General features: G+C 58.9%; 44 protein-coding genes, 1 tRNA gene and 1 pseudogene (1 of these 46 running past the window's edge). 13 read left to right on the top strand and 33 right to left on the bottom strand.

Translation table 11 applies throughout. From position 1 onward, the window contains the following. On the top strand, positions 1-170 hold the end of the coding sequence (locus tag ACM43_RS15355) for a hypothetical protein (RefSeq protein ID WP_036031060.1). It extends 325 nt beyond the left edge of the window; 170 of the gene's 495 nt are visible here — the last part of the coding sequence; its start codon lies beyond the left edge, outside the window; the stop codon is at positions 168-170. A gap of 1067 nt (positions 171-1237) precedes the next feature. Here the strand turns inward: ACM43_RS15355 and ACM43_RS15350 are convergent. The 4 genes from ACM43_RS15350 to ACM43_RS15335 all read right to left on the bottom strand — a co-directional run bounded on the left by ACM43_RS15350 (position 1238) and on the right by ACM43_RS15335 (position 4979). Beyond that, positions 1238-1513: a hypothetical protein gene (locus ACM43_RS15350; protein WP_271540939.1), complete on the bottom strand. Its 276-nt coding sequence runs from the start codon at positions 1511-1513 to the stop codon at positions 1238-1240. A gap of 360 nt (positions 1514-1873) precedes the next feature. Beyond that, complete coding sequence (locus ACM43_RS15345) at positions 1874-4108, bottom strand: DUF927 domain-containing protein (RefSeq protein WP_271540937.1); 2235 nt, start codon at positions 4106-4108, stop codon at positions 1874-1876. Beyond that, positions 4105-4656: a type I secretion C-terminal target domain-containing protein gene (locus ACM43_RS15340; RefSeq protein ID WP_271540935.1), complete on the bottom strand. Its 552-nt coding sequence runs from the start codon at positions 4654-4656 to the stop codon at positions 4105-4107. The genes ACM43_RS15345 and ACM43_RS15340 overlap by 4 nt, the downstream gene beginning before the upstream one ends. Positions 4657-4667: 11 nt before the next feature. Next, positions 4668-4979 carry a hypothetical protein gene (locus ACM43_RS15335; protein ID WP_271540933.1) on the bottom strand — a complete coding sequence of 104 codons (312 nt, stop codon included), beginning with the start codon at positions 4977-4979 and terminating at the stop codon, positions 4668-4670. On the opposite strand from ACM43_RS15335, the gene ACM43_RS15330 reads away from it, so the two are divergent. Beyond that, positions 4979-5107 (top strand): hypothetical protein, encoded by a 129-nt coding sequence (locus ACM43_RS15330; protein WP_271540931.1) that lies wholly within the window; start codon positions 4979-4981, stop codon positions 5105-5107. The genes ACM43_RS15335 and ACM43_RS15330 overlap by 1 nt on opposite strands. A gap of 147 nt (positions 5108-5254) precedes the next feature. Here the strand turns inward: ACM43_RS15330 and ACM43_RS15325 are convergent, their stop codons facing one another. From ACM43_RS15325 to ACM43_RS15310, 4 genes are all read right to left on the bottom strand, one after another. After that, complete coding sequence (locus ACM43_RS15325; RefSeq protein ID WP_271540929.1) at positions 5255-5509, bottom strand: hypothetical protein; 255 nt, start codon at positions 5507-5509, stop codon at positions 5255-5257. Between the two features lie 133 nt (positions 5510-5642). Then, complete coding sequence (locus ACM43_RS15320; RefSeq protein ID WP_271540927.1) at positions 5643-6542, bottom strand: hypothetical protein; 900 nt, start codon at positions 6540-6542, stop codon at positions 5643-5645. 88 nt (positions 6543-6630) lie between these two features. Continuing rightward, the gene (locus tag ACM43_RS15315; protein ID WP_271540925.1) at positions 6631-6888 is read right to left on the bottom strand and encodes a hypothetical protein; all 258 of its coding nucleotides are present in this window, start codon (positions 6886-6888) and stop codon (positions 6631-6633) included. Beyond that, entirely contained in the window at positions 6857-7819 is a 963-nt protein-coding gene (locus ACM43_RS15310) for a tyrosine-type recombinase/integrase (RefSeq protein ID WP_271540923.1), read from the bottom strand. The genes ACM43_RS15315 and ACM43_RS15310 overlap by 32 nt, the downstream gene beginning before the upstream one ends. A gap of 367 nt (positions 7820-8186) precedes the next feature. Here ACM43_RS15310 and ACM43_RS15305 point away from each other — a divergent pair. Continuing rightward, positions 8187-8263: transfer RNA gene (locus ACM43_RS15305), tRNA-Arg, on the top strand. A gap of 86 nt (positions 8264-8349) precedes the next feature. On the opposite strand, the gene ACM43_RS15300 is transcribed toward ACM43_RS15305, so the two are convergent. Next, positions 8350-8901 carry a hypothetical protein gene (locus tag ACM43_RS15300; RefSeq protein WP_271540921.1) on the bottom strand — a complete coding sequence of 184 codons (552 nt, stop codon included), beginning with the start codon at positions 8899-8901 and terminating at the stop codon, positions 8350-8352. A 140-nt stretch (positions 8902-9041) separates the two neighbouring features. Between ACM43_RS15300 and ACM43_RS15295 the strand changes: the two genes are divergently transcribed. Further along, positions 9042-9179 carry a hypothetical protein gene (locus ACM43_RS15295; RefSeq protein ID WP_271540919.1) on the top strand — a complete coding sequence of 46 codons (138 nt, stop codon included), beginning with the start codon at positions 9042-9044 and terminating at the stop codon, positions 9177-9179. Positions 9180-9194: 15 nt separating this feature from the next. Here the strand turns inward: ACM43_RS15295 and ACM43_RS15290 are convergent, their stop codons facing one another. After that, a complete protein-coding gene (locus ACM43_RS15290; protein WP_271540917.1) occupies positions 9195-9518 on the bottom strand; it encodes a hypothetical protein in 324 nt (107 codons plus the stop codon). 253 nt (positions 9519-9771) lie between these two features. Between ACM43_RS15290 and ACM43_RS15285 the strand changes: the two genes are divergently transcribed. Together ACM43_RS15285 and ACM43_RS15280 are read left to right on the top strand one after the other, a co-directional pair. After that, positions 9772-10224 carry a hypothetical protein gene (locus ACM43_RS15285; RefSeq protein WP_271540915.1) on the top strand — a complete coding sequence of 151 codons (453 nt, stop codon included), beginning with the start codon at positions 9772-9774 and terminating at the stop codon, positions 10222-10224. A 132-nt stretch (positions 10225-10356) separates the two neighbouring features. Beyond that, positions 10357-10947, top strand: coding sequence for a hypothetical protein (locus ACM43_RS15280; protein WP_271540913.1), 591 nt, complete (start codon positions 10357-10359; stop codon positions 10945-10947). 536 nt (positions 10948-11483) lie between these two features. Here ACM43_RS15280 and ACM43_RS15275 read toward each other — a convergent pair. Further along, on the bottom strand, positions 11484-14402 hold the full coding sequence (locus ACM43_RS15275) for a zinc dependent phospholipase C family protein (RefSeq protein WP_271540911.1): 2919 nt from the start codon (positions 14400-14402) through the stop codon (positions 11484-11486). A 734-nt stretch (positions 14403-15136) separates the two neighbouring features. On the opposite strand from ACM43_RS15275, the gene ACM43_RS15270 reads away from it, so the two are divergent. Both ACM43_RS15270 and ACM43_RS15265 read left to right on the top strand, forming a co-directional pair. Beyond that, entirely contained in the window at positions 15137-15586 is a 450-nt protein-coding gene (locus tag ACM43_RS15270; RefSeq protein ID WP_271540910.1) for a hypothetical protein, read from the top strand. Between the two features lie 159 nt (positions 15587-15745). After that, complete coding sequence (locus tag ACM43_RS15265) at positions 15746-16273, top strand: hypothetical protein (RefSeq protein WP_271540908.1); 528 nt, start codon at positions 15746-15748, stop codon at positions 16271-16273. A 211-nt stretch (positions 16274-16484) separates the two neighbouring features. Here the strand turns inward: ACM43_RS15265 and ACM43_RS15260 are convergent, their stop codons facing one another. The 15 genes and pseudogenes from ACM43_RS15260 to ACM43_RS15190 all read right to left on the bottom strand — a co-directional run bounded on the left by ACM43_RS15260 (position 16485) and on the right by ACM43_RS15190 (position 46420). Further along, positions 16485-17069 carry a hypothetical protein gene (locus ACM43_RS15260; RefSeq protein ID WP_271540906.1) on the bottom strand — a complete coding sequence of 195 codons (585 nt, stop codon included), beginning with the start codon at positions 17067-17069 and terminating at the stop codon, positions 16485-16487. A gap of 103 nt (positions 17070-17172) precedes the next feature. Continuing rightward, the gene (locus ACM43_RS15255) at positions 17173-22977 is read right to left on the bottom strand and encodes a hypothetical protein (RefSeq protein ID WP_271540904.1); all 5805 of its coding nucleotides are present in this window, start codon (positions 22975-22977) and stop codon (positions 17173-17175) included. Beyond that, positions 22974-31781, bottom strand: coding sequence for a hypothetical protein (locus tag ACM43_RS15250; RefSeq protein WP_271540902.1), 8808 nt, complete (start codon positions 31779-31781; stop codon positions 22974-22976). The genes ACM43_RS15255 and ACM43_RS15250 overlap by 4 nt, the downstream gene beginning before the upstream one ends. Positions 31782-32680: 899 nt before the next feature. Continuing rightward, positions 32681-33457 (bottom strand): annotated as a pseudogene (locus ACM43_RS15245) (methyl-accepting chemotaxis protein); the annotation flags it as partial. Positions 33458-33503: 46 nt separating this feature from the next. Then, positions 33504-34454, bottom strand: a complete 951-nt coding sequence (locus ACM43_RS15240; RefSeq protein WP_271540899.1) for an amidohydrolase family protein — start codon at positions 34452-34454, stop codon at positions 33504-33506. A gap of 174 nt (positions 34455-34628) precedes the next feature. Next, the gene (locus tag ACM43_RS15235; protein ID WP_271540897.1) at positions 34629-35504 is read right to left on the bottom strand and encodes a 3-keto-5-aminohexanoate cleavage protein; all 876 of its coding nucleotides are present in this window, start codon (positions 35502-35504) and stop codon (positions 34629-34631) included. Positions 35505-35987: 483 nt separating this feature from the next. Beyond that, a complete protein-coding gene (locus tag ACM43_RS15230; RefSeq protein WP_271540895.1) occupies positions 35988-38324 on the bottom strand; it encodes an amidase family protein in 2337 nt (778 codons plus the stop codon). 229 nt (positions 38325-38553) lie between these two features. Beyond that, positions 38554-39186: an XRE family transcriptional regulator gene (locus ACM43_RS15225; RefSeq protein WP_271540893.1), complete on the bottom strand. Its 633-nt coding sequence runs from the start codon at positions 39184-39186 to the stop codon at positions 38554-38556. Between the two features lie 135 nt (positions 39187-39321). Next, positions 39322-40170 (bottom strand): alpha/beta fold hydrolase, encoded by an 849-nt coding sequence (locus ACM43_RS15220; RefSeq protein WP_271540891.1) that lies wholly within the window; start codon positions 40168-40170, stop codon positions 39322-39324. A 47-nt stretch (positions 40171-40217) separates the two neighbouring features. Beyond that, on the bottom strand, positions 40218-40979 hold the full coding sequence (locus ACM43_RS15215) for an ABC transporter permease (protein WP_271540890.1): 762 nt from the start codon (positions 40977-40979) through the stop codon (positions 40218-40220). Further along, complete coding sequence (locus ACM43_RS15210) at positions 40976-41779, bottom strand: ABC transporter ATP-binding protein (RefSeq protein ID WP_271540888.1); 804 nt, start codon at positions 41777-41779, stop codon at positions 40976-40978. The genes ACM43_RS15215 and ACM43_RS15210 overlap by 4 nt, the downstream gene beginning before the upstream one ends. Positions 41780-41815: 36 nt before the next feature. Next, positions 41816-42847 (bottom strand): ABC transporter substrate-binding protein, encoded by a 1032-nt coding sequence (locus ACM43_RS15205; RefSeq protein ID WP_271540886.1) that lies wholly within the window; start codon positions 42845-42847, stop codon positions 41816-41818. A 558-nt stretch (positions 42848-43405) separates the two neighbouring features. Further along, positions 43406-44731, bottom strand: a complete 1326-nt coding sequence (locus ACM43_RS15200) for a TRAP transporter large permease (RefSeq protein ID WP_271540884.1) — start codon at positions 44729-44731, stop codon at positions 43406-43408. Further along, on the bottom strand, positions 44728-45303 hold the full coding sequence (locus ACM43_RS15195; RefSeq protein ID WP_271540882.1) for a TRAP transporter small permease: 576 nt from the start codon (positions 45301-45303) through the stop codon (positions 44728-44730). The genes ACM43_RS15200 and ACM43_RS15195 overlap by 4 nt, the downstream gene beginning before the upstream one ends. 97 nt (positions 45304-45400) lie before the next feature. Further along, on the bottom strand, positions 45401-46420 hold the full coding sequence (locus tag ACM43_RS15190) for a TRAP transporter substrate-binding protein (protein ID WP_271540880.1): 1020 nt from the start codon (positions 46418-46420) through the stop codon (positions 45401-45403). A gap of 941 nt (positions 46421-47361) precedes the next feature. On the opposite strand from ACM43_RS15190, the gene ACM43_RS15185 reads away from it, so the two are divergent. The 5 genes from ACM43_RS15185 (at position 47362) to ACM43_RS15165 (ending at position 52077) form a co-directional block, all read left to right on the top strand. Next, positions 47362-48324 (top strand): alpha/beta hydrolase, encoded by a 963-nt coding sequence (locus tag ACM43_RS15185; RefSeq protein WP_271540879.1) that lies wholly within the window; start codon positions 47362-47364, stop codon positions 48322-48324. A 23-nt stretch (positions 48325-48347) separates the two neighbouring features. After that, the gene (locus tag ACM43_RS15180; protein WP_271540877.1) at positions 48348-49052 is read left to right on the top strand and encodes an alpha/beta fold hydrolase; all 705 of its coding nucleotides are present in this window, start codon (positions 48348-48350) and stop codon (positions 49050-49052) included. 547 nt (positions 49053-49599) lie between these two features. Next, complete coding sequence (locus tag ACM43_RS15175; RefSeq protein ID WP_442869311.1) at positions 49600-50355, top strand: LuxR family transcriptional regulator; 756 nt, start codon at positions 49600-49602, stop codon at positions 50353-50355. 57 nt (positions 50356-50412) lie between these two features. Beyond that, positions 50413-51045 carry an acyl-homoserine-lactone synthase gene (locus ACM43_RS15170; RefSeq protein ID WP_271540873.1) on the top strand — a complete coding sequence of 211 codons (633 nt, stop codon included), beginning with the start codon at positions 50413-50415 and terminating at the stop codon, positions 51043-51045. Positions 51046-51120: 75 nt separating this feature from the next. Further along, positions 51121-52077, top strand: coding sequence for a LysR family transcriptional regulator (locus tag ACM43_RS15165; RefSeq protein WP_271540871.1), 957 nt, complete (start codon positions 51121-51123; stop codon positions 52075-52077). Here ACM43_RS15165 and ACM43_RS15160 read toward each other — a convergent pair. From ACM43_RS15160 to trbJ, 7 genes are all read right to left on the bottom strand, one after another. Continuing rightward, positions 52047-52289 carry a DUF2274 domain-containing protein gene (locus tag ACM43_RS15160; protein WP_271540869.1) on the bottom strand — a complete coding sequence of 81 codons (243 nt, stop codon included), beginning with the start codon at positions 52287-52289 and terminating at the stop codon, positions 52047-52049. The two genes, ACM43_RS15165 and ACM43_RS15160, sit on opposite strands and share 31 nt — an antisense overlap. Before the next feature lie 4 nt (positions 52290-52293). Then, the gene (locus ACM43_RS15155) at positions 52294-53505 is read right to left on the bottom strand and encodes a TrbI/VirB10 family protein (RefSeq protein WP_271540867.1); all 1212 of its coding nucleotides are present in this window, start codon (positions 53503-53505) and stop codon (positions 52294-52296) included. Further along, positions 53502-54527 (bottom strand): P-type conjugative transfer protein TrbG, encoded by a 1026-nt coding sequence (trbG, locus tag ACM43_RS15150; RefSeq protein WP_271540865.1) that lies wholly within the window; start codon positions 54525-54527, stop codon positions 53502-53504. Before trbG ends, ACM43_RS15155 begins: the two co-directional genes overlap by 4 nt. After that, the gene (trbF, locus tag ACM43_RS15145) at positions 54524-55207 is read right to left on the bottom strand and encodes a conjugal transfer protein TrbF (protein WP_271540863.1); all 684 of its coding nucleotides are present in this window, start codon (positions 55205-55207) and stop codon (positions 54524-54526) included. The genes trbG and trbF overlap by 4 nt, the downstream gene beginning before the upstream one ends. Positions 55208-55306: 99 nt before the next feature. Next, positions 55307-56536: a P-type conjugative transfer protein TrbL gene (trbL, locus tag ACM43_RS15140; RefSeq protein ID WP_271540860.1), complete on the bottom strand. Its 1230-nt coding sequence runs from the start codon at positions 56534-56536 to the stop codon at positions 55307-55309. Next, a complete protein-coding gene (gene trbK-alt, locus ACM43_RS15135; protein WP_271540858.1) occupies positions 56533-56904 on the bottom strand; it encodes a putative entry exclusion protein TrbK-alt in 372 nt (123 codons plus the stop codon). The genes trbL and trbK-alt overlap by 4 nt, the downstream gene beginning before the upstream one ends. Further along, a complete protein-coding gene (gene trbJ / locus ACM43_RS15130) occupies positions 56904-57635 on the bottom strand; it encodes a P-type conjugative transfer protein TrbJ (protein WP_271540959.1) in 732 nt (243 codons plus the stop codon). The genes trbK-alt and trbJ overlap by 1 nt, the downstream gene beginning before the upstream one ends. Positions 57636-57671: the final 36 nt, after the last annotated feature.

The raw sequence follows: 57671 nt of genomic DNA, 5'->3' as shown, positions 1-57671 counted from the left end.
ACGTGCAACTTAAGGCGGGTGGCCCCGCAATGCAGGTCATCGCGATTAAGGCCGACAAAATCATCTGCGAGACGCTGGACGAGAAGCGGAGCCGCCGGACTTTCGCTGCGAGCGATCTTGTCATCGCCAGGCGTTCAGCGATTAGAGGCGGTTCGTTGCGGCGCTCCTGAGGCGCGGGCTGTCGGGTCCATCACATCCCAACACGTTACCTCGGAGCGTCTGGCGAGCTAATCTGGGTGGTGCCTTCATCGAGGTTCAGCATGTATGCATAGCCGACGGCGCCGATAAGAGACGCTTTGCCACTGGGCCAATGGCATCTGCCGTTCGCTAACTCTACTGCTGCTATGGCTGGCGAGACGTCCTAAAGCCTGACCATCAATGGAGGAACGCATTCTCCGGACGCGATTGCAATCTCAGCTAGACCGTGGCAGGTTTCGTACTCCACTTCTATACTGGCTACCGCGCTATCCATGTCCCGGAGCAACGCGAGGGCGGCTCGGCGCCTTCCACTCAAGAGCATCCGACGCTGTCCCTACCGCGCCCGCGCTGCCCGTGAAGTTAGCGACGACGTGACTCGGCGCCCCCGCTGGAGGACGGAAGCGCTGTCCCTGCCCACGTACCGCTAACTTCGGGGCGGCCAACGTTGCCATAACAACGCTAACCACCTCGCTTTCCGGGAGCGGCAACAAGCTCCACGGGTTGTGTAATTGTAGCGTCAAAATTGCTTGTGGAGCGCCTACCAGGATTGGTGGCTGCCTTATCGGCTGGGTCATGACTTCGGGACATAGGCAAAACGACATCACGACGGTGGTCTGGCCGGAAGGGATGGCCGCACTCGCAGGCTTGGTCAGCTTGGCTCACCTCCGCCACCTAGAACGAACCCGGCCGGGTCTTCCCCAAGCGGTCCTCGCCATTGTGGTAGGGCCCGTCTGGTACGGCCCGACATGCGGACGGCCTTGGGCCCGGCAGACCGAAGCGCTCAAAGTAGTGCCGCACACGCGAGCTCGACAGGTCACCTGCATGATAAGACGCGAGCGCCGCAGTATCTCCGTCCAGGAACATGGCGAGAGCGACTTGGCTAACAACGCAAACGCCGCCGCCAACACGACGACCAAGGCCATGCTGGGGGCACCAATTCCGGATCGTCGTTTCTGACTTGCCGGCCCTCTTGGCCGCCATTGCCAAGCTAATGCCCTCCCGCGGATCGTAGGGTGTGAGCACCCTCCATGTGGTCTCCTCAGCGGATTGCATGCTGACCTCCGCACAGAAGTACGGCACCTGATGTGGGCTTGCGCCGATACGTCAGCGTCGATCCGGACGGCCGCCGGAGGGCCGCGGTCTGCTCAGTCAAGGCGAACACAGACCCGCCTCCAAGCAACATCACGAGTCCCATGACGTCGTATCGGCACACAGGCGCAGCGGCGTGAACGCCGAACAAATCCAGGCCGGTCCAACCGAGATCGCAAGCCGCGCGATCCCAGTTCGATAGGAAGACATCGGTGTCTTCGATCATCTGGGACCATCGATCTGCGCCGGCCCACTCGGGTGCTTGCATTCGTTTCAGCTCCTGCAGAATTGCATGCCATCCGGCGGTGTCGTCCTCGAAGATTTGTGCCTTTCGCCCTTCTTCAAAATTAGTGGTGGCAGTGGGGACACTGGGGACACCCCGTTTAACTACTTCAATTCTCGAAGTTTTTCTGTCCCCACTCACCCCGGGGGGCTGTCCCCACTCGTTTTTGGGGACACGACCGCCTCTTGAGTGGGGACAGAAAAGTCGTTATGTCGCAGGGACTTGTCGGAAGTGTCCCCACTGCCACCAATGTCCCCACTCATTTTCATGAGGGCCACGATGTCTCGGGAGAAGGCTTGCAAGTCATGCTTCATTTGCATCCTCCAGGAACGTCGAGCGGATGTGGTAGAGCCGCATCTTCCCGTGGTCGGGTACCCGGACTGACTTCGCCGTGTGGGAGCCTTCGCCTTCGATGTAGCCCTTCTGCCTCAGCGTCGCTGCGACACGGCGCGGATCGAGACCGGCGCAGATTTCCTTCCAAGCCGTGGTGGTGACGTAGAAGTCCCAGCCATCGCCCATCTGCTCCCTGAAGCCGGCGACATCGCGCGCCTGCATCCCCTTGGGCGGGTTATCCTCCCATGCGGGGATGAAGCGCGACATCCCGTCCTTCAGGAGGAAGGTTCTCACCTGCTCCATACCAGCGGCCGTTTCGGCGGCTTCATGGCCTCCGCGGGCTGCGAGCCACTGCTCGAAGCACAGGGCAGCTGCCTTCACGGCGTCTCCACGCGACCAGGGCAAGATCTCGTACAACGTCGCGATCTCGCCGCCAGCAGCGATGAGCCCGAAGCGCTGGGCCACTCGGCCAACCTGTCCGTCCGCTCCTGCCGGCACATAGGTGTCGCAGAAGCTCTTCACGACATCCTTCACGGTCTTCCGGATGCCCTCGATGTGCGGAACGATGTTCGCGAAATACTGCCTCGCGGCGACGCCGTAGTGTTGCTGGGTCGCGGTCTTCAGGTGAACCGCGAGCGCGTCCGGTGAGGTGAACCCGTGGAGCCGCTCGAACATCCCCATGCCAGCGCCGGCATCGGCCGACACGTCCACGATCCTGATCTGCTGACCGGCTGCCAGCCGCTTGCCGCGGCCATCCTCAGCCACCTTATCGGAAAGGCCGATTTCACCCGACGACAGGAAGAGGACACGCCACTTCGCCGCCCGACGGGCCGAGCCGTCGCGCGTGCTACGGGACTTACCCGAGCCGTTCGCGAGCATGTAGGCAGCTTCGCCGGCATCCTTCGCCGCCAGCTGGGACAGTTCGTCCAGGCACAGCAGCGTGTCGCAGTGCGCCAGTGAGACGCCCTCCAAGCCGTTGGCCGTCGATCGCCAAGAGCGAATGTAGCCGTTGGTATCGCCGCCGCCCCAGACACTGCCAGCGACATGCAGGGCCGTGCTCTTGCCCGTGGATGACGCGCCCTTGAAGTGGACGCCACCACCCTCGGCCGCGCACGGCCCCACCAGCGGTCCTGCAAAGGCCGCCGACAGCGCCAGCACGAGCCGGCTGTTGCCGACGGCGTACCTAGCTACGTTCTGTTGCCAGCTCTCCAGGCTGCCCGCCTGACGAAACGGGTGTTCGTGGGCAGACGCGCTCTGCAGCAGCAGGAGATCTCGATCGTCAACGGCGAAGCACTCGTCTGGCATGACGAACGAGTTGCTGTGCCAGCCCACCCGCTGGGTAGCCCTGGCCCGCTTCGGCGATCTCACCTGAAGCAGGAATGAGTTGAAGAGGTTGCGAGCGGTATTGCTGGGCGAGATGAAGAACCCGCCATCCATCAGGATCCGACGCGCCTCTGAGCCGTCTCCGGCCAAGGTCGCCCGCGGCAGCGCGAATTGGTGCTCGCGACCATCGTGATCGCGCCGGCGCAACAACACGCCCCAGCTTGCGCCATCCGTATCACGGGTCTCCGCCACGACGTCGAAGTGACCTGCAACCAAGATGGCAGGCTTATCCAGATCGTCCGGATTGCTCCACATCAGGCCCCGATCAGAGAAGCTGTAGCCGACCGGCAGGGCCGACTTCTTCTCGGCCCGGGCCTGGATGTGCTCCTCGTCCTGGCTCATCTCTTCCGTTGAGGGCTTCCATTCAACGGTCGTGCGCGCCCTCTCCTCGAGATCTTGGAATGAGTGCCCGGCTTCGAACCAGTCGGAGACGTCCTGCTTCTTCTGCAGTTCTGGGAAACGCACAACGCGGACGCTCTCAGCGACGCCGAGGGCGAGCGCCGCCTTTGCATCGGCGTGATCCGATCCCTCGTCATCGTTGTCGGCCAGGAGCACGAGATGCTTGCCCGCGAAGTACTGCTCGCACCCGGCCGGCAACCCGTCGCCGACGCCGCCGAACGTGATGGCGCAGCCACCGCGCTTGCCGACGGAGTCCACGTCCTTCTCGCCCTCGGGCCAGAAGACCGTGGTCGAGCTGTCGAGATCACCCGCCAGATAGGGGACGGACTTGTAACCATCGGGCTTGCGATACTGCCAGCCCGTGGTGCCATCGACATCTGCAACGCGATAGGCATTGAAGGCCCTCTGCTCGCCTCTGGTCATGATCTTGATGCGAACGGCACGCCGCCGCACTTGTAGATGTGGCGTCGCTTCTCGTTGTCACGCGGGCGCGGCCCCTCATCGCCCGCCACCATGAAGCGGGGCTTGCCCTCGTCGTCTGGCTTCGTCCGTGCCGGGAAGACAGGCGCATCCTTGGCCTCGGCCGGCCTGGCCGCGATGTTCGCGGTCGCCTTCGGTTGGGGATCGCGCACGTTCCCGGTCAGGTTGGTCGAGCCAGCAGACTGGACGTTCAACATCGCCGCGAGGTCGCGCGCGGCATCCAGCTTCGATTTGCCGTCGAGGTACGCCTTGAGATCGATGACGTCGCCGCCCTTGTCGCCGGTGGCGAAGTCGCACCACACGCCGCTCTTCAGGTTGACCTTGAAGCTGCCCGGCTTCCCGTCGTTCCGGGTGGGATTTCGAGCGACCCACTCGCCGGACTCACGGCGCCCGCCAGGCAACAACTGGGGGATGACAAAGTCCAATGCACTGAGGGCCGCCGAGCTGACAGCCTTGAAATCGACACGCTGGGCGCTGTTGAAGCTATTCATGATCGTTCCCATTAGCGGGGCTCTCCCGCTGAAAATTTTGCGGCGCGCCAGCACTGGGCTGACATGCCGGACACGTTCTTGCATCGCGTTCCGTCTGGCTCGATCTCGCCTTGCAGGTGGAGCTCGGAGACCCGCGGCCTGACACTCAGGAAGCTGATCTCGAGGCGAGCGGCGATTTGGTCCGGCGTGAAACTTGCCGGATGCTGCGATCGGAGAAACTGAAGGACGCGCTCGCGAACCGTGGCGGCACGCTGCGTCAGCTTCTGAGCCGCTTCGCTGCTGGGACCGACGGCTTTGAAGCCGGGGCTGTCGGGATAGCTCATTGGCGAACCTCGCTTCCGAGACCCGCCAGGTTGGCGATCAGATCAGCGAAGGCCGGGTGAACGCGGTAGCGGCGGGCTACGAACAGGCCGGCTCGGCTGCTCGGCTGCAGGACGGTAACGCGCCATGAGAAGAGCGGCAGGTCAGAAACGGATTGAGATTGCCGGATGCGTTTGCTATGTCTTTTCATGCTACGATTTCCAGGGAAGCCCGGTGCGCACGACCTGATCCGCCAAGATGTGGATCGTGCAGCCGGGTTTTCTTTTGAGGGATGGTGTCAGGCGACGCGGCGAACCTCAGAGGTGGATCTGACCAACGGTCCGATCTTCCTCTGCGCCCAGGCGTCGAGGCCGGAGACGGGGTAAAGGGGGAAGCGTCCCGCGAGCCGAAAGGGCGGGCCTTCCGAACTGATGCAGGCGAGCTTCGCCAGCGTCTTTGGAGAGCAGGGAACGTTGTACGTGTCGGTCACGTACTTGGCGGCATCCTTCCTTCGAAGGTGGCGCTCAGTGAGATGTACTTCGTCGGTATCCATCGTGGTCTCGCATAATCACGGATCAATCTCCGTGGGTGCGAGGTAAATGGAGCGTCGAGAAATCCGCGGTAAAGATACGCGACTGAAATCGCTGCGGATTTGCCCCGCGCATTAGCCGCGGATTTGACCGCAATTACCCGGACCTTTTCTCACCGCGCCTCCGGCGAGGAAATTTTTTGCGGAGCTCGCGGACCTTGTCGCGCCCGACTCCCAGTGCCCGCATATGGGCGACGTCCTGCTCCTCAGTTGGGATATAGCCCTCTGGCTGTTGCTCTCGCCAATGCCGGAAGGCGGGCTCGATTTTCGCCTCAGGCAGACGGCGGAAAGCTTTTGCCGGATCCTCCGTCGGCGGAGCAGCGGCCGATGTCGTGGCGGCAGGCTTGGGAGCTTGCTCGCCGTCGGCGAGGACGCCTGGAGCGCAGCTCATTAGGCTTTCGCGACTGACGAAAATCCATTGGAAGGGATCACTACCGATGCCGAGGTTATACGGATCATCGGGTCTCAACTGACATAGGTCGAACCGATCGCGAATGCGCTCTGAGTTCCACCACCGTCGCGGAATTGGCTGCGGATCGCCGCCGGCTTTCTCGCGAATTGCTGTGATCAGGAAGCTCGCCTCTGCAAGCTGCATTATCCGGTCCTGCACTTCAATGAGACGACGAAGGCGGGGTGCTTGCTCCTGTCTAAGCCTCTCTACGATCGTCACAGCATCCATCCACTCCTTTCCAGAAAACTCGAAAGACTGCTGGTAGGGCTTGAGAGGCTGTCGGTTATATTCCGGATGGTGCTTAACGAGCAGATCATGAACCAGGCGAGCACGCCAACCCGACCTCTCCGGAAAAACCGTGAGCTTCGGCAATGGATCGAGGCACGGCTCATCCCCGGTCCAGTCAGATCCGAACATCGATTTGCCAATCACATGTACCGCGCGGCCCAGAAAGACGTATGAGGTATCGTCGTTCGGCCAACCTAGTGACTTCTTCCAGAACTCAGCCCGCATGCTGAGTTGTTTCTGTATCAGCTCGAGACTCATCGCACTTCCGCTTGTGCTCCGCATGGGGACGACGCGGCAGGCTGGTGCGGACCAGCTTTTCGGGAGCTACCCTAGCCGCGCCGATCGATCAGGCCTTCCGAAACTGGACGACCTTTCTCTGTTTCTTTCCGTTCATGGCATCATCGATGTGCCTGGCGATCCGGTCGGCAGCTGCGAGCAGCGCCGAATCGATCTTGTGAATGTAGCCCATCGTAACGTTCCCCTTCTTGGAATGGCCGATCAGGGCCTTAATGGTAGGCAGGGTGTACCCGAGATCCTCGGCGGTAGAGCTGAAGGAATGCCTTAGTCCGTGGCTAGTGATCCCCGGAACGTCCTTGGCCGACACCTTCTGAAGCCACCGCGTCAAGCCGGTATGGTTTTTTCGCGTCGGCCGTGATGGCGGGGAACACATACTTCGACTTCGACTTGGACTTGGCCATCGCCACCTTCAGGACCGCGATAACGGCGGGCCCAACAGGGCGGATACTCTTGCCGGTTTTGCTGTCGCCCAAGCGGAGGGCCATCCCGACGGTGTCGACCTCGGTCTTCAGCAAACCTTCCACCTCGTCCAATCGGCAGCCCGTCATGGCGGACGTCCGGCTGGCGAGGACGCGCTGCCAGTGCTCGCCGTTTGCTTCGGCGGCGGCTAGGCACTTACCCAGGCGGCGATACCCGGCGTCATCCAGGCGCCACTCTCTCGTCTGATCTTTGGGACGCCGAATGCCGCTAACCGGGTTGTCTGGCCGATAGCCCTCGTCAACCGCATAACTGAAGATGCCACCCAGCAGCCCCATCGTCCGGGCCGCTGTTCCCCTCCCGCCGGTCACGATCGCCCGTCCCCGGGTCTTGGTCTTGATGTCGGCGGACGACTTGCCGGCGATGATGTCGCGCTGGAGACCTTTGGCGTCAGTGGAGGTGAAGCCCTTAACGGTCTTTTTGCCGACCAGCTTGATGATGTGACGCTCGATCCGCCCGTTGTCGCTGTAGAGGGTCGTCTTGCTCTTGACCTCGCCCCGACGAGTGAGGATGAGGCCCCGCTCGGCCTTGTCCAGGTACTCGCGGCAGAGTTCCTCGATCGTCATCGCGCCTCGAGCCAGCTTCCTGCTCTCGACTGGATCTGCGCCCCTCACGACGTCAGCAAGGGCAAGCTTGGCGTCTCGGCGGGCCTCCTCGGGGGTCAGCACGCCGTAGCGCCCCAAAGTGAGCCGCCGACTGCGGCCGTTGGCGTTCCGGTATTGAACCAGGAAGGATTTGGCGCCGCTTTTCTTAACGCGCACACCAAAACCGCGGAGCTCGTCGTCCCATAGGAAGACGTCTTCTCCAGTGGTCTCCGTGGCATCGACGATGCGTTAGGTCAGTTTCGGCAAATTTCCCTCGGGTAAGCACTGGGTAAGCAGGTGCCGGAAAACGAGGGAAATTCGGAGCAATGACCGTAGCCCCCAAATCAGGGCTGTTTTCAGCCTATATCTGGGGGTCAGCAATTCCAAGGGATTTCGGGCCCACCCTTGCCCTCCGAAGGCAGGTGTCAAGCCGGCTGATGTGAAAAGTGAGGAAGAAAGAGTATTGTACTGCAATGGCTTGCGAGGGCTGCGCGTTGGGGTTCACTCACACGCGAAATCCGCGTAAGCACTGCGTAAGCAGTAAGCACCCGTAGCTCAGCTGGATAGAGCGTCGCCCTCCGAAGGCGAAGGCCACACGTTCGAATCGTGTCGGGTGCGCCATTTCTCCATAGCCGACTCGAACTTGCCCCCTTGCAGCCCATGTTTTCCGTTCTCAATGCGGCGCGAAAGGATGGCATAGGAGCCTACTACGGCCATTCCCCGACCTGCTGACGCGTGATGTATCTTTCCATGGGCTCAGGCAAGATTGCATCGTTTAAGGTCAGGAGAGCCCGCAGCAAATACTCCCGGATGCCAGAACGGGGTTTGTTGTCGCCGGCATTCTCGATAGCGCTGCGTAGGTCAGAAAGAACGCTAGCGATTTGGCGACAAAAGATGAGATCGCTCCCCTTCTTGTAGACGAAATCGTCGATCACATGATGCTCTGAGGCGGCATTGCGAGGAGAGCAAGGACACGTGCAAAAGCGACTGCCCTGATAGAGTTGGCCGCCCTCCCAAACGTACTCCTTCGACCGATATGGGATCGAAAGGTCGTAGCGGTTGCTGGTCGGGTACCTCGAATGAGGTTTGTTCGAGCAATCGCTGTGACGGGTGACGATCAAGAGGCCATGATCAGCAGCCAATGCGACGTGGCGCTCAAATATCTCGGACAGTGATCGACGGGTTGAATAGTTGGGCGCGGTGTCATCCCACCAGAGTGTGTAACTAGCATCTTTGATTCCACCGATTTGTTCGATCAATTCCTTTCGTAGCCCTGCACAGAATTTAAACCGTTGCACCCTGACCCTCCCTTTTGTGGAAAACCTATACAGCATACGCCCGACTGGGGCTGAGCGATTTTGAAGTCAAGCTGGCTAAGGTTTAGCCCCCGCGTCTGAACATGATGTCCGTTGCCCGCGAACGCAACGCGCGCGGTCGCGGATGGCAACATGCGCCTACAGATTGGTTGGGTGTAAGCAAGCGCGAAGCCATCGAGAAGGTTCGCGAACTGGAAGGCGAGATTGCGATTATCGACTGATTGTTGCTTTAGTGTTCAGGGGCCTATTCGGCCACAACCAATCCTGAAGCGCGAGCCGATGCGGTATCCGATGAAAGCTAACACTGCGATGATGCCGAGTGTCCAGTAGAACGGTTCACCTGGGAGAGCCACGCCGTAGAAATCAATGAAGCTACCGATCTTTTTCCCTTGATTGATTATCGTGCCTACCTGTTCCGATGGAATGGATCCGCCGACAACTGGCGACCCATCAATCGTCTGCACCATACTGAAGCCGGCTAGCCCGATCACGATTAAGCCCAACAAGGCTCCCAGTCCGGCGAACAGGATTGGGAGCAACCAGTTCCTAAAGAAGCGCACGCATCCGCCCCTGTCGTTTGAAATAGCAGCAGTCTTTTTATACCTGATCTACCGATGCCAGCAGCTTTGCAACCCTTCCCTACGGCGATTGTTGCGTAAGTCCTAGCGACAGGTCAGACATGATGAGCTCCGTTGGGAGTCCGCAGCAGAAATCCCCACGTTTTGCACAGCTCCAAGGGCTTGCAGCCGCTATCTCGGCAGGAGCAATCTGTGCGATCGTTGCCCATATAAACTCAAATAGGAGCGAACAACGGTGGAAAGGCCGAAGCCTTCGCATACGCGGCGCGTTACGCGCGAAGAGCTGTACAAGATGGTCTGGGATAAGCCGATGATCCGGCTTGCCGAGGAATTCGGAATTACCGGGAACGGTCTGGCCAAGGTCTGCGATAGGCTGGACGTGCCTTATCCTCCGCGCGGCTACTGGGCCAAGAAGGAAGCCGGAAAGCCAGTCGTCACACTTAAGCTTTCCCGTCGGCGGGACGGAATCCCAAGCGCGGCAGATATCCACCCCACGCCACCGAAGCCTGCGCCTTCCCCTGCAGCGGAACAAGCCGCCGCGACGGTGGCCGACCGCATTCGTGATGTCGCGGTACCTGAGCGCAACGACAACCTTCACCCACGCGTGCAGGCCTGGATCGCCGGTCACAAGAAACGGCAGAAAGAGCGCGAGGTGGAAAACAGGAATCGCCGTCGGGACTTCGGTTAGGCGTCACCCCTGATCCCTGACCTGACAGAGCGCGATCTGTATCGTTTCAGAGCCACCAGCGCGATATTTTATGCAGTTGAGAAGGCGGGTGGCACAATCGAGAAATCGTCAGCTTCAGGCAAGGTAACGTTCTTGATCGACGGGCACCAAGTCGAGTGCTCAATCGTTGAAAAGATGGTGCAGTCTCTCAAGCAATGGGAGGAGCAACGCAAATGGACCGCGTTCACCGAGTATTGTAAGTCGGGACTGGATTCTTCAGGCTTTCTTCGGGTCAGCATCACGACCTACTTGCAGGGTCGGCGACCTGAGTGGGTCGAATCGCAAAAGATCAAAATCGGACAACTCATGCCAACTATCGTCGGCACGATAATGGCGGCAGGGCCGACCCTTGAAAAAATGAAGCGCGAACGCGAAGAGCAGCAGAAGCGCTACCGTGAAGAGGAAGCGCGCCGCTACGAAGCCCGTCAATTGCGGGAAATCGACGAGAAGCGCTGGAACAAGTTTCGCGAGTACGCCGTCAATTGGGATGAGCGGGAGCGATTGCTGGCGTTTCTTGCAGAAGTCGAGGCTCGGCTAGCCACCGAGGGTGATGTCACCGTCTCAGACGGCACATTGAGGACATGGGTCGAGTGGGCAAAGGCGAAAGCGGAAGCTCTCAATCCGTTTGGCGGGGGCGCTGTGGGGATGTTTGAGACCATTGCGAAGGTAAAACAATGGTCATAAGTACCGCCCATTTACGACCGGTTATCGTTGGTCAGACCGTTTGGTGTGGCCAGCTTTAGAACGCGCGAGAAGGACATCTCAATGGCGCCCCCTCCGAGGGGCTTCATCTCCTTTTGCGCCTGACGTCGAGCCGCTTTGGCTTGCGCGCCGTGCTCTTCATCGCGAAATCCGTCCCCCGACCCCACGCTCAGAAGCTACGGCGCGGGCGGTGACTAGGGGCAACATCACGAAACTAGTCGCAACAGCCGTTGCCGCGCTACTCACTGATTTGTTGCCGGCTCGAACGATCGGATACAATGAGAATAGCGCGGTGGCGGAGAGAGTGTCAGTCAACCCACATTGAAAGACCAAGCATTTTTGACCTTCTTAGGCCCAAACCCACGACTTGAGCTACGGCCTAAAACCGGCGCTTCCCCTCTAATCTTTTCATGAAATCCATCGTGCCTCATCCAAGCACTGGACCAACCCTTCATTTCCTGTCGGCGTGCAGGGAACCCAGCAATGACCGCCGTGCGCCACTTTGGCGGTCGGCAGCGCTACTGCGGTGCGCCCGCAATATAGATGACGGCGCGATCTGACCAAATCGGGTTGTCGCTCCTCCAGACGAACGTATCCGCTGCGATACCGCGCCTGAGAGAGAGCGCCTTAGCCGCTACAGCCTTGTCTTGCGTCGTGCAGGCTGCCAGGAGCACCCCCCAATGCCCTTGTGCCCTGACAGGACGCCACAATGCCGTTTTGAGATCAGGATAGCGGGCCTCCACGACCCTTGCGAAGCGCTGCGCGCGTTGCTGCGTCCTGTACGAGGCAATGAAAGTCCAGTACCGGACCCCCGACCCTGCGGTACCGCATTCCAGATATGAAGTTGCATACTCTTCGGGTGACGATGTCTCAAACTCCGCCGCGGGAATGTTCGGGTTGGCCGCATCTACACAGAGTCGGTCCTGCCTCAGGATTTCGCCGGTGAAAGAGTTCTGGGTGGAGGGAAACGGGTTTAGCGGGCATTCCGGAAATGGATAAAGCGGCCAGCTAAGATCATTGCGCGTGCGGGATGATCCCAGTATTCCTTTTGGGAATAGTTTTAGGAACACCTTTTCCCTCAAATAGGGATCAACCCATATCCGCAGTCCCATTTGCCGGTTCTTCCAATAATCGTGGCCATAGTTATACCGGCCTGGCCCAGAGCTTGGGCGCGCCTGATTTCTGGCATAGGGCAAAGCGTGAGCCTGCCATTGATGATTGCCGTCGATGCTGCGCACGGCGCCGAACAAAATGCTGAAATTACCTGCGTGAGGAGGATACACCGGAGCTCCGTAGCGCGGCGAAACATAACCGGGCCCCACCTTGTCCGCCATCAGCTGATTGAGAGCATCCGGCTGCAAGAGAGACAGCTTTGCGAGCACGACAGCACTCTGAAGTGCTGCAAAGGCGGAGGGATCAAGCCGGTTTTCAGAGAGGCCCACATCGGCATCGACCACAGATGCAACGTCGCTGAACCGGAGCAATTTCTTTCCGGAAGTATCGTGGCTGTAAGCTCCGTTCAACCTGTCCCGGCTCGCATTTTTGGGGTCAGATAGTAGGTCAAGGAAGTCGCTTGTCGTCTTATCAGTCAGGAAACCGACAATCTCCAAACCCGCCTTGCGCAACTCGGGCTTGAGCTTCTCGACGACTTTCTTCTGCGCCGTGCGACTCGGGAAAACCAGCCACTGGAGAATTTCTGGCAATTCCGCAATCGCATCGTCGAACTTCTGGTTCAGCTCCTCGATGAAATTCTTGACGGCGCAGGTAGCCTCGCCAAACTCGACTGGCGCTGCCGTGTACACAGAGCCGTAGCACGAATACCAGTCAGTGTATTCGGATAGCGGATTGCCTTCAGAAAGCAGTATCTTTATTCCGGCGCGGTGACTGGCATCTATATATTTGGCGGTAGCCTGGTCAATATCGCCGAGCCAATTATCGATCAGGAAGATAACACCGTTGTATTTATCGATGGCCTTCTTGATTTCGTCGACGATTGCCGAGACCTTGTTCAGCTCGCTGGCGATGCGCTCTTGCTGCCTCCTCAGTTCCTCGACTGCCTTGCGTGCGGCGCCGACGATTCTCTCCTGCGCTTCCTGCTCTGCCCTGGCCGCGTCGACAGCGGCTTGATATGTCCCTTGCGCTATCCCCTTGACGGCCTCTTCATGCCGTTTCTTAAGGTCATCGATGGTGCGTTTCGTTCCATCGACGTTCGCCTGGGCTATTTCCGCAGCCTTGTTGGCTGCCGCGACCTGCGCGTTGAGGCCGGAAATGTCGCCCTCAAGCTTCGATATTTGCTCGTTCAGCTTCCCGACCTTTTCCTTGCATTCCTTGACGGCCGGCGGATATACAAGGAGGTTGCAGGCAAGATCGGCAATTCCTCCGCGCAGATCGCCAATCCTATCCTGCAGCTGTTTAATTTCGTTGGCAGCATGCGCGGCTGTCTGGGCGGCGGAATTAACCGCATCCGCAGCGGCCTTGAGCTGCTCGGCAAGGAGTTTCTCCTGGAACGTGAGTAGCTCGGGATAGTCCTGGATAAGCTTGTTCGCCGCAGCCAGTGCGCCGACCGCCGCATCTGTTGCGCTCTTCTTGATAGCGAGAAGATCCTCTGTCGCGCGCAATGACGCCTCGGCGGCATCCAGCGCTTGTTTCCCGGTCGCCAGGTCGATTTGTAACTTCGCCTGCTCCTTGAAGCGATCAGCCCCGAACGTGGTGATTTTCTCAATCAGGTTCTGTGTCTCTTGCCGCGCAATCCGGACGCCATTGCGAACATGGTACATCGCCGTAAGATGCGCGCCTGTCTGGTCCGCCTTAAAGTTTTGTGTCGCGACGCCTTCGTTAAGGATCAGGCTATCGCGCAGAAATTCGGAAGGAGTTCCCAGCGAAGCCTCGAGATCGATTGCATTTCCTGCGGTATCCAATGGCGCGGGCGTCAGGGACTCTATGTACTTTTCGAGCAGGAAGTGCCGCCGCTCTACATCCCGTTCGCCGTCAGTCAGCAGGAAAATATCACCGGCCAATGCATTGACGTACGAATGCGCGAAGATATCGGCCGCCGCGTGCGCGACGAAGCCATAGGCAAATGCGAGGTCGGAAGGAGAGGAGGCGCGGCCTACAAGCAACCGCAGCCAATCATCGGTCTGCCATCCATTTGTGACGCCGGGATGGGTCGTCATTTGGCCGACAATGGGATCGGGAAAGACGTCCGGGCCCAGGTTGCCCATCCGGTACTGATTAGGATTTGAGCGCAGCGCATTGAGGACAGAGGGAGCAACCTCATAGGAATTGCCCCCAAGCTCGACGCGGCCGTCGTCTAGAGCGTCGTTGAGCACTTGTTGGCCAATCCAGAAGTGCGTCTTGAGACTCCAGGCTAAAGTTGGGCTGGAGCAAGCAAGGCTGCCTGCTATCCCGACTGCGGCGATTGTTATTGCATGGTGCATCGGAGGCGTCCTCCAGGAAAGGACAAGTCACACGAACGCGACAATAAGAGCAGTTCCGGACGCTAGTTTTAATAATTATTGGAATCGAACAGTAGGTCGGCGCAGCTATTGGTTGTCAGATTACATGACCACAGCTCAACTTGGAAGGCCATGCGAAAACTATTCTTAAACGCTCCGCAGGAGCTCCAGTTGATGTCGGCGGCAGACTCATGGGCTGCACGAGACCGGCATCACGATAGACGTCGCGCGGTTGTGTTGACGGGATTGTGCGCGGCCAGCGACGAGCGGTTCGCGCCAGGTGGCCTAACACGGCGCCCTCTGGCGGATGCCATCTTTTTTACAACGGCAGCCTAACGAACTGCAGACCCTGCGGAGTTACACAAAGCGCATCGCCGTTTGTCCATTCTGTTGGACGGACTGTCAGGGATATGGACGCCTGCTGAAGAGACAAAGCACAAAATCGCAGGTCGTCGCAGCATTGCCTGTTGGAGTGCACGACGGGCTGCTCCATCAATCGCGCTACGGCGAAGCTATACTGCCCATCTTCATCGGCCGTGGCGTGCCAATGATATCACCTACTCCAATAGCAACGCCTAATACACCCGGGTCAAGGCGTGCTCGGATGCTGGTCTTGGCTTTGCGCTTCGGATATCAGATCCCTTGCAGCGGCTCGGGCCAAAAAGGGCCAAGTAGTGGTGCCGCAGCTAACTCCCAGTTCTCAAGAGAAGAACCAAGTGACGCTACGCTTAACGCGCGAACAAATCTATGAATTGGTTTGGTCGGAGGCCATGAGCCGCATTTGCAAAGCAGTCGGCATTTCTGACGTGGCGATAGCCAAGCACTGCCGCAAGGCGGATATACCCATCCCGGAACGCGGATACTGGAACAAGCTGCACGCTGGCCAAGAGGTTACGCGAACGCCCCTTCCTCCGCGCGATCTCGCAACCATTAATGTCATTGAAATGGGTGGAGCACTCCCGCCCGAGCTAAGAGCGCGGATTACGGGTGAGCCCGGCATCGAAGGCGAACCGGAGAGTATAGATGTGCTGACGGAGCGGTTCCGGAAACGCCTAGGCAAAGTAAGCTTATCCCGCGACCTGACGCGCGCGGATCCCGCCATCGCCAAACTGCTAAGTCGCGATGAGACGATTCGTCAGAAGATGGCATCAAGCTCCTACTACTGAGAGAAGCCTCTTTTCGAATCGTCCTACGAGCGGCGGCGCCTACGCATTCTCAACTCAATCTTTCTCGCCTTTGCCAGGGTGGGTGGCGGAAGTGCTTATATCCGCGATCGGGACGCACGCGAGATTTCAATCAGCGGACCTGCAGGCGTCATTATAACTTTGGATTCCCCAAAGAAACGTCAGGCCCGTAACCGACGGTCTGACGATGCGGGCGCAAAGGACAAGCTGGAGCTACGGGCTGAATGCGGTCGGCACCATCCAGATATCGTTTCAAATTGGATAGATGACGAAGCGGGGAAGCTCGAAGACAAGCTGACCGAAATTGTAATCGGCCTCGCGATTGTGAGTGAGCGCGAATCGCGGCGGTGGCAGGCCGAAATGGCGGAATGGCGGCGCAAGCGCGAGGAAGAGGAAGCCGAAGCACGGCGCAAGGCCAAGGAGAAGGCCGAACGCGAAGAGCGGGAACGGATTGCAGCCGAAGAAAAGGCGCGCCGCGACGGGCTGCTAACCGAGGCCGAGAACTGGCGAAGTGCCGGGCTGATACGTGAATACGTCGAGGCAAGACGCGCATCAGAAGCAGCGCAAGCGCCAGAATTCGAAAATTGGGCGCGCTGGGCGCTAAAGGAAGCAGATCGGATGGATCCGCTTATCAACGTTAGGTCACGCCCTGACATTGAGGATGTCTAAATTCGTCCGGCTCGGAAAGTCACTTCGACCCGTCTCAACAAGCCGTCATCTGGATGGGATATCCCTTGGAACGAGGCAAAGCGCTGATGAGACGCGAGGTTCGAATCAGCGGAGCCGGCTCAAACCTCCGGCCCGAACTTTCCGGCTTTGGCTTCGCAGCGATCTGACGCCGCCGGCTAGGACCAGTGTGTCCTTTATCATTCGGAACCGGCTACTTGGATTTTTTCTTTCGAATGGAGCGGGTGGATTTGGTAACAGAACGAAGCTTCTTCGCGACATTCTTCTTTACTAAGGTCTCCAAACCGAAGTTCTGGCCACCAGAAACCACTACATCAACTCCTACCGGCGGTGACGCCAAGCTCCATAGATAATTTAGAATGGCCTCAGATCGATCACATATGCAACCGTGCGTGTAATCTCTTGGCCTCTTCTTTCCGTGAATATAGTCGCCGTGATCTGGCGCTCCGCCAGTTGGGTTCAAGCGGGCGCGAATTGTGCCCCACTCTGTTTGCCCATTATACAGGTTGCCTTGATCGTCTGGTATGCGGGTGCCAACTTTTTGAATCCCAAAAAAGGGTTTTAGAGTTCCGTCATTATTGGCCTGGTTCGTATCTTCACCGCCCCGAATGTCGAGACGCAAACGGTACTTACCGTCGTCTAATGGATTGAACGAGTTTCCTCCGGAAAATGCCGTTACCTTCTTTACGATCGTAGCGCCGTCCAACAGCGTGAGATCTCCGGTCACCGCGTTTTCGGAATTCGTGCCTGATTTGACGAAAGTAATTTTTAGCGCCACGGCTGTCCTCCAGTTCTATTTTTTAGTCAATTCAGTTCGAGCCAAAGCTTTTTGTGTATTACGCTGCTAAGAATCGGACATCAGTCACGTCACCGACGGTGCGTCACGGGATTGCCAGATTGTCAAGCGCGAGACGCGCCGCGAAGCGCGGTCCAGTATCAGCGAAGTTCTTGTCAGCGAGCGTGTCGTAACGAGGCTCGTCGGGATACGTCGCCGGCCGCAAGCGGTCGAATTCTTCCGCAAAAATAGACCAGTTATCGCCTTGCCCCTCGAATTCGCTTTTGAGCACTGCGAACGTTGCTTTCCATGTCATGCATCCGGAGCCACAGTTCGGGTCCTGAGTTCTCATCTCCTTGATCATCTCGGCGCCGGCTAGTTCAAGACTCTGCCTAGGCCGACGCTGGAGCAACGAGAAGTGGACCCGCGGTGCTTGCTCTGGCGAGATTTGAGGGTCCTTCGAACCCGGTGTCGGGTACGACATAGCACCTTCGAGCGTCGCTTCGATCAGCACTTTGTTTCCATCTCGTTTCGCCGTCGCGGTGAGGGTGCGTTCGAGCATCAGTTGCACCCACTCGACCACCGGCTCAGACACTCGAAGCAATTCGGGCGCATGCGGTTGGAACCGAACGAGGCCAAGTCGCAGGAATGGATAGACAGCGCCACAAGAACTCAGCTTGAGATCGACAAACCACGTCTCCTGTTCGGGATCGAACTTCGGCGCGTAGGTGACGAGTGACACCACCATGAAACCACCAGGAGGATTGCTGCTATCCGGGGTGAGACCGGGCGGTTGAGCGTCCGAGTCAACCGGAACAGGCATGCGCACGTTTCTGATCAAAAGCGCGTCAGAAGTGGGGTCTTGGTCCACGCGCTCGAAATCGTACGGCGTTCTTTCGACGTCGACGAAGTTGTCCTTGGAAAGGAGCCAGCCTTGGACGCCACCGTGGTTGCGGATGGGGTCGGCGCCCCACCGGCTTACCCATGAGCCGCCAGGCCCCATATCTGCATCCTGCAGTCCTTCAACGCCACTGCCGTCAGACTGCAGTTTGCGGAGGTTGATTTGCTGGCGATCGTCAGGTGCCGGCCGGATAAAATCGTTGCGCACTTCCACTGGCGACTCGAAAAGATTAGGCGGCCAAATAACGACGCCTAGACGCTCGCCTTCGCCAGACGAAAACCATGGCCGTTTGAGACGCACGCGCACGCGCATCGATCGCCTCATCGTCACCGACGGCAACTTTGCGTTTGCCGGTGTCGGCACGTTGTCAGTCCATTGGAACGATGGGATGGGACTTAATGTCGCCGGACGCGCCGGCCTTATGGTAGCCGGCAGCCACCGCCGGTTCAAAATCTTGATGTCCTCGGGCTTGCTGTTCTTCGTCACGGGCGCCGGCAGTTGCAGCACCTCCGGCAATTCATCATAGCGAGTGCGCAATGCGGCCGCATGGCGGGCGGTCGCGATGGCAAAGATCTCAATCAAACGTGCCCGCCCATCGGGGAAGCCGGGCGGGCGGTAGACCCGCAGCGGTGGCGTCGAAACCGGTTCCTTCGATCCGTCGTGGGTCTTGTCATACGCCCTGGCTATGCGCTGCGTCTCGAGCAGGTCGAGTTTTTGAGTGTTCGAGTCAAAACCCTCGATCCGCAGCAGCGTCACCGCTTCCAGGTCGAACTGCACGGAAGCATCGGCTGCCGGCATGAAGCCGAACAGCCGCTTGGGATCCATGTTGTTCTGGGAATCGGGTTTCGGCCATAAGCCGCGGGCCCGGTCGTCCCGGGAACGACCTCGCTCGATGTCATCGAAGCGGCCGCGAGCAGCGGCTATGCCGCGAGCGCGAATCTCCAGCGCAGCTGTGCTCTGACCATCGACAGCGATTGTGCCGTCGAGCAGGACGTCGATCGCGCCGACCACCTGGTTTTCCAACAGCCAATTCGCAGGTTGGCAGAGGGGACCGCAAGCCTGTGCATTGTCGAGCACGTCGCCGATCGTCTTGGTATCCGCGCGCAACAACGCCCATGGACGGACCTTTTCCTTCGGCAGCAGCGGCGCCGCCTGCGGCAAGTCGATCGCGTGCACGGCGGAGATCGTGGTGACGGCGGTGATTTCGGGAATGGGCCCTGCCAGCAACTCTTCACGGGTCGCCTTGGCCAACGTGGCAAGGAAGTCGGGTGGTGGGATCGCCAAGCCTCCAAGACCCGTGAATTTTGTGGGGGCGGCAGCCGCCGGGCCTGTGGATGGCGCCCTCTCCGGCTGTTGTCCCGTCAACTCCTGCAGGCCGTCGACGAAAGCTTTCTCAATCGCCCCCACCGTGTTGTCTGCACCGGGGTCAGCGCTGAACTTTGCGCCGATCGCTTCGGTTTGCGCCCACATATAGGTTAGAAACGTCTCGCTCGGAACACACCAAGCTGAGATAGCGGCCTCTTCTCCGGGCCCGAGCACAACTGTTACATGGGCAACTGCGAGCGAGACGTTGGCGGCTCCCGACGCAGTGCGAGGAAGCGCGTTGTAGTTGGTACGTGCCTTCACGGTTATCCGCTTGTCCTTGGGATCGCCACGCACCACGTCAAGCACGACCGGCATGGCATGAGGATACTCCGCCGGTACCGGCGACGGCTTCTTCTCACGGTAAAGTTCGATCGCGACAGGCGGCAACCGCTGATTTCCGATTTGGACCTGAATGGCCAACGTCACTGCCGCCGGATCCGGGTAGTAGGGTTGTCGCTCGACGTCTTGTTGCCTTCCGGTGGGTAGAGCGCGAAACACAGCGGTGCCGGCGCGGTCGACGAGGTCAAGTTTGCCATGCCCGTCGTCGAGCGCACCGACCGCGCTCCACAGCACGGTTCGCCGCAGTTCCTGATCGCGTCCTTGATCGTCCTTGTATTTGACAACAACGCGTTGCCCTTGGCCCTTGACGCGGTGCAGAATTTCACCGTCGTCGGTCACCGGAGCTGCTTGGGGAGGGACCTCGTCGCCGGTTTTTGGGACCACGATGGGGTCGAGCGAGGCACTTCCGCGGTAGACGGGCAACCCGCCCCAGGCCGCGCGGTGGTCTATTGTCCGCAATCCGCCGCGCGGCCGCGACGTGATCGTGGAGGGGCGCCAGGCAACGCGGGCCTGTTTCCATACGGCGGCAGCTGTCGGCTTGCCCTTTTCGGGTTGGGGCGGCGGAGCCGGGACCCATTCGAGCTTTTGCTGCTCGTCAAATGCGACTTCACCGTCCTCGCTTCCCTCTTCACCAAGCAGCCGAGGTTCGCACATCTCGACATTGCGATCGAACTCGACCGACTTGCCGCGGAATGCGCCGTGAAGCGTCGCGAAATCGAGGGATACGGCGGGCGCCAACAGAATCCGGCGGTCAAACCCAACCCCCGGCTGCAGGTCCTGCTGGGTAGGATCGTCAGGCACCTGAGCGATTTTTCTGTTGTTTGCGATTGCAAAGCTGCGCACCAGCATTTGACCTGCTTGCGGCGCGGGAAAGCGTCCACGCAGCGCTACCTTGGTATGGGTCGTCTGCTGCACCAGCGTTCCGAACAGCCAGTCCGGAACCGATATTGACGGGGCGTCGATGCGCTCATGGCGACGAAAGGCGTGGCCCGCAATATCCGCCTTCGGCCTTACCATATCTCCATCGAAGCGATACTCGTAATGATTGATGGCGCGGTTCAAGGGCAGCGAGATGCCGCCGCTGAACACTGCACGCAGCCCAAAATGATACTGCCAGCCGAATCGCAGCGGTGGCGGCGTCAGCGCCGGCGAATTCTTGGGCAGGTCGTATTTCATGTTGATGCGCAGCTCTTGCGGATCGAGAGCGATGCTCTGGATCCCGCATGCAAGGCTCAGCGGATCGCCGCGCCAGGCGCCGATGATTTCCTCGGTGAATGCTGTGGTTCCTTCCGTCGGCAATGTGGAGGCACTGAACTTGCCGGACGGCGGTGTCCAGTCGCGGAGTGACGTCGGCACTTGCAATTGGCCATCGTCGGCCTCACCGCGCGCTCCGGCCGGATAGAGACTGTCGATGTACTCATTGAGAGTCTTGCCGTCGGGCCTTGGAGGAGAGGTGCCTTTGGTCGGCGTATACACCACCGTCCGGTGCATCAGCGTGTGCCACCGGTTGCGATCGACTGTGTCGTTCTTGAGCCGTAGGCCGGTATCGAGCTTGTAACCGACGGTCAGATCCGAGGCATCGAGAATGATGTTCTTGGGATTGTTCGGATCGGTATAGAGGTCGCGCTGACGCTTCGATTCCAGGTGTCGGCCGATTGCGTGAAGCTGGCGCCACCGGTCGGCAAGGGCCAGGCCGGCCCCGCGCTGGGTCGCCGCCTTGAGTTCGCTCAGTTCGCGAGCTAGTCGCGCAGGCAGAGCGCCTGACTTCTTGATCTCGTACGCTCGCTGGAAACCCTGCTGCCACGCGTTGTACGCCGCGCCCGTGGCCGTGATCGCGTCCAGCGTGAGAATGTCATAGCGCGGTACGGAAATCGAATCGTCCTTGACGCATTGGCCGAGGTCGACGATTCCATCGATCTGCTCAGCGATCGCCAACTTGCGAACGTCGGAAGGCGAGTAGCCTGCCGCGCGCGCATCTATTTCCTCGCGTGTGCAGGGCAGGAAATGCCCCTTGTCTTCCGTGCCAGCCGGCATGCGGTATTTGGCCGTCGCCCAGATCTGCGCTCTTGCCCCGGCGTTGGGGAAGCTCAGAACCAGAAAATTGGCCATGACCGCCTTGGTCGGCTTGGTCAAGATCGGAAAAACGCTTGACTCGCGGTCGTAGAGCACTTCGTCGCCGTACTCCTGCGCGCTCGCCTGCGGTTGGGTCAACGCCGCTTCAAGAAGGCTCCGGTCACACTGGAAGTCGACAACGAACCGGAACAACCGCGACAGTGAAGGATTTGCTTGCAGCGTGAAGAGGCGCCGGCGGGCAAATTCGACGGCGGGATCTTCCTTGACAAGCGGTGCTGCGCTGGGCGAGCCATCGGGCGTGCGGGAGGCCAGCCGAAAGGCAGCAAGCTCCTCAGTCGGCAACGGATCGCTCTGCACGAGGCGGCGAGTTCCTTTGGCCTGGAAGTAGCTGTTATCCCGAGCCAACTGGATCGGTGACGTGCCCTGAAGGAGCAAGTGAATGTGTGAGCGCGTTAGCGCCTTGACCGCATCTTGAGACGATGCGGCCTGCTGGTATTGGACACGGCGATGCGCAAATGCATCGGCTCTCAGGCGGCTGTTTTTCAAAGCCGTGTACGCCTTATCGTCGGTGATTTCGGCCGCTTGCACGGACTCAGTCCTCAATGCCGCCTTGGAGTGGAGCTTGCCTTCCTTTTGGAGGCGGAGATTCTCGTCGAGCGCATGCGACAGCGAGTAAACGGCAAGGTCTTCATCGAATTGCAGGACGGGATCACCCATGACCTGCGCGATGATCTCGCCGGCCGTGTTGAACGATTGACGGATTGCAACCGTCGAGCGCCCCGTGCCATGAAAGTCAGGTGTTTGTTGTTGCGGATCGTCCTCCGCTTTGCGCATCACGGTTTCGAGAGGATCGCTGCCGCTCTTTGGATCGAGCGAGTCACGCAACGCCTTGATGCCCTTATCGCCACCCATCACTTCGGCCCAGTATGAAGCCAGGCGCGCTTCGTCCGCGGGTGACAACGGCTTTGCAAACGCGGTAACAGGCAGGTTCTGCTGCGGTTGCGTCAATGGATCGGGCCGCCATGTCGCGGATGTCAGCGGGATGAGCTTGAGGTCGGCCGCAAATGCGCTACCCTTCCTCAACAACGCGCCGATAGCTTGTGGCCAGACTGCGAGGTCGATCGTTCCCGCCGCGTCAAAAATCGGCGTGAATACGACGGTGAAGCGTGCCTTGTCGTTGTAGACACCGGCAGCTACGACGTGTGCTGCGATCGAAACGGCATTTTCGGTCATGCGGGGAACCCATCAACTTCTGCAAAGTAGGTTTGATACGTGACCCAGTCCTGCTGTTGCGACACAGCGTCCGATCTCAGCCGCGGACCGGTCGCGGCAGGCGGAGCGTCCAGGAAGCCGAAGGCAGCGACGGCGCCGTGGGCACCGGAGAATCCCTGCCCCATGCTTCGCTGGACTCCGACCGAGTAGCGGAGTTTGGCGAAGCCCATCGAAAACGAGAACGTGAAAACAGCGGAGCCCTGCATCGAGCCACCGGGTTGATGCGTGATACGCACCACCAGCGTGGCGCTGATGGCGAAGCACGCGATGTGGGCATCGCCGCCGGCGTAGAAGAAGCCTTCAATAAGGATGCCTTCTTCGCCAAGTCGGCGCAGGTAAATGCCTGTCGTGATGCGACCCTGCCCGCTCAATGGACCAAATTTGAAAGCGCCGCCACCGCCGAACTCAAACGAGGCTTCAAAGCCCACCATCTTTTTTGCGTTCGCATAGAGGGCCAGAAATCCTCCCCCGATGTACGGCGCGCAAGACAGCAGCACTGGCCGGTCTTTTCGTCCGATGGAAGCGACGAATAAGGCCGGCGTCTTGTCGAACGGCAGAACGCAGGAAGCGTTGATCGATACGTTGATGAAGGCAAGCGCACCGATCGAGATGATGCCGAGATCGAGGCTGTAACCCGCTTCAATACCGGGTCCGTCGCTCCGCATCCTTACGAAGGGACCGCTGCCGCCGGGGTTCATCAAGCTTTCGAGCGGCTTGAGAAACGCAGCGCTTGGCCCCAGTTCGAAATCCCGGTACGAGACGTTGAAATCGGTGCCTTTGCCACTTTCATTAACGAACTGCGCGCGGTCGAAGAACAGCTTGACGACACCGAAGAGATCGACGGCGAAAGCGTCGACCGTACAAGCCGCCGTGAAACGCGGCGGCTCCTGGGGATTTAGCAGGTCGAACGTACCGCCTGCGGTCAGCGTGACCTGGCTGTCCGGTCCCGGAATGAACGGGCCTGCCTCCTTCAACCCGCACTGCAGGTCATAGCTCAACACGACCTTTGCCGGGACCAGTTCCTTGAGTTTCTCTTCGATCCGGCGTCGCACGCTTTCGAGATCGACAAGACGCTTGAGATCGCCGCTTGCCACGGCGGCAGCGGCGTCCGCAATCTGCGCGCCAAGCACCTGCGCCGAGCTCTTCGACTGGCCCCAGGCGCCAAAAAGTTCGGCGAGACTCTTGAGCGTGATATCGTCGAGGGGATCCGTGCTGGCCAGCTTGACCGCCAGGGCGTGAAGCTCGACCGCTTCGGCGACCAAATAATCCTTGTCGCGCTCGACCGGATTGCTCAGGATCGGCAGACCCGTTCGCGGCGCCTGATACGACACCACGAGCAGCTTGATAACCTTATCCAGCGTGATCGCGCTCAGATCATCGCCAATCGTGTCGCCTTGCTTGTTGCCTGTCCCGGTGCCACCTAGCGAATCCGAGACGGTCTTGCGCAATCCCACCAGCGAATTCTGCGTGGAATCAAAGAAAGCAAACAGCTTGGCGAGGATGTCGCGAATGATCGTGAAAGCGTACTCGATATACGGCGCTCCCTCGATCACGAAGCTGGTAATCGTCTGCAGCAGCCGGGCCTCGAAGGCATCGACAAGCTGGGCTTTGATGTCGTCGACCTTGCCTGGAATTGCCTGGACCGCGGTCAGGAGAGCAACCAGATATTGGTCGCATTTTGCCGCATCTTTCAGATCGGGTATGGCGTCGTTGACCCTGTCAAGCACGGTCTGGATGAGCGTATCAACCTGCGCTTCGAAGGCGCGCGCCGTTGCGGTCGCTCCGTCGATCGAGGTGACGATGTCGTTCAGCGCCTTCCATGGAGCGCTGTTGTTGGGGAATGTGTCCCGCAGCGTGACAACGGCCGCTTTCGTTTGCTTGAGTGCTCCGTCCACGCCGGCCTTATTGAGGGACGTTACTTGCTTCACCAGCACAGCCACAGCCGCAGCCTGCGTGGCGCTGGCGCGTGCGATATCGAGGATCGCGCGGCGAGCCGCCTGGGCCTCCGGCGACGCGCCCACGATCTTGTTGAGCAGGGTGCGCAGCCGGGGCGGATCAACCGCTGGCGCGAGCCTGATATCGAAGTCCTTGACGGCAGTGAGAAGCGCCTTGCGGGTGGCGCCCAATGCCATCACGGCATCGACGGGCGAGCGATCTGGCGTTGCTTCGCAGACATCTCGCTTGAGATTCCTGATCTGCGCCCCAGCTTTCACCAGGACGTTGATCACTTTGCTCATCGAATCGAGATCGGTCTTGAGTTCGCCGAATACTTGCTGCGCCTCTCCGTCAAGACCGAGCGCTTGCAGAGCCGGCTTTGCCGCGTCGAAGGCAGATTGAACTTGGGTCAGCGCATTGTCGATCACGGCCGTCGAGGTCGGCATGATATCCGCAGCAAGTGCTGCGAATGCACCGGCGAGGCCTCCGCACAGCTTGCTTACGGCATCGAGCCCCAAGGTCTGGATGGCGCCGATGGTCTCGAAGGCGGCATTGGTCGCATTCTGCAATGCTCCAAGCAGTGTTCCGATCGTTCGGTCTGCTTGCACTGTGCTCGCAATGTTGGCCGCCTGGATCAACAGGCGCTGGAGCACATCAAATGTGCGATCATAGGCGAACCCGACAATCCGGTCGACAGCGTCATCGGCAGCGAGTAACCAGGCGTCATAGGCGTTTTGTAGCAGTGTGGTGATAGGACCGGTCGTCTGCTTTATGCGGGCTGCAAACGCACGCTCGAATTCAGTCTCAAGGCCGCCTGCTGCGACTTTTGGACCCCTCTGTACAAGCACTTCGATGAATTCGGACTTGCTCAGGGCCTCTGTCAGCGTGTCGAGAAAAAATTTCTCGATCTCGGCCTTTTGCGGGTCGGAAATGCCGATCAGGGTGTGGGTGCCGGGCAACGAGAACGCCAGGTGTCGCCAGGCCGTGAACTTCGCGTCGGTCAGCAAGGCATTGACCTTGGCGCGCAGCTTCGTGTTCAGTACTTGCAGTTCGTTCAGGACATCGCCCTTGACCGTTCCGAGCACCGTGCCGGCGGCGGTGATCAGGTCGGCAAGGGACGAATTGAACGCGTCGCGCAGCGCGGCCCGTACGGGAGAAATCGGATCGTTTGCCACCCGTTCGACGGCTGCAAGGAAGCGCCGGCCGGCCCCGTAGATCACGGCGAAATGGGCAAGCAGGTCTGCGGTGGAGCGAACTGTCGCGCTGGCATCGATCGCCGCATCGAGCGCATCCATAAGTTCGCGATAGGCTTTTCCCACATCTGGGTAGAGCCGCTCAATGCGCAGCAGCGTTCGCAGTTCATCGAACGGAGCACGGGGGTTGGACGGAGTGCTAGGGGTGCTGTTGTCGTAAAATTCCCTGGCAAGGCTCCGCAATGCGTCGCGTAGCGGGATCAGAAGTCGATCCCTGACCTTGGCCGCAGCTACGCCCGGATCGGCTGCCTTGTCGAGGTCACTCAGCAGCGCCGAGGTGTATTGGGTGATTTCGGTGAATTCCGGCTTTCCTCCTACGCCCTGCAACAGAAATTTCAGTGCTTCCTTCAGGTCAACGATGCCGAGAAGCGTGGCATCACCGAAAAAGTCGGTAGGATTGGCGTTTTCAAAACCGGTCGATACCGGCTTGCTGCCGACCAGCGCGAGTTGCTTCGTTCGCGGATGATGGCCTATCGGTCCCCGCGAGCGCGACATCCCGTTGAGCGCTGTCGTGGGCCTGACCGGACCGCCGGTGCGTTCACCGGAACGGCCCGGGTCGAGCGGGACCGGTTCGACGAAGTCGAGGAAGATGTCGGTCTTCGCTTTGCGGACCTGCGCAGGCCAATTTGGCGCGTCCGCAAAGTCCTCGTCCTTAGGGAAGCCGAAGGCGCGATACTCGTCGTCAAAAAAGACAGTGATCGTGCCGTTCGATGTCGCAGACGCATAAGGCCGTCCCACGAGGCGGTCGACCTGGGCAATTCGAACAGTTCCCCGTTGCATCACCGGATAGAACGGCGGTTGGTCGGTGCCCTGCAGGAGAGCGCCGAAGTCGAAATTTTCGTTTTTGAAGGTGATCTGGCGATCGTCGTTTACTATCTTCGGAATCTCGCTCTCGCGCCCCTCCGCGCCGAGAAGCCATCGCTCGGTCTCGAAACTTGTGCCGTCAGGCTCCTTTTCTGGCGCGTATCGCCGCTTGCCCCCGCCGAGTTGCAGGTTACGGCGGGCATCCTTGTCTTGCATTTTGGCATTGTAGAAATTGACCAGCGCGCTGATCGTATCTTTGTTGTTCGCTGCGGTGTTATCGACGAATATCAGGGGGAGGCGCGTACGCTCGCCGCGGCCGTCGATCTGCAATTCGAAATTGACTTCGCCACCGTTGCGCGGGCGAACGCGAGGCCAGAACACCAAACCGGGCAGAAGGACGTTATTCGCGTCGCTGAGCAGGATGCGGCCGCTTCGCGCCTCATCATTGGTCGGATCGGACTGATCAGACGGATCCAGTATGTCCGGCGTAACGCGGGTCAGAATCTCAACCCGTTCGGTGGGCCAAGCCCGCCCGCCATTCGGCTGCCCCATCGCCGGAAAGGTCTTGAGGGGAGTGCCAACCCGTAGGAAAAAGCGCTGAACGAGAAATGCGATCGGGCCGCCATCGACGCCGCCCGGGCCGGGAACGAAACGGCGTTCGGTAAGCTTGACAAGTGAGGCTCTGTGACCGAGGGGGAATAGGAACCCCTTGTACACAACCTCGACGCGGATATCGCGGCCGAGCCGGGTTTCTTGGCGCCAACGCTCGATCGAGAACGCATCAAACAGCGCGGCCCCTTCCTGAGCCTCTCCCTTCCGCGCGTTCGCTGGGCTCCAGCTCAGAGCCGGGACGATTTTCGCCGATGCTGGAGGTACAAAGTTGGTGTCTGCGTCGAAGCTGCCGCCAAGCGCTGTCAGGGTGAGTTCGTTCACGCCGAGCGGCTGGGGGCGGTAGATCGCGGACGTGTCCTCAGCCTTTGCACCCGCCTGTGACGGATCGAGGACTTCGGTACCCGCAAAACGCAACTTGAAACCCGATGGCGGGTTGAACTGGCTACCACCGAGGATCGCGCCGTTTGCGGCCCTTCGTCCCCGCACCGGCAGGCCGTGCAGCGAACTCAGCGCGACCAACTCGTGTCTATCCGACGAATCGAGGCCGGTCCGGAAACGCTCCGGTTGCTTTTTCGGGTCCGAGTCCAGGACCGTGCGGGCAGTGATGTTGCGGGGCAGGGCCCACGGCGCCCACGGCCCATGCGGCGGCCCGGTCAAGCTGGGATCGAGCAGGGCTTCGGACCGGAAGTCCGGTGACCAGACCGCTCGAACGCCCGAGGATCCCGGAGCTTCGTCGAGTTGCGCAAACCACAACGGAATGGGCAGCGCGCTGCTTGGAGGAATAATTCCGTCTGGAAGTGGCAACGGTGTTCGCCACGATGCGTCCTGGGCCGGCGACAGCATCAAACGCATCGGCAGCTCAATCGACGTCTCGTAGAGACCCGGCGCTCGAGCGCTTGCCGCGACCTCAACCATGCGCTGGGTTGCAGTGACGGTACCGAGGCCTTCGTTCATATCCAGCGGATCGAAGAGCGGTGTCGGGCAACCCGGCACATCCTTGAGGGCGCGCTGCTCATCGCGGCGAATCGACCATGAGTCTCCGCGCGAAATTCCCTGATGCAGCAGTTTTGCGGCCTCGTCTCGGGTCTCCTGACGCGCCCAGCGGGGCGGCAAGCGGCCGTTCGCAGTTTGTTTGTCGGAACCTGCGAGTGGCTCAAATACTTTTTCGGCGCGGCGCACGACCGCCAGGTCGTACGCACCCCAGTTGGTCAAAGCCTCGATGGTGAAGGGAATCGATCCAGCGGGCACGTCGTTCGGCTTGTCAGGATGGCCGCCCTGGAAATCGTCGGCGGGAATCCGGAAGACCAGACGGGATGCGCCGGAAATACGCGCCTCCGCAGGGATAGCGAATTCCTCACCGGGCAGCGTGGCATTTTTTGCGTCGAATCTTGCGATAACTGCGGCGATTGCCAGCGCGGCCGCCTTCGGGTCGCCTTGCTTCTCAACCTGGGCAATCATGCTGGCCCGCCCGCGGAAGGGCTTCGGCACGGTCGCATCCTTGTCGTACTCGGCGCGGAACGCCGCATAGGTGGCGTCGAGCCTTTCGCGAAGCTCTTCTCTTTCCTTGAGATAGTTCGTGAGGTCGGTGGTCTCCGGAGGAGAGTTGACTATCGGCTCCGGGTAGTCCTCGCGTATGGTATCGGCAATCTTGTACTTCTTGCGAAGCTCGGCCGTGACGTCGGCACTGAGCTGAACCTCCGGCAGGTCATGCAGCAATGCCGCGCGCCTCGCCGGCGTATCGGCTTTCTGGTTGTCGCCCTCTTCGGTTTTTCGCTGGAAGGCCCGGGCGACACGCGCAGCTTCCAGGTCGAGGAAGGCAGGTCCGACATAGATCTCCTGATCTTCGGGGATACGCGCGCCGCTAGCGTTCGCCTCTTTGACTTTCGCGCCGAACTGATCGCGAAATTCACGATAGGACTTAGCGTACGGATCGTTCGCCGGAAGCTTTGCAAGCTCCGCTTCTTGCCTGACCTTCACGGCATTTCGCGTCGTGATGCGTTGGGCCGGGACGCCGTTCCACAAGATATCGGTCTCCGCCCGATCCGGGGATGTCCCCGGCGGCGGCACCGGCAGTTTTGGCTCTGCCCGCAACTGGCGAAGGAACGCACGTTCGGCAACGTGCTGCGGCGGAAACTCGACCACCAGCAACGGGCGAGGATCGTCGCGCCGCTGGTATCGTTTCGGATCGTTCTCGGCCGGCGGCTCGTCCTTGCAGATGAGCGGCGCGGTGGGTTCGGGCAGGGGTTCTCCGCTAGGGACAAAGGCAGCGATGCGGCGGTCCGGAGTGACCCGCCAGCCCAAGCCGCTGTATTCCAGCAGAAGGTCCTGAAATCGATAGGTAAGCGCGAGCAGGTCGGACGACCGGCGAAGTACAAGCGTAGCGCGACTGAGCGAAAACCGTGCCGGGAGCGACACCTTGTTGATCGCGCCGATATGTACGATCGCTTCCGCCTGCGGTGGATCGTTGAGCGGCGGCGGACGCCCGCTCCAGGTATGCTGTAAGGGCACCTCGGCGACGCGGAAAAGGCACTCTGCCTCGTGAAATGTCAACTGGCTGAAGGGAATTGCGGCGCGTTCGGCCGGTGTCTTCAAGAGACCGGACGCGTCCGCGGCCCGTGCAAGGCGTTCGCTGCCCACGCTGATGGCAGCGCGCTCCAGAGCGAGGGGGGCGGCAAAATGATTGAGCGTTCTGTTCTCGCGCTCACCCGTCCCGCCGATGCGAATGGGCGGCACGCGTCCGGACACGCCAGGACGTGGCGGCAGTTTCGGCAGTGGAGCGACGTGAAGAGGCCCGAAACGCGTCTCGATTGTCGTTTGCTGTCCCGGCGTCAAGGATCCGACGACGCGCACTGCGCGGTCGTCATCGCGCGCGCGCCAAAGTTGGCCGATCAGCTTTTCAAATTTCGTGGGCGTCGTCCGCGGCGCGCGGACAATGGTAAGCGCCATGGGCATTCGCAATGCAGCCACGGGATTGCCGTCGTTGGCGTTGCGCCATCCAAGATAACAACGACCGGTTTCCCCCTGTAGGTCGATGGTGGCAACTTCACCGCCGGGACCGCCGCCCATTCTGATCGCGCCAATCCAGGGCTCGGGGGCCGAATTCACTTTGTCGTCCGGCGCCCGCCTTACAAGCGCATAGAGCACACGCGCTGGCTTTGGATCAGGTATGGGCCTTCGCGGTTCCGCAGAAACGGATTCAATGCTCTCCGGCGCAGGAGGCGCACCATCTCCGGAAAACAAGGCCCGCACATCCTCCCTTTCCTGCCCTTCTTTAGGGTCGAGCACGAATGCCGGCGACAGGTCCTTACCACCCGTGCTGCCGCTGAACACGGCAAAAGCAATATCCTTAAACAGCAGCGGGGCGCCCTCGGTTCGCAACGCCGCAAAGCGGTTGCGTCGAGCAATCGGCAGATCGGCATCCTTCGACGGATCGGTGTCTTGCGGATTCACCTTTTGCCCTGCTCGGAGAATCCAGTAGCCCCCACGATGAAAAGCGAGGTAGACATCGCGAGCGCTGGTCGTATCGAATGAATCCCCAAAGAGCGATTGCACGAGCGTCGACAGCGGGCCGCCATCGATGCGGCCGATGATTTCGTCCTTGACGGCGCTTTTGCCGGGGACGGATTCCAGGAATGCAATCAGGTCGTCCACATCAAGTCGAATGGTGCTGCGCGGCCTGAACAGTGTGAACGAGAGGGATGGCTTGATGGCCGGTTTTGCTGTCGGATTCCATTTCACATCGATCCGGAGCCCGAATTGATAATTACCGGGTAACTCGCACTGTGCTATTTCCGCGCGCCACCCGCCGGCCAGACGACGTAATACGAAACGACCGGCCCCGAACGGAAGGTCCGGATCCGTGAACGTCGAAGCCTGGAGGCGCCATTCCTTGCGATCGTCGGGCGGCACAACGCCTCGAGTCGGTTTTTGGGCAAACGCGATGACCAGCCCTCGTCGCGTGGTGTCCTGATAGCTCACATCGATATATGGTGTGTCGGCTGCCTGTGCTGGGCCAATCAGCAGGGCAGAAGCGCCGCCGGCGAGAACATCGCGACGTGTTACGCCGCCCGGCTGTACCGGCTTCTCGGAGTCTTCGGGATCAAGCCGCTCAGGCGATCCACAATTCGATGAATCGTAGGAGGACTCGCTGTCATCAGCCATGCGTCACCCCGCGCATCAGCAGGCTCGCTAATGCGTTCAACAATTGCCCAATGAAAATAGGTTACTTAAAGCCCTGACACATCGATGATCGCTGCCGAAATAGCAGCGTCATCGAGATGATGTCTGAATGCCCCCAGGCATCACCGAAGATCAACCGTAGCGTGTCTCCTATATCGGTCAATTGTGGCAGGACTTCCGGTTTGCAGAGTAATCCACCAACTTTTACGAGTTTGCCCTGATCAGTATTGATGATTAAAACTTCTGCGCTCGGGCGCCGCTTGTGGTCCGCTAAATAGAAAGATTGTACGCCCATCGCACCTGTCTGCCCAAGCGCGGCTCATGCCAGCGCCAGATCGGGCGGACCTGCCATCCGAGCGAACCACAGCCACTTTTCCGGCATGACCAAAGTAGAACCCCAGATGACGAATTGCTTCCCGGTAGGTTGACCCGCAATCAGGCCATTGTTTCTGACCCAACTCTTCGACTGTCCTTCTTTGAGGAATACGCGAGATTACCGAAACGGGGGACACAGCTGCCTTCGTCACTCCAACCGGGTCACAGGACCCGCGCGTCTTCCGCAAGCGTGTGTGACCGATTGATTAGCTTGCGTCGATGGTAGCCACATAGTTGAACGTCTTGGCGAATTCTATCGCTCACCGAACGGACGCCGCGCTTTTTGCGCTTCCAGTTTCCTTCCAAGTCCGGCGGGACAGAGAAGCCTTGCGGAACGACCAAAAGATCGTGCCTTCCATTCAGATAGACGTCGTACATGCGGTCCCCTTCTCGCGCGCGCATCCTAAGCAAGGGCCCTAGAAGAACTTGAGGCCTCCAGCTGCGGTCGCCCGCGCGCAGCAGCTTCGACGTCTGGCCGTGCCACATGAGAATGCAGTTGGCTCTCATCAAGCGGCGCGAAAGTTCTCGATAAAGGCGTCGAGTTCCTTACGGAGCCGCTTGCTATCTACTGATAACGCTCCAGCCGAATTTAGTACTTCGTTGGATCCCGATCCGGTACTGCTTGCCCCGTGATTGACCTCAGTAATGTTGCCTGCCATTTCTTGCGTGCCTTGAGCCACGTTCCGCACATTGCAGGCGATCTCGTTCGTGGCCGCGCTTTGTTTCTCGACCGACAATGCGATAGTTGACGCGATCTGCGAGATATTGCCGATCGTGTTGCTAATCTCATTAATTGCCTAGACCGAGTCTTGGGTCGCCTCCTGCATACCATTGATGTGGGAGGAGATCTCTTCAGTGGCCCTTGCGGTCTGACTCGCTAGTGACTTCACCTCTAAGGCAACAACCGCAAAGCCACGCCCAGCCTCACCAGCGCGCGCGGACCCGATTGTCGCGTTCAGCGCCAGCAAGTCCGTTTGTTCCGCAATCTCGGTAATAATCTTGACAACGTCACCTATGCGTTGGGCTGCTTCCGAAAGCTTCATAATCTGATTGTCGGCCTTCTGAGGCTGCCTTACGGCACCCTCGGCCATTTTGTTAGACTCTTGCACGTGGCGGCCTATTTTATGAATCGACGCGGAAAGTTCTGTAGTCGGGAATGCCACTGATTGCACGTTCGTAGATGCCTCCGCTGAGCCTACTGCAACGCGGGCCGCTAAATCCTGTGAGATTTCTGCCGTCCGCGTAAGTGTCCCCGCAGCTGACTCCAACTGGATAGCTGAGCTAACCAGAGGCCAACAGTTCACAATTGGCTATAACCATTTCATCCAATTACCCGCCAAGGCGAAGAAGACGCTTAGCATTCTCCGAACAGATCTTCCTCTTATCCGGCTCGTTCAGCGCTACGCTCTCGATCCAATCGACACCTGCTCGGCTCGACGCGTACGGCCAGTCGACAGAAAACATAATTCGGTCGACGCCCAGTTCCTGAATGCAGCACAACAAAGCGGGGTCGGAAAAGAAGCCGCTCGTTGTCACGTAGAAATGCCGCGTAAAGAAATCACGAAAGTTCTTCATCGGTGTATCTCGTGAAAGCGCTTCATCAATTCGCGGCAGCAGAAAGGGAATCGCCTCGCCAAAATGGCCCAGGATGATCTTCATGGCGGGATATTTTTCGAGCGCCCCGCTCAACACTAGGCGCATTGCCTGAGTTCCAGTCTCGATCGTAAAGCCCCATGCGGCCCGTACAAACATCGGGTGCGAATGGGTGAAGTCCCCGAAATAGGTCTTGGTAACCGCGGGGTGAGGATCGGCAGGATGGATGTAGAGAGGAACGTCCAACTTTTCGGCAACTTCGAAGATGGGCCAAAATCTGCGATCATCGATAAACAAGTCGCCGGTCATGCCGTGGATTATGGCGCCTTTGTATCCAAGCTTTTCAATGCAACGGTCTAGTTCGCGCCATGCTGCGCCCGGGTCAGTTGTAGGAAGCGAAGCAAATGCAGCCAGCCGCTTTGGGTTGCCTCGCACAATCGCTGCGAGACGGTCGTTCACACGCATGGCAAGCTCGGCCGCAATGGACGCCTCAACTCCCTGAAGCCCCGGCGGCGCGTGCGATAGCACCTGCAAATCAATTCCAACTTCGTCCATCTCTTGGAGACGAATGTCGTCGAAATCTTCCAGCTTTTGGATCAAGGGTGACGATGATTGGATGGCAAGCCTGCAGGCGACCTCTCGGTCCAGATAATGCTCTTCGAGGGTTATGATCTCTCGTTTGGTCACCTGATTCTCCATCGGGCCTCGATCGCATTGGACGTCCTGTGCAACGTATCACCGCCTACCAGCAAGGGCGGCCTGAGTGGGGCGGATCTCAGAAAAATAAAATCAGACAACTCATGCCAGCCATCGTAAGCGCGATGGCGCGGAGTTTAGCTGTAATCGCGGCCTAAGGAGCAACTACTGGGCAAGCAACATCTTTCGGGCCTCGGCCGCAGAAGCGGGCCGCGATCCTTGTCTACTCACGATACGGGCTGCCTCTTCGACGAGTTGGGCGTTGCTCGAGGCGAGTTGACCCTTCGAGATGTAAAGGTTGTCCTCAAGACCCACTCGCACGTGCCCGCCGACTTCGCATGCCGCTGCGGCGATCTTGAACTGGTGATGCGAGATCCCGAAGGCGCTCCATCGCGCGTCGGCCGGAAGCATATCTCGCATGAGCTTGAGCACATCCGACTGGGCCGGTGCTCCCCAGGGAACTCCGAGACAGAACTGGAAGAATGCCGGGTTCTTTAGAACCCCTGTATCCAGCAAATGCTTGGCAAGCCGGATATGACCCAGATCGAAAACCTCTAGCTCAGGTTTGATGTTGGCCTCGGAAATGGTGCGCCCCATGAACTCAAGATCGGCCTGGAGGTTAACCATTGCGATCGCGCCAAAATTCAGCGTCGCCACGTCCAGGCTGCAAATTTCAGGCTTGAGTTTCAGGATGTGGTCCAACCGCTGCAGCGGCGTCATCGGAGGATTTACGCTTGGCGCCGGCCGGAGAACGGAGCCTTCCGCGGAGTAAAGCGACCCGGGCCCACTGGTCAGATTCAGCACCACGTCCACCTTCGATTCCCTGATGCGGTCGATGACTTCAGCGTAATGGCTAAATTCGACGGACGGAGCACCGCTCGCGGGATCGCGGACGTGAATATGCACCACGGCCGCTCCCGCCTTCGCGGCATCTATGGCCTGATCGGCAATCTGCTTTGGCGTCACAGGAACGGCGGGGCTCTTGCTGACACTGTCCCCCGCTCCCGTCAGAGCACAAGTGATGATTGTCGGCTCGGACATGTTGCTCGATCCAATCCGTGTTTACCGGCGCTCGGCATCGATTAGCACGAAGGCCATCCTATAAATCTGGTCTGAGCGACATCTGACAAACATTGATCGCCTGCGTCGGTGCCATCTGCGGGGTGACCTTGCAGTACGCCGGGACCGGTCCAGTAGCGAAAATCCCGTTGCATCTTTCACAGTGGCGCCAGCGACCGTCTTGCCGTTGACCGCTGAGCACGCTGCTCCGGCGTCGAGCACTGTGGGCAAACAGGGATTGGCGGAGGCTTCTTCAACCGCTGCCCGGGGCAGCGCTGTGCAAAGTGCTGCGGATCTCAAAAGCAAACGGCTCATTTTTCGTGTTCTCCTGTCGAAGCAAACTGCATGTAACGCAATTCCGACAAACGCAGCGCGCCACAAAGATTGAGCACACTCTTATACTCAGTTTCGGCGATCTTCGTTTCCGTTAGAAGAACGGTCAGGGTTTACCCCGCGCGTGTCCAACTAGGATTTCAGAGGACCGAAACTGGGCGGGGGGACGCGATGCATGGTGGCCGCTTCATACGAAGAGGCTACATTAAGAATGATATCTTCCTTACCCGGCTCGCAGCGAAACACGAGGGAGAATGGAAGGCCTGGCGCTGCCAGTTGAGTAGGAATGTGCGATGGAGCGGAGACATATTTCGAGCCATCGACTGACAGCTCGAAAACCGGATCATAGGTCGTGTTGACGTAGCCGGCCGGTACCAGCACCTCCGTAAGGCCGGCGTTCGGTCCGAACAAGGACTCCGGCACCATATTGGCCACGGTGTCGTACTGCTCCGGATGACCGATCAGGCCTGGAGCCCAAGGTGTGTGAAGCCTCACTAGAGCATCGAGCTTGTTCTCAAGAATCACCATCATGTCTACTCGGCGCAGCAGTTCACGGAGCATGATGCGCTCGTTCACCCCCTGGCGGCCATCTAGGGCGTTGCGCGGATCTCGAACCTCTTCCCAATTCTTAAACCAAGCTTTCTGATCGCTGCCCCAAAATTTCGATCGCGCATTGAGCGCGGCCCAGTCCGACAGGGTTTCCTCGTGCCCGAGAGACTTCCAGTCTGCAGCCCGCCGCAGCAGGTACTGGGAAATGTGGTAACGGAAGGTATTTGAAGGCTGTTGCGGCTGAATCGTTGCAATGTCCAGGTTCGAAGGCAGGTCGATCTGTCCTTCCGCCATCGCGACGAAGTAATCTATCGGCTTCAATTTGCCATCGCCGAAGACCTTTCCGGGCAGGAACTCGGTTGGCTCGATCTTCGCCTCGAAATCCTTGTAGAGCGGCGTACCGTCACGATCGAGCCGGAACAGGAGATCGGGCATGAAGAGTGGAATCAACTGCGCGAGCGCCCGGCGGAAATCGACCTTCATCTGCTCAAGGTCCGGATCGGGCTTCCAAAGCAAATCACCAGACTCGACTAGTGTCGCTCCGAGATGGGCGCCAAGCACTTCCTTGATTTCGCGTGTCGCAGCCTCGACAATGGGCCTTTCGGTCATGGATCCGGGCCTGACGACCATCGATTCTCGGATCACACCGATCCGCAATCCCCTCAGCGTGCCTTTGGTGCCGGGCGTCTTTACATGATCGGAATAACGCGTCGCAAGCACTGACGAACGCGGAACTGCGGTAAATGGGTCGCGAGGATCGTAGTATCCGTTGATTGGATCCTTCAATGCGTCGAGAATTTTTGCGCAGTCTTCAAGACGGCGCGCATGGATGCCCGTCCGATCACAATGAACATCCGCCCCGATGGCACCGCCGTGGAATCCAAGCATCGCCTTGTGCGGAAGAATGAGCGCAATTGCGTTGTGATTGGACGGGCCCCGGCAGGAGGCGCGCGTCTCCTCCCCGAGGCTCGCCATGCAGAGATTCGCTCCCACCGACACGCCAGAGCCCGAACTCGAACCAACTGAAGCAGCTCGCGTTGTATCGTAAGGGTTGGATGGGTTGCCGCCCCATGAACTGCGCTGATACCCGAGCGTTGACGGGAGCACACTTTCCGGCGTGTGCCGACCTCCGGGATCACCAACCCGGCCGTTATATTCGGTGTTGATCGCCTTGGCGAAAATGATGGCGCCCTTCTTGCGCAACTGGTCGACGAGGGTATGGTCGCGCGCCGGAAAATCCGCATCATAAGCCGCATCGGCGCCGCCCGTGGAGCGCATGTCCATAGTGTCGAACGGATCCTTGAACGAAAAGACGACACCGTACATCGGCATTTTTTCCAGATCGGGATTTGTCCCGTACTGCGCATCCAACTCCGCCGCGCGCTCTAGCGCGTCTGGGAAATGCCTAAAATGCTCGCAGATCGGCGGCGCGCCCTTCGGAAGCGGCCCCAGCGAAGGATGGAGGTCGAAGTCGCCTTTGCACGTTACCGATCTTTCGCCGCGAATATTGAACGTACCAATTGCATTCACCTGCCCGGCATTCGGCTTTCCGACGATCATGCCATACTGCTGCATGACCATCGGGTCCGATGCGGTCGATTCCATTCGTCCATACTCGATCGCCGGCCCGCGATACTTGTCGAAATCCGGGAGCACGTCGGTTACCTTGACGGTTTCGGTCGGGAACTCAAGTGCCGCACCCGCCCGAACCGCCCCCGTCGCCTTCGGAACGGGCGCACCATCCTCGGTGACGAGCAGGCTGCAAACCCCGTTATAGGCTTTTGCCCTATCGATATAGGCCTGCACCACCTGCACGACCGTTGTTCTACCAGACCGGATTGCATCGTGCAGATCGGCGATGGTCGCCTCCTCAATCTGAAACGGCCCCCCGACTTCGTTCTTCGTGATCCGCATGTTCATTCTTTTTCTCCAGAAAGTCGGCGCACGTTGCTTTGGACACTGGCGACAGGCAGTTGCAACAAAACGATCCGGCCAACTATGGCCCTCAGTTTGTTTCCGATAGGAAACACAGTCTCCTGGCGATGTAAATACAGTTTCTTATAGGAAACGGACTTTTTTTAGCTATGGCGAATTCTGCGTAGGCCTGCCACCGCGCACACAGCTGTCGGTTTCGATGAATGGAAAGGCGTTAGCCGCGGCGACGCCAAACCAGAAGCACCTCACAGTCGGCACCATCCAGAGCTTCGTAGAAATGAGGTATCGTGCTTGAAAAGTGAATCGTGTCTTCCGGATCCAGGACAATGCTCTCTCGTCCTTGCATGCGGATCTGCAGACGTCCCCTAATCACGTACACCAACTCGTTTCCGGCATGCGCCATCAACTTGCGATGCTCATCGGCGATCTGCGCCGGAAATATCTGCCTGAGAACCACCACATCTGACTTATTGCGTCCGAACAGGATTTTGTGGCTGACGGTCGGGTGCTGCACGTTCTCTTGATCCTGCAGACGCAGCACGTTAACAAATTGCTTCGATTTCTCCCGACCTGCATCGTAGAACCATTCCGGCGAGTGTCCGAGCGATTTCAGAAGGCGAGAATAAAGATCGACGGTCGGAACCATCTTGTTATTCTCTATTTTCGAGATCGTGGAGATCGCTAACCCGCTCTCTTCGGCGAGGTGACGGACCGACCAACCACGAGCAAGCCGGTCCTTCCGTAACTGGGCACCTTGTACCGAAGTCGCGACTTGGTCCTTCGCCGCGGCACTGGCCTTCTTTCGGCGAGACGTTGTTTTAGCAGGTTTGAGCTTTGTCTTGACCAACGGGATGCACCTCAACGAACTTAGCAACGTTAGCACTCGCTAAGGCTGGCTGTCGACCTTTCGATGAACAATCGGCGAATTCGGGCATCCCTGGTCGTGATATCTCCTCCACATCGAGGTAGACCGTTATGAACTTCATCCCGGATCGATCGCTGAGCGCAGTGGCGTGTGTTCATCCAGCCATCCGCGCAGGGCTTTCATGAAGCGCTCCGGTTCTTCCATAAGGAAAAAATGACTCGAGTTCTTAAACTCGTCCCATTGGCCTTGGGGCAGCCTGTCGATCATCCACTTTGTAGCGATGGGTCCACAAATCGGGTCCAAGCCGCCAGACATGACAAGCGTAGGACACCGAATATTTGAAAGTTCGACGAGAAAGTCAAACTCACGGGCGGCATCGTTGGTGCGGACGTAGCACGCCGGCTTGGCGGCCGTACTCGCCATAAGGCTCTCGATATGAAGAATCTTCTCCGGGTTTTCATTGTAGAACTTTGGCGACACAAAGTACGGTACAGAATGGCGGCTCCAATCCATCCACGAGTTGCGCCATGACAGAGCGTCGAGCATGTTCTCCATGCAACGAACGCCCAGCGGGTCAAGTTTGGCGCCTGACGCTATTAGTACAAGCGATTGCACCAATTGCGGTCGCCTGACGGCGATGACTTGGCCGATGGCACCGCCTAAAGATCTCCCGACGACGTGGCACCGACGAATATCAAGTTTTTCGAGTAGCCCAATAAAGTCTTCAGCAAGTTCATGAACCGTGACCGGCTCGTCGCGCTGCGTGCTTTTCCCTGCTCCACGTGTATCAGGTGCCAGAATACGGAAGCCGTTCTTCAATTGATCGATCTGCGGCTTCCAAGCCGTGTGATCGCCCGCCAGGCCGTGCAGGAATAGCACTGGAAATCCAACTCCGGTGTCCAGATAGAATATATCCTGTCGTCCGATGTTAGCGGTAACACCGAGAAAATTGGCTTGGTTCATCATCGCGCACCCTCGGTCGATGTTTCGATGGTCAACGCTTGCTGTCGACTCTATTGCCAGGCGAGGAGTGCACGCTCGATCCTGTTCATGAAGCTCGTCGTACAAAGACCAAGCACGGCAAGCAGCGCCAACAAAGCCATGACGCCATCCGTGTTGAAGGTCGATTGCAGATAGGCCAGCGTCTGACCAAGCCCGTGCTCGGCGGCAATCAGTTCAGCACCCACGACACCCAGCAATGCGAAGATGAGACCAAGTCGAAGACCTGAGAAAATCACCGGAACAGCCGAAGGCATGGTGACCTTGAGAAATATCTGTGCAGGTGTAGCGCCGAGAGCGCGCGACAGGATTAAGTGATCAGAGTTCACGCTGCGAATTCCGGCCACCGTGGCGGAAAGCACAATGAAGAACGTCAGACTGATGCCTACCGCTATCTTGGAGCCGATGCCCAACCCAAACCACAGCAGGAACAGAGGTGCCAATGCTATACGCGGCATCGCGTTGAAGAACGTCAGATACGGTTCGGCAACTCGATTCAATCGCGGCAGCATTGTAAATACCAATCCCACTGCCGTCGCCGCCACGGCTCCACCCACGAACGAGAGCGCAGCACCCATCAACGTATACCCGAGTTCCAGCCAGAGCTGGCCGTCGATGTAAAAGCCACGCCACAGATATGAGGCTATGCCCAAAGGACGACCGAAGAAGGTGGCATCGAGCCATCCTTGCTGGGCTGAGTATTCCCAAAAGCCAACGACTATGAGGATAAATGCGGCGTGGGCGGACGCACGTAGAGCCTTCTCGGCCGACATCATATTTGCGCCCCTTGCTCGAGGAGTGTCCACAGCCGTGAATATATCTCGTGAAACTTCGGCTCGCGTTGAAGCGCGCGAACTTTTCGAGGTCGAGGAAGGTCGATAGTCATATCGGCGACAATCCGACCTGGTCGCGGACTCATAGCTATCACTCTGTCAGACATGGTAATGGCTTCAGAGAGATCGTGAGTAACGAATAGAACGGTACGTCGGCGCTCGGACCACAAGCTTAGCAGGACCTCCTCGAGTTGCAGCTTGGTTTGTACGTCAAGGGCGCCAAACGGCTCATCCATCAGCAACACCGGACTGTCGAGGGCAAACGTTCGTGCGAGAGCGCAGCGCTGGCGCATGCCGTGAGATAATGATTTTGGATAATGACCGACGAACGAGCCGAGGCCGACTATCTGCAAGAGCTCGCGAGCACGCTCCTCCCTTTCCAGTCGATCCACTCCCCTGACCTCCATGCCGTAAGCAGCGTTGCCCAATGCCGTGCGCCACGGCAGCAAGCTATCACGTGCGAGCATGTAAGCCACATCGCGGTTTCCGGAAACAGGTGGGCGACCAAGTATGAAAGCATTGCCTTCACCTGCGGCAGGCATGAGTCCAGCCAACAAGTTCAGTATGGTGGTCTTTCCACAACCACTCGGTCCGACGAAGGAAACGAATTGGCCCGCGAAGACCTCCAGGCTTACGTTGTCCACCGCAAGAGTACCGTCGTCTCGCCCGAACTTGATGGTCAGTTCTCGCAACGCAATCGCCGGCGCCGGCTGCGCTGCCGCGATCCTGATTTTGCTGTCCATTTCGGCCGCCGGCTTTGTAGCGTATGCCATTGGATCCTACGGTGCTTTCTCATAAGGAATAAGAGATGCGTCGAAAGGCATATCGAGCTGCTTCATGATGAGGAGAAAATTCGCGACGGCCGCAAGTGCAGGGCGGTTTAACCCGATCTTGTAGCCAGGCAGCAATGAACGCAGGGCCGCAATCGCAACCTCGCGCCCTTTTGGCATGTCAAATTTGAAGTAGGACTCGCTGATCGCCAGCACTTCGTCGAAGTTAGCTGGATCCTGAACGAACTCCTCTGCTTCTTTTCCTGCGGCGATCAGCGCGTCTATCACACGCGCCCTCTCCTGGACCGTATCCTGAGTTGCGACCAGAATGCTTGCGGCTCCACTGGTATCGAAGATTTCCTTGGGCTCAGGTGACGTCGCGCCTCGATAAATGACCTTGCAAGCTTCTGTGACTTCACAAAGCGCACCCGAGGGCTCGTACGTGATCGACGCATCGACCTGCCTTGAAATGAGCGCACCATGTGAGGTGTTCGGGGCTCCGACGGCCACGAACGTGAAATCTGCTGCCTTCATTCCCGCTTTCTGGGCAAGGAACACGAACTGCAACTCGGCATCGGTCCCACGCGACGGCACGCCTATCTTCTTTCCCTTGAGATCCCACATGAGAGCCGGATAGCCCTTTTCTGCACTAGGCGTAGGCACATCGTTGCGGGCGGCGATCAACAGGATGCTTCTCGTGGCACCGCTTCCAATCGCTTTCAATCGGGCGCCCTTGACCATGGCATTGATCTGAACGGACGGCGGAAACAGCCCAACATCGATACTGTTTGCAAGCAACGCCTGTGCTCCGAGGGGAGCCGCCGGGATCGATGTCAGTTGGCAATCGAGTCCCCGCTTCTTGCAGAACCCTTTACGGATCGCGATCCGGTAAAGCAGATTTCCAATCCCGGGATAGTCCTGAATTCGCACCAATTCTTCCTTGCCCTGTGCAGAGGCGTGCGACGGCAAACAGCAGATCGACAGGCCCGCCGTCGCAGCCAGAACAAGTCCAAAGCCTGCACTTAAAACTTTATCTGACATTGACCCACCTCCTTGCGCGCAAATTGCTTTTGTCTTTATCGATAAGTTTCCCATAGGAAACGCCTTCTGGCAAGGGGCGTAACGATAAATGTCGCGCGTCAAGCGAAGCGGCTTGCGCGACTAGTAGATTCTTGCCTCGCCGGCCGGCGAGGTGACAGCTTTCGTAGGGGGCGATGCCCGCGGGGCCAGCCAGCTATCGCGAGCGTCGGAGCCTCTCTGAAGGATCTCTCTGGTGAAATGGCATGCCCTATCCTTGGGGGACGCCTTTGGATGTATCGACGCAACCATTCAGCATGATGTTATTAGCGATGCGCGACCGCTTCTACCGAGTCCAATGCCAGGATTCGACGACACCATGCTTTTCCAGATCGGGCACGAACACTGCATGGCGCCTGCCGAGACCGGAGCCTAGTAAGGGTCACGTTTAGCCAAGATCATGAGGCCAGTCTGGCGAACGGTCTGGCGTAGTTCCCTGCAGTCCGCCAGTTCTGAGTGATGGTGCGATACCACTTAAGCCCGCCGGTGAATTGGCTGATCAAGCGTGACCCACCTCAAAGACTAGAGCATGCCCAGCATGCGCGGCAGCCACAGCGAGAGCTCCGGCACATAGGTCACGACGCCGAGGAAGATCAGCATGGTTACCAGCCACGGCCACACTGCGATCGTCAGTTCGGTGATGCCCATCTTGGCGATCCCGGAGGCAACGTAGAGATTGAGACCGACCGGCGGGTGGCACATACCGACCTCCATGTTGACCACCATCAGGATGCCGAGATGCACCGGATGAATGCCGAGCTTGACCGCGACCGGAAACAGGATCGGCGCCATGATCAGCACGATGGAGGATGCCTCCATCACGTTGCCGGCGAGCAGCAGCAGCACGTTGACGATCAACAGGAAGATGATCCAGTCGACACCAACCGAGGTGATCCAGGCCGCGATCTGCTGCGGAATGTTCTCGTTGGCCATCAGGAACGAGAATAGCACGGCGTTGGTGATGATGTAGAGGATCATCGCGCTCATATTGGCCGAGCCGAGCAGCACCTTCGGCACGTCCTTCAGCGACATATCGTGATAGACGAACACCGCGATGACGAAGGCGTAGACCGCACTGACGGCGGCCGCTTCGGTGGGCGTAAACAGGCCGGCATAGATGCCGCCGAGCACGATCAGGATCAGCAGCAGGCCCCAGACGCATTTGCGGAAGGCGGTGAACCGCTCGCTCCAGCTCGCCTTCGGCAGCCGCGGATAGTCGTTGCGCCAGGCGCGGTAGAAGGTGGTCACCCCGAGCAGCGTCGCCAGCATCAGGCCAGGGATGACGCCGGCCATGAACATCTGGCCCACGGAAGCCGACGACACCCGGTGGCCGGCAGGATCGAGCGCGATACTGCCGCCCGTGGCGACGCAATAGATCACCATCACGATCGACGGCGGGATCAGGATGCCGAGCGCGCCCGACGTGGTGATGACCCCGGCACCGAAACGCTTGGGGAAGCCTTGCTTCACCATTGCCGGCATCATGATCGAGCCGATGGCGATCACGGTCGCGGGCGAGGATCCAGACACCGCGGCGAACAGCGCGCACGCCATCACGCCCGCGAGCCCGAGCCCGCCATACCAATGTCCGACCATCGAGGTGGCGAAGTTGATCATTCGCCGCGCCACGCCGCCATGTGTCAGGAAATTGCCGGCGAGGATGAAGAACGGGATCGCCATGATCTCGAAATTGTCGATGCCGGTGAACAGCTTCAGCGCCACCGACTCGGTCGGCACGTTGGTCATCGTGTAGATGAAGGTGAGCACCGTGAGGCCGAGGGCGATCGAGATCGGCATGCCGGTCAGCATCAGGGCAATCAGTAGGCCGAAGATGATGAGGCTGGTCATCGCGTCACCTCCGACACGCCGGCGCCGGGCGCATCGACCTCGACGCCCTCGACATGGGCGTGGTCATGGTGCGGCAATTCACCGGTCCTGAAATAGGCGTACGCGACCTGCAGGAAGCGGAAGCACATCAGGTAGGAACCGAGCGGAATGCAGAGATAGACGAACCAGCTCGGAATCTCGAGATCGGGCGACACCTGGTCGGTGTGCATCAGGCCCCAGACGAACTTGGCGCCCATGGTGCCGATCACCGCGGTAAAGAAGGCGCCGCAGAGCAGGCCGAACAGCACGATCGCATTCTTCCACAGCGATTTGAGCTGGTTGACCAGGACGTCGACGCCGACATGAATGCCTGTCCGCACGCCGTAGGCCGCACCGAACTTGGCGACCCATACGAACATGTAGATGCAGAGCTCCTGCGCCCAGGACAGGTTGATCGGGAATAGGAGCGGATAGAGGAAGGGGATGCCGATCAGGTATCGATGCATAACCGCGACGAAGATCAACAGCGTCGCCGCCGCCATCAACGTCGCGATCAGTATCTCTTCGAGTCGGTCGAGTATACGCAGCAGCATCAAAACTTCCCCTCACGGCCGGATCGCGCCGCGCCGTACCCTTTCCGGCGGCCGCTCCGGCCGCCGGCCATCTCAATTGCGGTTTCAGCGCGTCCGTTCAGTTCATCGGGCTGCGGCCCGTCTCCTTCAGGAATTCGTCGATCAAGGGCTGACCGACCCGCGATGCGACGTCCTTGTAGACCGGCATCATCGCCTTGCGCATCGCTTCATCCTGCTCGGGCGTCAGCTTGACGATTTCGCTCTTGCCGCTCTTCTTGATCTCGGCGAGCGCGTCCTCGTTCTCCTTGGCCGACTGGCCGTTGCCGTAGGCGGTGGCTTCCTTCATCGCCTTGTCGAGCTGCTCGCGGACGTCGGCCGGCAGCCCGTCCCAGAACTTCTTGTTCACGACCACGACATAGCCGATATAGCCGTGGTTGGTCTCGGTGACGTACTTCTGCACCTCGTTCATTTTCTGGGTGTAGATATTCGACCAGGTGTTCTCCTGGCCGTCCACGACGCCGGTCTGCAGCGCCTGATACACTTCCGAGAAGGCCATGACCTGCGGCACCGCGCCGAGCGAGCGGAACTGGGCTTCCAGTACCTTGGACGACTGGATGCGGAACTTGAGGCCTTTGTGATCCGCCGGCGCCACCAGCTTCTTGTTGGCGCTCATCTGCTTGAAGCCGTTGTCCCAGTAGGCAAGCCCGGTCATCCCCTTCGGCTCGAGCAGCTTCAAGAGCTTCGCGCCGAGCGGACCGTCGGTCACCTTTCGCAGCGTCTTCAGGTCAGGCAGGATGTACGGGAGGTCAAACACCTCGAACTCCTTGACGCCGATCGGCCCGAACTTCGAGTTCGAGGGCGCGAGCATCTGCACGGCGCCGAGTTGTAGCGCTTCAAGCTCTTCCTTGTCCTTGTAGAGTTGCGAGTTCGGATAGACCTCGACCTTGACCTTGCCGTTCGTGTACTTCTCGGCGAGTTCCTTGAACTTCTCGGCCGCCAGTCCCTTCGGCGTATTGGCCGCCACCACATGGCTGAACTTGATCACGATCGGCGATTGCGCTCCAGCCTGATCAACCAGGATGGAACCCGCTATGTTAAAAGCGGCGATTGATGCCGCTGCCAAAATCAATTTACGCATAGTTATGCCGCAACGCATTTAGCTGAATCCATGAGGCAGATTGACCAGATTGCAAAATGCATAGTTGTGCTTCGTGCGGGCACGACTCATAGTCTTGCGCATGCGAGGTATCCAATAGGCCCGTCCTATCATCTCTATTACTCATTTCTGGATTGCTTATAGTCGCCAACGTCTTTCCATCGGGCGACTCGCCACGAGGTATTGCCGGAGATGCTCGGCGGCATTTTTTCGATGCCCGCCTTTCAGAGATACGCCGCCTGCCTTCCTTCGGCGCTCGGCAATCGCGTTTTAATACTGGACCCACTCCTCGTCGTTAGTGGGAATAAAGGCGTCGGCCATTCCAAACTTTCTCAACGTCAGCTCTGCCGTGGCACCTGGGTCCAAGCACAACGAGTTTGAGCTGCGCCCATCTGGGGAAAATCGCATTGTCCACTCTACCTATCAGTTATTGCAATCCACCTCTGGAGCCTGGTGATCAGCACGGCTTTACATCGATAACAATCGAGCGATTCCGCCGCTGCGGCGAACTGCACCTTCAGTTTCCCATAGGAAACGGCCGGTTGCAAACTCTTTTTGCTCCGCTGTAATATTGGAGGCAGGGCCTCACTCAGGGGTAATTTATACTAACGCTGTATAGCCGGTACCTTGACTGCGCACTGCGCCCCCATCATCGACGAAAAAGCACCTGCGCCCGCGCGGTAAAAACTGAGCGAGACAATCGAGAATCCTAAAGCCTCGAAAAATGTATTTGACATTTTCCGATAGGAAACATCATATGCAAGGCGACTTTTTCCAATTACGGCACATGTAGACTGCCGAAGAAGTTGTGCTCACAAACTGTTCGCGACCACGTCACGGCAGATTAAGCCCGCTTCGGACTGAAAATGAGCCGCTGAGCCTGTGGCTGCTCTGAGTCTCAACCTCCAAAGATGGTGCAACGGATGCGACAAATCCTATTAATTATCGGCTTGCTACTTGCATGGAGCGTAGGGGCAACCGCGCAGGTTTCTAACTTGCCGCAAGACCTTCGGCTTACGCTCGAGCAGATCGGCTCTCGCTTCCAGTCAGATCTTGCGACGCACATTCCGGCAACGCTGCGAGCATTCCAGCCGGTGCTAAAAGCCGCACCAAAGGAAGGCATAATTGTAACAAGAGATGAGGCCTACGGCCCAGCTAGTAAGCAAGTTCTGGATGTCTATCAGCCGGCGAATGCTAAAAGTGCGCCCGTACTAATTTTCCTGCATGGCGGAGCCCATGTCTTTGGTGACAAGAATGGATACGGTGAGATCTACGGCAACGTAGGTTACTGGTTTGCGCGGAACGGCGTGCTGACCCTCAACGCCACTTATCGACTTGCACCAGAAGCGATGTGGCCCAGTGGGGCTGAGGATATTGACGCGATGATCAAGTGGGCCCGCGACAACGTTGCCAGATTCGGGGGCGATCCTACCAAGATCACCCTAATGGGCCATTCAGCAGGTGCTACTCATGTTGCCAGTTACATATTTGACAAGTCACTCCAACCGGTCACGGGACCGGGATTAGTCGCCGCGGTGCTGATTAGCGGTCGATATCGATTAAACTTTGAACCTGGCGAGCCAAATGCCAAAAATGCTCAAGCCTATTTCGGAACAGACGGAACCAAATACCTGACTCGATCACCACTTACGCATGTTCCCGACAGTCCAAAGATTCCAGTATTGATCGGAATTGCGGAATTCGAAAACCCGACGATCGATAAACTTGGTGCAGAATTGTTTTTGGCTATTTGCCAGCGGGATGGCAATTGCCCCCGGTTTATTCGCCTTTTAGGGCACAATCATATGTCCGAAATAGCCGCCTTTAATACTCCGGATGAGCAGCTTGGGCGCGAGATCCTCGACTTCATTCGCGCCATTCATTAGCAAAAACGTCGGAAGGAATACGCGTGGACCCTGTCGTGATGATACCAGGATTGGGCAGCGATGGAGCTGTCTGGCAACCGACCATTGACTTGCTTTCTCCCGATGTCGAATGCCAGGTCGGTGATACGCTATCCGACGACAGTTTGCCCGGCATGGCGGCGCGTATTCTGAAGCACGCGCCTCCAAAGTTTGCGCTCGCTGGCGTTTCGATGGGCGGCATGGTCGCATTGGAGATCATGCGAGTGGCGGCGGATCGCGTCGCTCGACTGTTCCTATGCGATACCAATGCCCGGCCAGACACGCCCGAGCAAACTACGAGGCGGCGAAGCGCTAACGCAGCCATGCTAGCGACTGACGATTTGGCAGCACTGGCGGCGCCCAGCATCGCTTGTATGGTTCATCCGAAAGCAGATCTACGGGTACGGGACGCCTTGTTGCAAATGACCCTGCGCGTCGGCGCTGCCACATATGTCCGGCAAAACGAAGCCGTAATGGCCCGGCGTGATTTACTTTCGGTCCTGACCACCATTGCCGTTCCAACAATGGTTGTTGTTGGCGCGGACGACCGGATGACACCTCCAGCATTTTCCCAGGCCATCAGCGAAGCAGTGAGTGGAGCGACGATCCGCGTCATTCCTGAATGCGGACACTTGCCGCCTATAGAAAAGCCAACTGCTGTTGCTCGCCTCATTCGCGAGTGGCTCCAAGGCGGACGGAGCCCGCAATAACAGTCCATCAAAAGGCCCGACGAAAGAACGATGCGCGCGGTTTCTCGCGATCGTGGTGCCGCTAACGGCTACGCCGGACACGCGAGGGCTGAGCGATGTCGCATTCTCTCGGAAATGCTCTCAGCTTGGTTTTGCATGAAAAACTTGACCCGCTCAAGCTCTTCGGACCGATTGCTGGCGCATAGAAGATTTTCTCCCATGCACTACAAGCACAGCGGCCTACATCTCGCGACGATCGCCGATGTTGGCTCGCACAACATCACAGTCTCTTTCGATTCAGGCCGATCCGGCTGCAATCGCTGGCGGCTGCGATGCGATGAACGCGGGCGTGGCTATAGCCAGTACGCTCACGGTCCTCGAGTCCATGGCAATGGGCCTGGAGGCAAGCTTTCCACATCGCGGCGCGGCGCGCGCGTCTGCATGGCCTCACTGCATTGAGCCTCTCTCCTGCCTCGTGGATACCAGCACGATTTGCGGGCTATAAACTTAATGGTGGGCCGGAGCCTAGTGTTACATGCTAGTTGTGGAACATAGAGCAGACCGCCGATTGCATCGCATCTTTCAAAGCTTCATAGACCGCCTGTTGACGGCAGACGATCTTGAGGAGTTTTCCAAAGTAATGGCGGACGCAGCGAGCGCTTTGGACCTATCTTATTTCGCCTATCTCGCTCCTCAGAGCTCAATAAATGATACGCCGCGCCTAATCTCAACATATCCTTCCCGATGGACCGCTCATTATTTGCGATGTAGATATCAAAGTATCGATCCGGTTATCCGACAGGTACTTCAGACTCCCGAACCGTTTCACTGGGGAGTTGATTTTCCATTGAGAGTCGCTTCTACGGCGGAGCGACAACTTCTCGAGGAAGCGGCTTATTTCGGAATCCGATTTGGCTTTACGGTGCCGATTTACGATGGGGAGGATCCAGTCGCTGCGCTAACGTTTGCCGCTGACCAGAAACGGTCGCAGTTCGACAAGTTCGTTGATACCCACGCGCGCGCTCTTCAGCTTTTAGCGATGTACTTCCACGCTCACGTCAGCCGGAAGTTCGCAAACGAGCGCATTTTTGCTGCAACGCGCTTGTCTCCCCGAGAAGTTGAATGCTTGGAGTGGGCTTCACAAGGAAAAAGCGCCTGGGAAATTGGATGCATTCTCGGCATCTCCCGCAACACAGTTACGTCCTATCTTGAGAATGCGAAGGAAAAGCTCGGCGTTCGGACGGTCGTTCAAGCGGCGATGCTTCTGGCCACTACAAACAAAAAAAGCAAAATTAGGACATCCAGCCCCCGCAACTGCAGGTGATGATCTGGATCTGCAATCGCGCTTCAAGAGAGATACTGAGCTCTTTTGGAGGCAACCATGATTCAGTTGATCGAACCCTCTGCCTATGGGGAGTTTTCCGGCACGCTTATTGAAATGCACCGGTTGCGGCACCGGGTTTTCAAGCTCCGCATGGCGTGGAACGTTCAAAGCAGTGGGGACCTGGAGGCTGATGATTATGACGCCTTGCTTCCAACTTACCTAGTCCAAATCTCCCACAGCGGCCAAGTGCAGGGTTCCGTTCGCCTCCTCCCCAGCCTTGGGCCGACCATGCTTCGCGATACCTTTACGGCGCTCCTCGAAGGTCAACCCGCGCCCTCAGCCCATCAGGTTTGGGAAAGTAGTCGATTCGCAATCGACGTTACTGCTGATGCTCCGAAGGGAGATCACGGCATCACTCGGGCCACTTACGAGTTGTTTGCCGGCATGGTCGAGTTTGGCCTTTCACGACAACTCACTGATATCGTCACAGTGACAGACGTCCGAATGGAAAGAATCCTTCGGCGAGCCGGCTGGCCCCTGCGACGCATCGGCAATCCTTCCACAGTTGGCAACACCTTGGCCGTGGCGGGCTACCTTCCGATTTCGACTCAAATTCTCTCCCGCCTTCGTGAGGCCGGCGGACTCGCGGCGCCGGTTCTTTGGACTCCAGTAATCTTGACTGCCGCCTAGTCGAACGGGAAACTTTCTCGCCCCATCCGGCGAGGAAGGCCAGCGTCTTGCGATTCACCAGCGAGCAACGAACACATGGCTGAAGTTGAGATTAGGAACGATCGGCGGAACGCAGCGAGAGCTGTTGACCTGCAACAGCTTCGATTAGCGGTTCTCGCTTGCGACTATGGAAGCTTTCGACAGGCCGCGGAAGCACTTTCGATCAAGCACACCGCCTTCAGCCGCTCTATCGGCCAACTCGAGTATCTGGTGGGGACTTCACTTTTTGAGCGCTCAAGCGGGGGAATCAAACCGACTCTGGCTGGCCAAGCAGTACTGCGAATTGCACGGCTGATTTTAGAACAAGTAGATACACTTATCGACGCTGGACAATCCAGTGGTCGCGGCGAATCTGGTCACCTTGTGATGGGCTTCTGCACGTCCATTTCGGCCGGGAATTTGCGAGCTAGCTTGGGAGAGTTCAAGAGGCGACTCCCGCTGATCGAATTGGCAACGATGGAACGCTCTCGCCTGCGGCTCATGACTGCCCTTCGTAACGGCGCGCTCGACCTAGTTGTCAGCCCCGGACGGCTGCTTTCAAAGGACACCAAAGCACTACCGCTCTGGAGCGAGCGCATCCTGATCTCGTTACCTCAGGATCACAGGTTGGCCGCAAGCGAGATCGTGCACTGGACCGATCTGCGCAACGAAACGATCCTTCTAAGTCAGTATGATCCTGGACGAGAGCTCGAGGATCTCTTGATCTCGAAGCTCGCACTTCCTGAGGACCGCCCTAAGATCGAACGCCACGACGTTAGCCGAGGCATCATCAAGAGCCTGGTAAGCATGGGCATGGGGCTCAGCCTCGTGATGGAATCGGATATAGGAGCGAGCTTTGCCGGCTTAGTCTATCGAGAACTCCAGGACGGAACGGGACCGAGCCGCTTGGATTTCCACGCGCACTGGCGCGACGACAATGAAAACCCGGTTCTGAAACGCTTCCTCAACCTGTTAGCGGAACGCTATCCCTCACCTCCGTCGGTTGGGGAATGATCGGTTCGTCTCGCCTTTGCAAACCCGCGGTCCGTGGCCATAAAGCGCGCAAGCATGGGCGGGATCAGCTTTGCCGGATCGATGCGCTGCCCACTTTCGCGTGCCAAAGCCTCTGCATAAGCGACGAGATCCCGATGCACTGCTGCTGGAAGCTCAGTGGTGACCTTGACGGGCTTGTCGTCGGGCAGTGCTCCTATTCTAAGCTTGGGCATAGCGTTAGCCTCTATATGGCGCAAGTATTAGATCACGATTGACGAGAACGCGGACCGGGAAACCAGGTCGTACGGTCAAAGTAGGCTGGATGTTGAGACTGCGTCGAACCACCTGCTGCCCGGTTTGGTTTAATGAGTCGGAGGCGCCGTGTCGCAATGCCTGGATGATGGCGCTGTCGTTGCTATTGGTGTCCGAGCCAGCACCTAGTTCGGTCCCGACGGCAAGAAACGTCGATAGTGCCGCAGCCTTGAATAGCTCACCCCAGTGATTGTCGACCTCGTCTTCGAGGCCTGCATACCCTGCGGTGTCGGCGCCAGGTTGCCGCTCGAGAACGATAGAACGTCCATTCGGCATGATCAGCCGGGTCCAGACGAGCAGAACACGGGACTGGCCGAAAGTTACCTGGCTATCGTAGACTCCGATCAGACGCGCTCCCTGGGGCACAAGCAGAAAGCGACCGGTCGGCGTGTCAAAAACATTCTCGGTTACCTGCGCGGTAATTTGGCCTGGCAGGTCCGATCGGACCCCGGTGATGAGCGCCCCTGGAATCACCGTGCCAGCCTGCACGATGTATGGTGAAGCGGGCCTGGTGACACGGTCAGGGCTTACCGTGCGACGGTCCACAGAGGCGTTCACGAAGGCAAGCTTGCGGTTCTGAGCGTTTTGAGCGGATCCATCGTCGCCGGTGCTCATTGCGCCCGGCGGTACAGCGTGCTCGCTTCCAATAGCCGCAGCGGCGGACGGACGAATTTCTCGCCCATTAGTCGAAGCGAACAAACGACTGATGCGGGCTGCTTCGGTTTCTTGATCCCGGCGCTGTTGGTCCGCATCAGCGCCGCTCGTCGGCGACTGGCCTTGGGCTACAAGGATCGGCCGACCGAGGTCCCCGGGAAGCGGCGGCCCCAGTTGCGGGATTGGCTGGCGTGGAATGCCAGCGTAGTCCTTCGGCAGCGCCGTAATACCGTCGGCGACATTGTGATGGCCAGTACTGTAAAGCTCATCGGCCGCCTGGTCTCGAGGGCGATTCTTCTGTAGCGACCACAGCACAGCTCCGCCGATGACAAGCAGGGCGACCGCGCTCACTCCGGCCAGTACTTTCCGTGACAACCGTGTCACGCGCGGGTGTTCCGCTCGCAAGCGGAAGCTCCTGGACTGATCCTCTTGTGTCTCAGGCAGAGCCGCTTGCTCCTGATCGTTTCCATTCCGGGTGTTCATGACGATGGCCTCCCGTCGGTCCGGACAATACGGACCTTCTGCTGGTGCTTGCCGCCAAGCCGCAGTTCGGCGGCAGCAAACAGCCGATCGACGATCAATACGTTGCCATAAGCGCGATAGTTGACGAGTTCGGTCTTGCCGTCCGGGCCGATGACGAAGAGCGGAGGCATCTCGCCCTGCACGATGCCTTGCGGGAATTCGACATAGACCTTGCGGCCATCGTCATATGCGGCGAGCGGCCGCCAGGGAGGACTGTCGCCTTCGATGGCATAGCGGGAGATACGCTGGGCCGGATCCGGCAGAACGGGTTTCAGATCAACTGATCCGGATCGTTCGCGCGTTGTTTCCGGATAGTACCAGGCAACAGACGGCATGTATGGCCGCTCGCGGGAGCGGAGCTCGATCAGGTAGGTGCGCCGGTCAGTATTGACCACCAGATTGGTCTCGATCGAAGCTCGGGTCGGCTTGACCAGGATATGGACGCGCCGTGTGTCGCCGCTCCCGCTCTCGGTATCGCCCACGACCCAGCGTACGGTATCCCCAGCCGCGATCGGCCCTGATCCCGTCAACTGCTCGCCTTCCTCTAGTGCGATATCCGTGATCTGCCCCGGCGCGGCGTAAATCTGATAGAGCGCCCCGGGACTGTAGGCGTAGATTTGCGCCGCGTTGAAGTACCCCCGCCTGCGCGGTTCTACCCGGGCTGCGCTGTTTGCGGTGTCAACCCGGCTCACGGGCTCAGCGTCTTCCTTCCCTCCCACCTTGCCGCCGAGAGCCGGCTTCCAGAGAGGTGGAACGTGAAGCGGTCGCGATCTGTCGTCGAGACCTACTGGCGTCGCCGGTAACGGAGGCACTTCGGCGTCATAGCTGATCTCCGGCGGAATGTAGGTCGCGCACCCGCCGAGCGCCGAGGAACCGACCAGGAGAGCAAACAGAATTGCTCGCTTCGCGGACGTGAATTCCGGCAGTGCCGAATTGTGCGGGATAGGGCGGTTCAAATGAACGTCATGCGGCGTCTTGGTCACTGACTCAACTCCTTTGACCAGTTGATGGCGCGGACGTAGACGCCAAGGGGATTCTTGCGCAGGCGTTCGGCATCGCGGGGTGTCTCGATCACGATCGAGAGGATTGCAGTCCAGCGCTCGGTCGAACTCAGCGAGCCGTTGTCGTAGGTGCGCTGGGTCCACGCGACCCGAAAGCTTTCCGACGACGCGCGAATGACGCTCGATACGTCGACTGAGATTTGCGCCTTACCCAGCTTGGCAAAGGGATCATTGTTGCGCGCGTAGTCGTTGAGCGCAGCCGCGCCACGATCCGTCGTAAAATCATAGGCCCGGAGCCAATTTTGGCGCAGAACGATGCCGTCGGCCGGCAGCCCTCTGACGTCCTCGATAAAGCGCGCCAGATGGTAGGCGATCTGAGCGTCAGTCGGTTGATAGTCGATGTTGGCTGGCGCGACCCTTTGGGCTTGGCCGAGATGATCGACTTCGACTACCCACGGCGTGATCGAGCCTTGGCTCGCTTGCCAGACCAACCCACCAGCGAGACCGGCTGATAACATGAGGCAGCCGAACGCCATCAGGCGCCAGTTTTTGGCTTGCACGCGGGCGGATCCAATGCGTTCGTCCCAGACCTGCGCTGCTTTCTGATACGGTGTGACCGGTTCGAGCATGCGCCCATAATGAACGGAAGTTCGTTTGAACATCGATGGTTGCCTCTGGTGTCGAGTGATTGGTTTCGAGTTGTGCGGTGTCCGCGTTTCAGTCGCTCGCGCAGCGGGTGGCGAAGGCGCAGTGGCCACGTGTCAGCGCTTTCCTTCAGACAAATCGACCGAAGAGCCGCCGCCACCCTGATCGCCCGAGCGGACCGCGTGGCCGGCTGCCGACGCGCCGTGCCGAATAGTCTCGGCACGCTTCATGCGGCGCGCCCAATCGGGCTGCCCTTCGGCCGAAGTGCTCGCGGCCCGCGCGCCGGCGTCTCCACCTCCGCCGAGCGCAGCTGCTGCGCGACGCAACGGGCTCATTGCAGCCGAACTACCAGCCTCCGCGACCCCAACAAGGCCACCACTTCGATACGCTGCGGATGCGCCGCTCACGATAGCCGCGCCACCGCGTGAGGCGCCTGCCATGGCGCCGCCAGCGAGGCCAGCACCGCCGGCGGCAAGACCTGCGCCCGCCGCAACAATACCTCCGGCAGCAAGGCCTGTTCCAATCGCCGCGCCGGCGCCGAGCTGCGGTCCGCCCGACACCAGGCCGTTTGCGATACCCGGACCGAAGATACCGAGGCCCAGCAAGGAGAGCGCTGCAAGTACCAGTGTCATCGCGTCTTCGATTGTTGGCTGATTACCACCAAAGCCAGCGGTGAACCGAGAGAACAGGGTCGATCCAATCCCGACGATGACGGCCAGGACCAGGACCTTGATTCCTGAAGAGACGACGTTGCCCAGGACCCGCTCGGCCGCGAAGGCGGTCTTGCCAAACAACCCAAACGGAATGAGCACGAAGCCGGCCAACGTTGTGAGCTTGAACTCGATCAGGGTGACAAAGAGCTGGATTGCCAAAATGAAGAAGGCGAGCAACACCACGACCCAGGCGAACAGGAGAACGACGATCTGGACGAAATTCTCGAAGAAGCTGATGTAGCCCATCAGGTTGGAGATCGAATCGAGCAGCGGTCGGCCGGCGTCGAGTCCGACTTGAGCTATCTTTCCTGGCCTTAGGAAATCGGCCGCGGATAGGCTCGCGCCGGATGCTTTCAGCCCAAGGCCAGCAAAGCTCTCGAAGACGATCCGCGCCAGGCTGTTCCAGTTCCCGATGAGGTAAGCGAAAACCCCCACGAAGAGCGTCTTCTTGACAAGACGTGCGATGATGTCCTCGTCAGGTCCCCAGCTCCAGAACAATGCGGCGAGCGTGATGTCGATCGCAGCAAGGGTCGTTGCGAGATATCCGACATCGCTACCGAGCAGCCCAAAGCCGTTGTCGATATAGCGCGTGAACGTTTCCAGGAATTGGTCGATGATCCCCGTACCAGTCATGGCTTGCTAGCCTCGGGTGTCGCCGGTTGCGGATATCCTTGCGGGATTCGGCTCTGATCCTTTGGGACGGGCACCAACCCCGCGGCGGGATCTTCTTGGCCAGGAACCGCAACACCAGTTTTCTTGGCCAAAAAGCGTCGCCGGTTTTCAGCCCAGATCTGCCTGCAATGCTGATAACCTGCCGCTTCCTCCGCAGTGACGCCGCGGCAGCGTGCGAGGTCCGAGCTGATTGCATCAGTCGTCTGCTCCGCCTTCTGCGGCCGCGGAGCATCCTCTCCACCGCGAAGCTGAATCGTGCAGGCAGTGACGACCAACACGCCGATTGTAGTAAGCAGCGACAACGCCTTGAATGCCGGTATGTCGGTCATTAGTGGAACATCTGCACGTTGGATGATTGATAGCCCTGCCCCGGTGTCAGGAACCTCCGAAGCTGTTCTCGTCCCTGATCCTGGGCCGAGGCGCGCTGAGCCGCTTCAAGACTCTGCGCCCGACCTTGTGCCGTCACGACCGCGGTGAGGTCGGCGAGCTGCTGCGCGTTCAGCGCGAGAATCTGATTACCGGCTTGCGTCACCTGCAGAGCGCCGCTTGCGCCTTGGCTAGACGCTACGAGCGCGGAAGTCTGGATACGATTGGTGTCGAGGTTGCCAACGATGCCCGCCTGGACGCGAAGCGCGTCTTGCGTTGCCGCATAGGAATTTTGCCACCGCGATTGAGCGTTGGCGACCAGGACCTGGCTCGACTGGCTGCCAGCGGCCGGCGCGTAGCTCGTCGAGAACGCGCGGTCGATCTGCTGGACGTCGTAGGCAATGCGCTGGGCCTGGGCCAGCAATTGCTGAGTCCGTTGGATCGAGGCTTGCAGTTGCTGCAGCGACGAATACGGCAGGCTTGCCAGATTCTTGGCCTGATTGATCAGCATCTGGGCCTCGTTCTGCAACGAGGTGATCTGATTGTTGATCTGCTGCAGTTCCCGCGCGGCCGTCAGGACATTCTGAACGTAGTTGTTGGGATCAAAGACGATCCACTGGGCCCGCGCAGATACCGTGACGCCAAGCATCAGCGCGACGGTGCCAGCGGCCACCAAGAGGCCATGACGCGTCATAGGGGTTTCTCCAAATTGACGAGATTGGGGATCAGA

This window comes from Bradyrhizobium sp. CCBAU 45321 (assembly GCF_028128975.1).
Lineage (GTDB): Bacteria > Pseudomonadota > Alphaproteobacteria > Rhizobiales > Xanthobacteraceae > Bradyrhizobium > Bradyrhizobium yuanmingense.
This window is presented reverse-complemented; position numbering and strand designations above follow the sequence as displayed.

What these genes read in the sequence shown, in the direction of transcription:
- ACM43_RS15185 (WP_271540879.1), top strand. Translation starts at nt 47,362, where the DNA reads ATGCGACAAATCCTATTAATTATCGGCTTGCTACTTGCATGGAGCGTA.
- ACM43_RS15235 (WP_271540897.1), bottom strand. Translation starts at nt 35,504, where the DNA reads ATGTCCGAGCCGACAATCATCACTTGTGCTCTGACGGGAGCGGGGGAC.
- ACM43_RS15210 (WP_271540888.1), bottom strand. Translation starts at nt 41,779, where the DNA reads ATGGACAGCAAAATCAGGATCGCGGCAGCGCAGCCGGCGCCGGCGATT.
- ACM43_RS15250 (WP_271540902.1), bottom strand. Translation starts at nt 31,781, where the DNA reads ATGGCTGATGACAGCGAGTCCTCCTACGATTCATCGAATTGTGGATCG.
- ACM43_RS15320 (WP_271540927.1), bottom strand. Translation starts at nt 6,542, where the DNA reads ATGAGTCTCGAGCTGATACAGAAACAACTCAGCATGCGGGCTGAGTTC.
- ACM43_RS15325 (WP_271540929.1), bottom strand. Translation starts at nt 5,509, where the DNA reads ATGGATACCGACGAAGTACATCTCACTGAGCGCCACCTTCGAAGGAAG.
- ACM43_RS15275 (WP_271540911.1), bottom strand. Translation starts at nt 14,402, where the DNA reads ATGCACCATGCAATAACAATCGCCGCAGTCGGGATAGCAGGCAGCCTT.
- ACM43_RS15160 (WP_271540869.1), bottom strand. Translation starts at nt 52,289, where the DNA reads ATGCCCAAGCTTAGAATAGGAGCACTGCCCGACGACAAGCCCGTCAAG.
- ACM43_RS15255 (WP_271540904.1), bottom strand. Translation starts at nt 22,977, where the DNA reads ATGACCGAAAATGCCGTTTCGATCGCAGCACACGTCGTAGCTGCCGGT.
- ACM43_RS15230 (WP_271540895.1), bottom strand. Translation starts at nt 38,324, where the DNA reads ATGAACATGCGGATCACGAAGAACGAAGTCGGGGGGCCGTTTCAGATT.
- ACM43_RS15295 (WP_271540919.1), top strand. Translation starts at nt 9,042, where the DNA reads ATGATGTCCGTTGCCCGCGAACGCAACGCGCGCGGTCGCGGATGGCAA.
- ACM43_RS15205 (WP_271540886.1), bottom strand. Translation starts at nt 42,847, where the DNA reads ATGTCAGATAAAGTTTTAAGTGCAGGCTTTGGACTTGTTCTGGCTGCG.
- ACM43_RS15200 (WP_271540884.1), bottom strand. Translation starts at nt 44,731, where the DNA reads ATGACCAGCCTCATCATCTTCGGCCTACTGATTGCCCTGATGCTGACC.
- trbJ (WP_271540959.1), bottom strand. Translation starts at nt 57,635, where the DNA reads ATGACGCGTCATGGCCTCTTGGTGGCCGCTGGCACCGTCGCGCTGATG.
- ACM43_RS15350 (WP_271540939.1), bottom strand. Translation starts at nt 1,513, where the DNA reads ATGATCGAAGACACCGATGTCTTCCTATCGAACTGGGATCGCGCGGCT.
- ACM43_RS15195 (WP_271540882.1), bottom strand. Translation starts at nt 45,303, where the DNA reads ATGCTGCTGCGTATACTCGACCGACTCGAAGAGATACTGATCGCGACG.
- ACM43_RS15165 (WP_271540871.1), top strand. Translation starts at nt 51,121, where the DNA reads ATGGCTGAAGTTGAGATTAGGAACGATCGGCGGAACGCAGCGAGAGCT.
- trbF (WP_271540863.1), bottom strand. Translation starts at nt 55,207, where the DNA reads ATGTTCAAACGAACTTCCGTTCATTATGGGCGCATGCTCGAACCGGTC.
- ACM43_RS15220 (WP_271540891.1), bottom strand. Translation starts at nt 40,170, where the DNA reads ATGATGAACCAAGCCAATTTTCTCGGTGTTACCGCTAACATCGGACGA.
- ACM43_RS15190 (WP_271540880.1), bottom strand. Translation starts at nt 46,420, where the DNA reads ATGCGTAAATTGATTTTGGCAGCGGCATCAATCGCCGCTTTTAACATA.
- trbL (WP_271540860.1), bottom strand. Translation starts at nt 56,536, where the DNA reads ATGACTGGTACGGGGATCATCGACCAATTCCTGGAAACGTTCACGCGC.
- ACM43_RS15155 (WP_271540867.1), bottom strand. Translation starts at nt 53,505, where the DNA reads ATGAACACCCGGAATGGAAACGATCAGGAGCAAGCGGCTCTGCCTGAG.
- ACM43_RS15215 (WP_271540890.1), bottom strand. Translation starts at nt 40,979, where the DNA reads ATGATGTCGGCCGAGAAGGCTCTACGTGCGTCCGCCCACGCCGCATTT.
- ACM43_RS15170 (WP_271540873.1), top strand. Translation starts at nt 50,413, where the DNA reads ATGATTCAGTTGATCGAACCCTCTGCCTATGGGGAGTTTTCCGGCACG.
- ACM43_RS15335 (WP_271540933.1), bottom strand. Translation starts at nt 4,979, where the DNA reads ATGAGCTATCCCGACAGCCCCGGCTTCAAAGCCGTCGGTCCCAGCAGC.
- ACM43_RS15345 (WP_271540937.1), bottom strand. Translation starts at nt 4,108, where the DNA reads ATGACCAGAGGCGAGCAGAGGGCCTTCAATGCCTATCGCGTTGCAGAT.
- trbK-alt (WP_271540858.1), bottom strand. Translation starts at nt 56,904, where the DNA reads ATGACCGACATACCGGCATTCAAGGCGTTGTCGCTGCTTACTACAATC.
- ACM43_RS15340 (WP_271540935.1), bottom strand. Translation starts at nt 4,656, where the DNA reads ATGAATAGCTTCAACAGCGCCCAGCGTGTCGATTTCAAGGCTGTCAGC.